Source organism: Zhongshania sp. (assembly GCF_041584495.1).
In the GTDB taxonomy this organism is placed as follows: Bacteria; Pseudomonadota; Gammaproteobacteria; order Pseudomonadales; family Spongiibacteraceae; genus Spongiibacter.
In genome coordinates this window covers 1-53,173 of the sequence record NZ_JBFHDY010000012.1, presented here as the reverse complement: position 1 = coordinate 53,173, position 53,173 = coordinate 1, and the positions used below count along the sequence as shown (strand labels likewise).

The following is a 53,173-nucleotide window of genomic DNA, read 5'->3' as shown; positions in this document are numbered from 1 at the left end:
CCCCGAGTGGGTAGCTCGATTTCTTGGCCACGCCAGCACCGAAATGCTCTTCAAAGTGTATTCACGGTATATACCCAACCTGACAAGACAGGACGGTTCCGCATTTGAGCAAATGCTTGGCGTACAGGATGAACGGCACGCCGCCCAATAACACAGTAGGGATAAGGGGAAATATTCATGACCAATGAAACAAACGATACCAATTTTATCGCTTTGCTCACCCTAGGCGATATGCGCTTACTCAACATCAAGGTACCGGAACATCTTGCAGACGATCCTGATGACGCTGTACTAGGGCTGCCACGCAGTGCCGCACTTATCCTCGCGGAACGCATACTGAACATATGGAAAGTGCCTCAGGGAGACATAGCGGTATTTCTGGCTGATATCGCTGATGAAGCATTAAGCAACCTCCTCGTTATCTATCAGCTACTGCAGGTCCTATTTCCCAGAAATGAGCCAAGTAAGTATGTACACACAAACAATAAGAACTACGACGACCGGACAACGTGGCAAGCAATTCGGGACGGCGAATCGCTGAAGGTCCGCAAATACCTAGAGCATAAATCGCTTGGCGGCGGCTGGTAGCCCCGAATGGCTATGCGCTGCTCCAAATTGAATATCCATCAACGACAACACCAATTTATACGAAACAAAGATGATGGCGCTATACGCCAACAGGAGACGCTATGAACACATTGACCAAAGAGACTGCCCGCTCACTAGCAAAAATAATCAACAGCCGTCTTTCGACCTGCTACAACGATGATTTAGTCGCTATTCTCGGTACTGGCCGCGAGTCGAATAATGAACAAGCCGTACAATCATGGCTAATGTCTCGCTTCGCCCACATCGAAGTCGGGCGTGCTGACATGCTAATGGAATACGCGTCCGAGGTACTGACTCAACACCTCGATGACATACGGCTAGAAGTGGCCATTGGCGTAATAACCGAGTTACCGCTACAGCCAAGCTTTATTCCAGCGAGAGCCCTTACTGAGCGTGAGCTACACTGCATTGCACGGTCGATCTACCTGTTGGTTTTGAGGCAAGGACCGAGAGACTATTTAGACACGCTGATCGAATTGGTGCTGGGAGGCGATGGCAATACTATCGACAAGATCGCCGCATGGATACCGTCACAAATCGAGGCTTACACTTACTTCCCTAGCGAGCTGACCTTACCCTTAGCGCAGAACATGATGCAAAAGCTCAGGCAGGCAAGTGAGTTTTATTAAAGTTTTACAACTTACCTCTCAAGGAAGGCTTCAGGACACCACTAAATGCCTATACTCTTCGAGTCACCCGACCCGACGTCAGCGTTCGGGATCTACATTTACAAAACTCGAGTGGAAATAAATTACGTAATTGGAGCTAAATGCCAACTCCAAACAGGCTGTTAAAACCTATACGCCTTGAACTCGCGACTCTGCGGCAACATGATCACTTGGACTTGATCACTATTTGGTGTTTTTCCACAAATTCGGATGCAGCCTTCATATCACCAAAAGCATTTAACAACATCTCGGACGCGCGATCTTTAACGTCTTTGTCTTCGCTCGACATTAATAAATTAATCCATGTACTCACCAGAGCGATCGGAGGCTCTTTACGTTCATTCACTTGCATACCTAAATATCAATTTCGTGAAGATCAGACCAAGTTTGAGCTGAGCCTATTGCCCTCTACTCGCCAATTCTATAACGAAACGAGCAACAGTCGGAACGATTTTTGCTGCTAGCTAATAACCTTTTAATAGTTAAGTCATATAGATTTATACATCATAGAATGCTGATTTATAAATCCATATTATCGAAAGACTACAACTACTTCCTTAAAATCCAGACACCACCAATACAACACATAAATTAGTAGACAATAGATAAAATTGTGTCATTATGTGTTAAATTCAAAATATCAAGCAAAGCTCTTAAGCTAGGATCAAGAATGCGTCACGACCGCTAAAGCCACATGTCACGGTAAAAATCTAGTACTCACGCATCTAAATACTAAAAGGTTATTCAGCACAGAACTACGTGGTTTAGCCATTACAAATCGAAAACAAACCAACAACAGGAGCATCAAAATAATGAAACAAATCCCAAAAATCGTCGCAAGCGCTTTTCTTGCCAGCCTAGCCACTACGGCAAACGCGCAGTTTTCTCTCATTACAAACCTAGCCAGCGACCTGAGCACCACACTAAATTCCATCCCGATTGGCGAACTACCGATGATCAGCGATGCATTCACAATCGCTGGGCCATCTGCTATTAGCGAGGTTTCCACTACCTTACTGCCAATACTAGTGGACTTACCCGGAGCAAATTTACTTGTCGGCCCAGTAGTCCCCTTGGGCACGCAGGCCATCGGCATCATTTCTCCCTATTTCGATAGCCTCCCGCTCACAGAGTTACCGGGATTAAGCATACTTCCCGGCGGCGGGCTATAGTGACAAAAAGCACCAGCCTTCGATTGCTAGCCACCGCAAAATCGTATCGATTTGTGGCTAGCAGTTGAATTCCTGCACGTAATTCACTGCTATATATAGAGGTAATTTATGGGTATCGGCGGAATCAGTATTTGGCAACTGCTTATCATTTTGGCCATCATCGTATTGCTGTTTGGCACTAAAAAACTCGGTAACCTAGGTAGCGACTTAGGCAGCGCATTACGCGGGTTTAAAGACGGCATGAAGGGCCTAGATCAACAATTGGCACAAGACAGTGAAGAGAAACCGTCAACTGCCTCATTAAAAGAGAGCAAAAGCGAAGCAGACCAGGCAAGCACCAGCCCAATAGAAAATCGAGCATAATCGATCATGTTCGATATGAGCTTTCTTGAATTACTGGTCGTCGGGATAGTCGGCTTGCTGGTTCTCGGCCCAGAACGGTTGCCTGGCGCAATCAGGACGGGGTCGCTTTATGTTGGCCGATTGAAGCGTGGCTTTAACAAGTTGCGCTTTGAGATTGAAGATGAAATCAACGCCACAGAAATACGTACCAAGCTGAAAAGTGACGCAATATACCGAATCGATGACGATCTTGCCGCGTTAAAACAGAATTTTCATAAAGCTATTAATAGCGAACCTGACGCAAGCACTGAGATCGCCACAGGCGACAACTCACGTTCGGCAAATAATGAAGTACGAGAGTTATGATTGCCAACGCGGAGAGTGACAAGGCTACTAACCTTACCGCGCATTTAACAGAACTGCGTGATCGGCTTTTACGTTTTCTCGTCGCAATGCTTATATCTACATTGTGCTTAATGCCGTTTTCACAAGATATTTACAGCCTCATTGCCGACCCACTTTTGCAATACCTACCGGAAGGTGGAAGTATGATTGCAACTGAGGTTACGTCGACCTTTATGGCACCACTGAAGCTTGTGCTATGCACAGCCTTCGCGTTGTCAATGCCGGTTTTTCTATATCAGCTCTGGGGATTTATATCACCAGGGCTATACCGAAAGGAACAACACCTCGGTATTCCACTGCTAATTTCCAGCGTATTGCTATTTTATATTGGCATAGCCTTTGCTTTTTACGTAGTATTTCCGCTCGTATTTAGCTTTTTTAGCAGCGCTACACCGACAGGCGTTTCTTACACCCCCGACATATCACTCTATCTCAATACCGTGCTTAAGCTATTTCTGGCTTTTGGCCTTACCTTCGAAATTCCTATTGCTACGGTACTGCTCATTACCAGTGGTATAACAAGCAGAAAAGCATTAAGTGAAAAACGACCGTATATTATATTGGCCTGTTTTGTAGTTGGAATGGTTTTGACACCACCCGACATCATATCTCAGGCATTACTCGCGGTACCGATGATCATGCTATTTGAACTTGGCCTACTCTTTAGCCTTTTGATTAAAATCAAACACTCCGATTAAATTTAAACACGCAGTTAGCAAAAAGCAATTTTCATCTTTACCTCCAACATGCGGGGTTACAATGATGACCAACCATATCTACTAATGCCAAATACCCAGCCTAAAACCTAAGGAATCTCTTACATGGACACCGCCCGTTTGCCAAGTAAAGGGTTCTGACAATATAAATCGAATGCAGTCTTACATCCGGCCTATTGATGAGCATTCAGCGCTCTGGCCCCAATGATATTTGCCGACAGGGCCCTATCTGCACATCGAGGTCTTTCCTCAAGAGATTCCTCGGGTTTGACCCGCCGCGGTTCGACCGTACTGTCATTGTCTTTACCTGTGCAATCGTTGGCTGTACTTCTCTCTTTTAGCCCTTGTTAACCCTTGCTTCTTTATTTTGCTGTAGCGTGATAACACTCGTTCCTGCTCAGCAATACCCAGGCAATCCTTGCCATTTTATTCGCCAGCGCCACAGCCCCTTCATTGGGGTGACAGCGCAGCAATAATTGCTCCACCCAAGGATTGCCGCCAGGCTGCCCCAGCGCTAACCGTCGGCGGATATGCCGAATCACGGCTCTGGCACCATGGATGAGCAACCCTCGAAGGTAGCTATCCCCTCGCTTACTGATTCCCAGTAAACGAGGCTTACCGCCAGAGGAATGCTGTCGAGGCACCAATCCTAGGTACGCTGCCAGTTGCCGTCCATTGCGGAAGCTTTGGCCATCACCGACTGTCGCAGCCAGTGCCGTGGCTGTCTGCAAGCCCACACCAGGAATGCTGGCTAAACGCTGGCTCTGCTCTGCCTGCTTATGCCAAGCCTGCAGGTATACCTCCAAATCATGAATCTGCTCCACCAGTTGAAGGTACTGCGTTCTGAGTGTTGCTACTGTGTGACGAGTCAGCATCGGCAGCCCATTGTCACCGTCTTCCAGCAAACTCGGCAATTGCCGAAGTAACACACGCTCTCCTTGAGCAAGGACAATACCGTACTCAGATAACAGCCCTCGCAGGTGGTTGCTCACGGCCACCCGCTGTTTCACCAGCAGGCGGCGCGAATGGTGTAAATGCAGCACCGATTGTTGCTCAGGGGACTTCTCAGCCACAAAACGCATTGAGGGTCGCTGTATGGCTTCGCAAATTGCCTCCGCATCATTGCGGTCATTTTTGTTGGCTTTGAGATAGGGCTTAACAAACGCGGGCGCCATCATTTTGACCTCATGTCCCAGTCGGCGAATTTCTCGTAACCAGTAATGCGCACCTCCGCAGGCCTCCATGCCCATCAAGCAAGGGGGGCAATTGGCAAAAAATGAAAGTAGCTGTGAGCGCCGCAGGGTTTTCCTTATAGCTACTTCCCCGTTGGCTGTTATGCCATGAACCTGGAAAACATGCTTTGCCAGATCTAAACCAATTACGCTAACCTCATTCATAACACCGTCCTCTCTGCTAGTTGATTGTCGAAACTCAACTATGGCACTTAGATGCCGATTCAGGGAGGGCGGTGTCCATATCATCTGCATAACCCCAAAAATTTGCGATAATGCCGGCATCATCCATTTTACTCGGAATAGTATATGAGCCAATTCACCTTTGCCGAAGCGGAATACCAAAATAAAAATCGCAAACCCGCCGCGAGCGGTTCCTTGAAAAAATGGATGCACAGATTCCGCGGGTAAAGCAAGAGAAAAATCTATGGAAATACTACCCGAAAGTCGAGAACGGGAGCCCACCCACCTCCCGGGGAACAGCGCATGTAAGCAGGAAAAATGCAGCTTACAGGCCATAACGAGAGGCGGAATTTTCTGTTTCGTAGTTTAATGGACGTGAAAATTCATGTTTTGCGAAAACAAAGCGATTTTGCGGACCGTCCCTAACAGTTAATATCTCAAGCCTTACCCGATACCCCCCCCATTCAAATATTACGCTTAACTGATCCAAGAACAAAATCAAGATATAAATATTACCCGGTAGGGGCAATATAACTCAATGAAAAAGCCCGTTTATCTCAGATCGTAATGAAACATTAATTCGTTATATGGATAGGAGATACGCAAACGGGATATATATGCATTTCCCGTTCATACTACGATACGCCTACTAAAATAAATTAGTTAGTAGGCGGTAATTGTAATGGCTCAATATAATACTTATAACCACGTTGAAAAAATAAAGAATAAGGACTCCAAACGATACCTATGGTGGCTTCCACTGTTGGTAGCAGTGTCACCGATCATCGGTATAAAAATATACGAAGCTACGGGTAACCCATTATTCCCATGGCTTACCCCTATTCTTTGGTATGTATTTATCCCACTAGGGGACCTTGTATTTGGTAGGGATGATGCAAATTACCGAGAAAGCAGATCAAACGAGATTGAGAACGATGCGTTTTATAAATGGCTCGTATTCCTTTCCGTGCCGCTTTTTTATGTGACCTGGATATATTCTGCTTGGTGGCTAGCTACTGTTGCCAATAGCACTACAGCCTACTTAGGTGTCACTATCGGCGTAGCTTTGACAAATGGACTTGCGTTGGTAGTTGGGCATGAGCTAGGTCACAAGAATAATCGACAAGAAAAGAATTTGGCCAAATTGGTATTAGCTGTTCCAGCGTACGGCCATTTTTCTGCAGAGCATAATAGAGGTCACCATAAAGATGTCGCCACTCCTGACGATCCAGCTTCAGCTAGGCTGGGTGAGTCGTTATATAAATTCATTCTTAGAGAGATTCCCGGCGCATTTGCACGAGCATTTCATGATGAGAATATAAGACTAAAAAGAAAAGGAAAGTCAGTATTTAGTATTGAAAATCAAATTCTTCAATCGTTTTCCATTACATTTCTTCTGTATGGCGGCGCACTTTACGCATGGGGACCAGTAATACTTCCATTCATCCTGATATCAACATTGTGGGGATGGCAATTCCTTTCTACGTCAAACTATATTGAGCATTACGGCTTATTGCGACAAAAACAGGAAGACGGAAGATTTGAGCGGACTCGCCCAGAGCACTCGTGGAATGCAGATCATATTGTATCTAATATTATGACATTTCATCTACAGCGGCACTCAGATCATCACTCACGCCCTACTCGTCGATATCAAGTCCTTCGAAGTGACGATGCCCCACAGCTACCAACAGGGTATGCGGGGTGCTTCACAATGGCCTACCTACCTTTCTTATGGCGCAAAGTGATGGATCACAGAGTTTTAGAACAATATAACGGCGATATTTTGAAAGCAAACCTAGACCCAAAGAAGCGCGATGCCTTAATAAGAAAATACGCTAAGTGAGGTAATGATGAATAAATATATCTGTCCAGGCTGTGGCTACATCTACAGCGAAGATTCTGGAGATGAATTTGAAGGATTTCCCGCAGGCACTAAGTGGATCGACATTCCCACCGACTGGGCTTGCCCCTCCTGCGCAGTGCGCGACAAACCAGATTTCAAAAAAATAGAAGATTAGGAACTATTTTTAATGTTAAAAAAATACGAATGCATTGTATGCGGCTTTATATATGACGAAGAAATCGGCATTCCTGACGATGGCATAGTGGCGGGTACAAAATGGGATGACATCCCTGAATCTTGGACTTGTTATGAGTGTAGCGCACCGAAATCCGATTTTGAAAATATGGAGTGAAAATAATTCACAATGAATATTAATAATAAATTAAATCATGCAATTGTGGCTATAGGAATTACATTATTTTGTGGCTGCACAGGCACAGGCACAGGCACAGGCAGAGACAATCGCACTAGTGCGAAACCTGCTAGCACTGGCACTGAGATTGAATCTATTGACTGGCCAATGCACGGAAACGACGCTTACGAACAGCGCTATTCGGTACTATCGGATATTAATACCGATAATATTTCTAAGCTTGGACTCGCATGGTACCAAGATCTACCAGAAAATCGAGGGCAAGAAGCCACACCAATTGTGATCGATGGTGTTATTTATACTACGTCTGCATGGAATCATGTTCATGCTTTCTTAGCCGAAACTGGCGAAGTACTTTGGGAATATGATCCCAAAGTTCCTAAGTCCACAGGAGTTAAAGGATGTTGCGACGCGGTAACAAGGGGCTTGGCCTACCACGACGGGGGAGTCTATCTAGCGACATTAGATGGCAGACTTATAGCGCTTGATGCGGAAACCGGTAGCATGCGCTGGAGTGTGAATACTGTAGATAGCTCTTTGAACTACACTATCACTGGAGCCCCAAGAGTTGCAAATGGGAAAGTATTCATAGGTAATGGGGGCGCAGAATATGGTGTACGGGGATACATCACAGCTTACGACATAAACTCAGGGGATCTAGTGTGGCGTTTTTACACTGTCCCTGGCACAAAAAGCCATGAAACAGGTACAGAACCACAAGCTTTAATGGATGAAACCTGGTCAAAAAGTAACAGTCCATTAGAAAAAGGAGGGACTGTTTGGGATACTATCGTCTATGACCCCGATACAAATAGCCTACTCTTTGGCGTTGGCAATGGCTCACCGTGGAACCCGAATATCCGGTCGCCCGGCGGAGGTGACAATTTATTTTTATCCTCTATAGTTTCTGTCAACGCTGATACCGGAAAATATAAGTGGCACTATCAAACTACTCCAGGAGAGGCGTGGGACTTCACAGCAACCCAGCCAATTGTACTAGCTAATATTAATATTGACGGTTTAGATCGAAAAGTCGCAATTCAAGCGCCTAAAAACGGATTCCTATATGTCTTAGATCGAACCAATGGGAAATTGATTTCAGCAGAGAAATTTGTTGACGTTAATTGGGCATCACATATTGATAAATCCACCGGGCGCCCGGTTATAAACCCAGACGCTCAATATTGGAAAACTGGCAAGCCTGCTCTGGTTAAACCGTCCTGGATGGGAGGTCATAATTGGCACCCAATGGCTTTCGACCCCAATTCAAATACACTTTATATCCCAGCCCAAAATACTTCTTTCCCTTACTTGGCGGAAGACGAACAAAGCCCTTCTAAACTGGCGGTAAATCTCGGTGTAGATACGAAAGCGGCTAATTTACCAGACGACCCAAAGGTTATAGCTGCAGTAAAAGATGCTACATCTGGCTCGCTACTTGCCCGCAACGTTCTTACCGGCGAAGATCTTTGGCAAGTAGAGTATCCTGGTGTTTGGAATGGTGGCGTTTTAGCTACAAAAGGAGGTTTAGTATTTCAAGGATCTGCTACGGGTTATGTAAACGCTTACAACTCAAAAAATGGTCATCTATTATGGCGCTTTAATGCTCAGACCGGTGTTGTTGCGCCTCCGGTGACGTTCAAAGTAAACGGCCGACAATATATCGCAGTGAACGCCGGGTGGGGGGGGATCATGCCACTTATGACTGGTGTTTTAACTCAGGATGCCGCGCAAGGCTACCCAGTTAATAAAAGCCGCCTATTGGTTTTCAAAATTGGAGGCAACACCAATTTACCCGACGATAAACGAGCCACCTTGAAGATACAACCCTCTACACAGCTAGGTGACCCAGCCGCAATTACGAAAGGGTTTGAGATTTACGACCGGTATTGTATTAATTGCCATGGCGCAGGAGCTGTTGGTGGCGGTGTAATCCCAGACCTCAGATATTCTGGATTTAACAGGGCACCTAACGCATGGCTTTCAGTTGTTAGAGATGGAATCTTAGAATCTAGAGGCATGGTGTCTTACAAGGATGAGCTGAGTGACGCAGACATAGAAAGCGTACGGCAGTATATCCTAGGGCGAACTAAGTACGCCAAAGATAGCGGCGATGATGAGCGCCCTGCTCGATGAAGTTTTTGATTAAGCCATATACTTAATTGGATACTACAATTTATATCTGACCTCTAGTTAATAAAAAAATTACATAATAGGATTAACCATGAGCTTTTATGACGATAAAGTTTTACCACACATTTTAGATAAACTCTGTAGTCAAAATTCAGTCATGAGTTTGAGAGAGCGAGTGGTTCCATTAGCTCGAGGTATAGTACTCGAAGTTGGAATCGGCAGCGGTATTAATTTACATCTATACAACCCTAGTACCGTCGATTTTGTCTGGGGACTCGAGCCCTCAAATGGAATGCGACATAAAGCGCAACATAATATTAACAAGTCCCCAGTCAACGTAAAGTGGTTAGATCTTCCTGGGGAAGAAATCCCCTTAGAAAACAATAGCGTTGACACTATTCTGCTCTGCTATACTCTATGCAGCATCTCTAATAGCGCTAAAGCTCTACAGAAAATGCATCGAGTTCTAAAGGAAGATGGAATATTATTATTTTGCGAGCACGGCAAATCTCCGGAAACTGATATTGCAAAATGGCAGCAACGGGTAACACCTACATGGAAAAAGATTGCCGGTGGCTGTCATCTTAACCGGCCTATTCAAGAATTGATAGCTTCTTCCGGCTTTGATGTTATTGAAGTAGAAACATGCTACATGGATGGATTCCCAAAGATAATGGGCTACATGTATCTAGGGCAGGCAAAAAAAATTCCAAAATAAATTTTACAACCTTAGGCTCAATAAAAGGCACCCTTTAATGGAAATTTATTTTACTCTCTGCTTATTGATCACAATGACTATTTATTTTTATGAATAAAAATTTTAATCTGATAATGGATACTGTTTTTAAAAACAGCGTTGACCCTGATGAAGCCTGCTCTTTGGTAGGATCAGTCTATCAACCACACAGGCTTAATTTGTGCCGCACGTCCGATCTGCTATCCGCAAATATGGAGCACCGCTCAATTTCTGAAACATCCTTAAGTCGATTAGCTTACAACGCAAACATCCACATACAATCTGAACCGTTCCAAAATTTCTATTTGGTAATGCTACCAGTTAGCGGTCATTTTAACATTCGCCAGAATAATATAGAAAAAACCGCCTCGGCCGGAAATCCCGTAATATTAGACACAGATAAGAATATTGACATGCAATGGTCTAATGATTGTGAAAATATAATATTTAAATTAGATAAAAATCTGATCGATCGCACTCTGCTGGAATCTTACGGGGTAGAAGCGAAACTTGCCGTCGCATTCAACTGCACAGATGGGGAAAAAAGTAATCTAGATAAGTTCTCCATTATGTTAAATAATTTTGTTATAAACAACCCATATTTAAGCGACTTACAAAACAACTCCGAAATGTTTAAAAATATTGAAAGAGTTCTAGCTCTATCCTTGCTATCTGGAAGCCACAGCCATGTTGAGGATATTGAAAAAATAAAGTACAGAGTACTTCCAAAGGTAATCGTTAAAGCCAAAGAATTCATGGAAGAAAACTACTCAAAAAAAATCACCGTTCAAGATATTGCCAACCACGTTTGTATTAGCGCTCGCTCCCTTCAAAAAGGGTTTGAGCAGTATGAGTGTTCGACCCCAATACTCTACTTAAGAAGGCTTCGCTTGAGAAGAGCCCGAGAGCTCCTTGTTTTTTCACGACGTGAAAATGTTGGAATTAAGATTTCCGAAATAGCAATGCGCTGTGGATTCTACCACTTCGGAAATTTTAGCAAATTTTACTTAGAAGAATTTGGGGAAACGCCCTCTGTAACACGCTCTGGACGAAAGTCCGCTTTATAGCTTCTGCACGCAGAGCTCCTATGGTTTGCATTCGATAATGCGCTACCCCCTAACTAAATTTCTCCTTAGAATTTCCCGTTATTATTTTGCCATGCATCCCGCGCTGGAATCTCTTCGACCACGTCCCAGTGCTCAACTATTTTTCCGTCGGCTAAACGGAACATGTCATAAAAGGCAACGTCATTACCATTGAAGCGCCCACCAGAAGCGACCAGCGCAAAGTTGCCTTTACCTAGCACCATATGCACTTTGCTATAGGCTACCTCTACGCCTTCTTCTGCCCACTGACCAAAGGCTTCTGCAAGACCATCCAAACCGTCTCTAACCATGGGGTGATGCTGAATATAGGTTTGGGCACTGACAAATTCCTCCGCCCTAGACAAGTCTCCCACCATCAAAATATTTTCTACAAATGCGCGGGCCACTAATTTATTGGCAGCAGTACAATCTATATCTACGATCTCAACGGGGCCGTCCAGTAGGCTGCGACCGCTGGGATTAGCTGGCATAAGTGGCTGTGCGTTATCCCAATGCTCAACTACGTAATCACCCTCAAATCGAAATATATCAAAAACCGCTTTTGCGCCGCCAATATCTATCTCACTATGGGCAACAACGTAGTCTCCATCTTGAAATACCCGCTTTGTTGACACTTTAGCCAGACCATCTGGCAGTGACGCCACCAGCCCACGAAATCCTGCGGGGCCATCAGGCACATAGAGATTATGTTGAATATAAGCCTTGTCATCGATAAGGCTCATTGCATCCGTATCTTTTGTCTCTATCGCTTTAAGTAAGTCTACGACCTTGGCTTCACGAATATTCATATTTCAGTCCTCTTAACTTTCATCTCACACGCTAAACGCGCCCATAAATACTCACCAAAAAATGATTTTAGTAAGTAAATCCTTATTAATGTAACAAAAACTGTTACATTAATGTGCAAATTTTTTAGCGGGACTAGCCCGCTATCTCTACTTTCGCCACCAAATCTCTAATCGTTACTTTTCCGAGAACGGCCTCAACCATGCATTGTGTACTCGAAAGCACTCCTCCTAAAAGCCCTTCAATATTACGACCTACAGGACACTGGGGATTAGACGTTGGGTGCACCCGAAACAACTGCCCTTCCTCGTCTACGGCCCGCCATACATCGAACAAAGTGATACTGCTGGCAGGTCGAGCAAGACGGACGCCGCCACTGGCGCCACGCTCAGAGCTTGTAATTTTCGCATCGTTTAAGCTAATAAGCAGGCGTCGAATTAGCGCCGCATTAGTACCCACGCTGGATGCAATCAACTGGGACGAGATTGGTCGCGTCTCATCCAAGCTAATAACAGTTAGTACATGTACCGCTACTGCAAATCGGGTATTGCTCATAATTTTAATCAGACAATGTATTTGTAACCATTATGATTACTTATTATTGTCTGTCAAGTGAAGCGCGCTATTTTTCTGTATAGCATCTTATTCCGCCTTAACTAGGCTTTAGCTGGGCCTTGGCTAGGTACTCAGCGGCTTTGCTTTGCAATTCGCGCCCGTCCATCAATACACCCTGTACTTGATAGGAGCGCCCACGGAATGTTGCTAGCAGCTCGGCTCGCTGATTTACAATACTGACATCGTATACCCCTGTCCGCTTGCCCCGTGATAGCTCCTTTGCTGTAGCAGTTAATCGATCCCCAAGTTTAGCCGGTGCAATATAGTCGATTGTGCAAGCTTGCCCAACAGTCACTGCATTATAAGTATTACAGGCAAACGCAAACGCTGAGTCGGCGAGTGTAAAAATATACCCGCCATGACAGCTATCGTGGCCCTGTATCATCACATCGCTAACGATCATACTGAGCACTGCTTCGCCAGGTACTATCGTGTCTATCACCATTCCCAGCGCGCGCGTTGCTAAATCGCGCTCATACATTAGCGCCGCACAAGATTCTGCTAACTGTTGTGGCGATAATTCAACGGTACTTTGCATTAACAATCCCCAATAGCCTTAAATAAAAAAGGCGCATGACCCAATACTTAAAAAGGTGATGCGCCCAATATCGGTCTAATAATCGAAATAGCGACTAGCCCCATTTGGGCGTCGCGAACTTAATTATTTCTCGTCAAAGCTAACAACCACCCTGTCGCTTATTGGATGCGCCTGGCAGGTAAGAATAAAGCCACGCTCAACATCTGACGCATCTAGACCATGGGTAATATCTTGATCTACCTCGCCCTCTACAAGATGCGCTTTGCAGGTGGAGCAAACCCCACCCTTGCAACTGTATGGCAGGTCTATTCCGTTATTCATACCGGCATCTAATATATTCTCGCCGTCAGCAGCAAGGTCAAAGCTACTAGCCCGACCGTCGGCAATGATCGTCACCTCACTGGTTTTACCCGCATAGGTTTTAGCCCGAGCGTGATGCTTTTTAACCACTGTATCGGCATCTTCGGCCGAAGAGCCAAATAGTTCAAAGTGAATATTATCGTCTGCAACGCCAAAACCACGCAGCCCCCTAGACACCTCAGAGATCATCGACTCTGGACCACAAATATAATAACTATCGAACTGACCAAGTGGCAGTAAGCGTTTGCTTAAGGCCGCGCCTTTGGCGTTATCAAGACGGCCGTTAAGCAGATCGACACCTTGATCTTCACGACTCAATATATTCACCCAGTGAAAGCGGGTCATAAACCGATTTTTCAGGAAGCTTAGCGCGGTGCGAAACATCATGGTGTTCGTGCGCTGATTACCGTACAAAAGCGTAACTCGGCTTTCAGGCTCTACTTCTAGTACCGACTTAATATTCGACAACACCGGGGTAATACCACTCCCAGACGCAATAAAAAGATAATTGCTCGCTTTCGCTGGATCTAGGGCCACACTAAAACTACCCTGCGGCGGCATAATTTCTAGCGTTGTGCCCTCCGCAAGCTGGTCATTAGCAAAGTTAGAAAATTTTCCGCCTTCAACTCGCTTAATAGCGATTTTCATACTTTTATCGTTTATACCCGAGCATATTGAATAAGAGCGCTGTATAGGCTCTCCGTCGATTTCAGCGCGCAGAGTTAAGTATTGACCTGGGCGGTATGTAAATGTGGCAGCAAGCTCTGAAGGGACCTCAAAACTCAGCACTACGGCGTCATCGGTTTCTTTTGTACTGCGCGAAACGGTAAGCGGATGGAAATAATTGGCCTTCATGCCCCAATACCCTCAAATAAGCTAAAGTAGCTAAATATTTTTAAAATAATCAAATGCTTCACTGCAGGCCTTGCAACGGTAAAGTGACTTACATGATGTAGAACCAAACTCACTTATTACCGCCACATCCATTGAATTACAGTGTGGGCATTGAATTCCTATATTCGAATTTTTACTGGGCGCAATTCCGTAATCCTGCAATTTTTTACGCCCCTCAGACGACATCCATGCAGTTGTCCAGGCTGGCGACAGCTTAGACTCAACCCGACCATTCACGTACCCCGACTTTTGCAATGCAATGAGAATATCTTCCTTCATTACATCAACAGCGGGGCAACCAGAATAGGTCGGGGTGATCGTTACGAGTAATTCCTCGCCCACTTTTTTTATATCTTGTAATACACCGAGATCCCAAATACTAAGAACAGGTATCTCAGGGTCTTTTACTGCGTCTAACAGATCCCATATTTCTGGAATATCAGACTCACGTCGTCGCCTGCGACGCTGGTACTCCTCCAATGGCAAAAGCGGAATAAGCTTGCTGTCTTTCATGGCGTTATTCCCAGGCTCTACCAACGACAGCCAGGATAGGCACGCTGCACATATTGCAATTCAGCTAACAAATGCCCTAGGTGCTCGGTATGGAAGCCAATACGCCCACCTTTAACTGCCCAACTTGCCGGTGGCAAAGTCACATTCGCTTCAGCAAAAGTTGTCGATACCGAACTAAACCAACGGTCAAATAAGGTACTGCGATCAACGGCAACGCCAATTTCACACAAGTCACGCTCAAGATCGTCCATCTCGAACAACTCGGTGGTATAGCCCGTCAACTCATCTAAGGCCGCCTGCAAGCGACGACGACTTTCGTCTGTGCCGTCCCCTAAGCGCAACATCCACTCGCGACTACGACGCAGATGATAACTTGTCTCTTTTGCCGACTTAGCAGCAATACCAGCAAGATCACTGTCTTTTGAATTAAGCAACTCAGCAAGAAATAAGGCCTCGTACTCATCCAACAAATATTGCCGAGCCAGCGTAAACGCGAAATCACCACGCGGTAGCTCATGCATCAGCAAATTGGTGAAATCACGACAATCTCGCTGGTAGGCTAGTGAGTCCTCGGTACTGCCGTTACCACGCAATTGCGCGGCATAATTTAAAAAATTACGCGCTCGCCCCACATAATCTAGGGCAACATTCGTTAGCGCTAAATCTTCTTCTAAAAATGGGCCATTGCTACACCACTCGCTTAAACGGTGCCCCAATACCAAGGCGTCATCGCCAAGTCGAAGTGCATACACGCTTATTGCTTGATCTATATCTCGTTCTTTCATTGCCGACCTCACATGCTGTTCACTTCATCAGGAAGCTTATAATGGGTAGCGTGCCGATACGGCTTGTCATCAAGCGGGTCGTAGAAGCTCTCGCAATCACTTTCTTGTGACGCACAAATATCCGATGACTTAACCACCCAGATGCTCACGCCTTCGCTGCGTCGTGTATAAACGTCTCGCGCATATTCCAACGCCTGCTCCTGATCTTCAGCATGCAGGCTGCCGACATGCTTATGGTCTAGCCCGCGACGAGAGCGAAGGAACACTTCGTATAACTTCATATTTACGTTGTCAGTCATGATTTTCTCCTTATGCAACTTCTCGGCTGCGCTTTTTTTCTTCGTATGCACAGATTGCATCTCTAACCCAAGACCCCTCATCGTGCGCTCGACGGTGATGAGCAACTCGCTCGCGATTACAATGGCCGCTGCCGCTAACGACGCGATCAAACTCCGCCCAGTCGATTTCGCCAAATTCAAAATGACCACGCTCTTCATTCCATACTAAATCTGGGTCTGGCAGAGTGAGCCCGATTGCCTTAGCCTGCTCCACACTTTGATCGACAAACTTCTGACGTAGCTCATCGTTTGTTTGGCGCTTTACCTTCCATTTCATGGATTGTGCAGAGTGCGCAGAAGCTGCGTCGTGTGGGCCGAACATCATTAATGATGGCCACCAAAAACGGTTAACGGCGTCTTGAGCCATGGCCTTTTGCTCGGCAGAGCCCTCCATTAACGTCATGAGGATGTGGTAACCCTGACGCTGATGAAAACTTTCTTCTTTGCAAATTCGTACCATGCTCCGTGCATAAGGACCATAAGACGTGCGCTGTAGCGAAACCTGGTTAACGATTGCTGCACCATCTACCAGCCAGCCAATCGCGCCCATATCTGCCCAACTTAATGTTGGATAGTTAAAAATTTGCGCGTATTTAGCCGAGCCATCGTGAAGCGATTCAATTAGCTCCTCACGCGTTATACCCATGGTTTCCGCTGAACTATAAAGGTAAAGGCCATGACCCGCTTCGTCTTGTACCTTTGCAAGCAAAACGGCTTTGCGGTGCAATGTTGGCGCGCGAGTAATCCAATTACCCTCCGGTTGCATGCCGATCACTTCTGAATGGGCATGCTGAGAGATCTGGCGAATCAGATTTTTGCGATACTTCTCCGGCATCCAATCTTTTGGTTCTATTTTTTCTTCCGCATCAATACGCTCTTGAAAATGCGCATTCAAACCTTCTAACTCACTTGAGGAGAGTTCTTTTGAATCAAACTGGATCATTTTAGTACTCCTTTTAATTCCTTAAACACGCTCGATTACAATGGCAATACCTTGGCCTACGCCGATACACATAGTGCAAAGTGCATAGCGCTTTTTACGTTCGATCAATTCATAAACAGCCGTAGTGACCAAGCGCGCCCCGCTCATTCCTAATGGATGACCTAGCGCTATGGCGCCGCCATTTGGGTTAACACGCGCGTCGTCTTCGGCGATATTTAATGCTCTCAATACTGCTAGGCCTTGCGCCGCAAATGCCTCATTTAGTTCAATAACATCCATGTCAGCAATTGTTAAACCGGTCTGCTCCAAAACCTTACGGCTTGCCTCTACTGGTCCGTAGCCCATAATTCTTGGTGCCAAACCACTTGCAGCCATGCCCAGCACTTTGGCTTTTGGTGTTAAACCGTAACGACTAGCTGCCTTTTCCGACGCTAACAATAAGGCGCAGGCGCCGTCGTTAAGACCCGAGGAGTTACCTGCCGTTACTGTTCCGTCCTGTCGAAAGGGCGTTGGTAATTTCGCTAGGCCTTCAAGGGTGGTTTCAGCACGGGGGTGCTCGTCGCGGTCAATAATTAGCGGCTCACCTTTGCGACGCGGAATGCTCACCGCAGCAATTTCACAGTCGAAACGACCCCGCGCTTGCGCAGCCGCCGTACGCTGTTGCGACACATAGGCAAACTTGTCTTGATCTTCCCTGCTAATATTAAAATCTGCCGCAACGTTTTCTGCGGTTTCGGGCATGGAGTCCACGCCGTACTGGGCCCTCATTGCTTTATTAATAAAGCGCCACCCCAAGGTGGTATCAAACATTTGGCTATTACGGCCAAAGGCAGAATCGGTCTTTGAAACAACGAAAGGAGCGCGGGACATCGACTCGACACCGCCAGCAATGACAAGCTCTGCTTCACCTGTTTTTATTGCCCGCGCCGCGTTACCCACCGCATCCATTCCAGACCCACACAGACGATTAAGGGTCACACCAGGCACGTCGACCGGCAAGCCCGCAAGTAGCGCCGACATCCGCGCCACATTCCGATTATCTTCACCAGCTTGGTTCGCGCAGCCGTAAAAAACGTCATCTACCTTCGACCAATCAACGCCTGGGTTTCGCGCTATTAAAGCCCGCATTGGCACTGCACCGAGATCATCCCCGCGCACTGGCGCTAACGCGCCACCGTAACGGCCAATTGGCGTACGCTGGGCGTCACAAATAAAAACATCTCTCAAGCTTTTCAATTTCTTCTCCTAAACCCTTAATCGCGCTTACACTCTTGTAATTCTTACAGCGCCAGCGTCGCTACTAGATAGATTATTCACCACGAAATTCAGGATTGCGCTTTTCTATAAAGGCAAAGACGCCCTCTTTGTAGTCGTATGTTTTACCAGCGCTGCGCATCAGCTCCTTCTCTACCTCGAGCTGCTCATCAAGGCTATTGGTGGCTGACGATAGGAAGGCCTTCTTAGTAAAGGCAAAACCCCGTGTTGGCTGAGTCGCCATCTGCTTCGCCAGTGCTAACACGGTGTCCATCAGGACTTCGTCGTCAACAACTTGCCAAATCATTCCCCAATCTGCGGCCTGTTCAGCAGACACCTTAGGCCCAAGCATCGCGAGGCCTCTGGCCCTTGCCATGCCGACCAGACGCGGTAGCATCCACGTACCACCTGAATCAGGAATTAGACCTAGCTTTGCAAAGGACTCAATGAAACTTGCCTTGCGACCGGCGATAACAATATCGCAGGCTAAGGCGATATTTGCGCCCGCACCGGCGGCGACGCCATTAACCGCACAAATAACGGGCTTTTCCATGTGGGCAATTAAACGGATTAAAGGGTTATAGTAATTCTCTACTGAATCACCCAGATCGGGCATGGTGTCGCTAGGTGCAACGGCACGGTCATTTAAGTCTTGCCCGGCGCAAAATCCGCGACCATTTCCGGTAATAACAACACAGCGAACAAGTTTGTCTTCTGCCGCTTGGCTCAGTACTTTGCGCACCTCGCCATGCATTTCCGCCGTAAAACTATTCAATGAGTCGGGTCGATTAAGGCGCAGCAAGGCAACGCCATCTTCTACCGTGAATTCGATATTTTCGTAATTCATAACAATTCTCCTCGCTCAAACTTCGCGGCGTTCAACCAGTGTCAGAATGTCGTAAATAGCAACTGCAACATCGTGCTGATTGGTGACCTCGATAGCCCACGCAACAACACCGTTAGCTTTCTCATCGCCGCGGGGTGTTTTCTTGATCTTCTTCTTAACGGTCAGTTTGGCGCGGATGGTATCGCCGATGCCCACGGGCTCGATAAAGCGCAAATTATCTAAGCCATAGTTTGCAATAACAGGGCCTTGTGAAGGCTCAACAAACATACCGGCAGCCGCAGAAATCACAAAATAGCCATGCGCCACGCGCTTGCCAAAGAAGGAGTCTTTGGCGGCAATTTCGTCAAAATGAGCATAGAAATGATCGCCACTAACACAGCCGAAATTCACGATATCGGCTTCAGTCACTGTGCGGCGGTGGGTTATTAGCGTTTCGCCAATTTGTAGATCTTCAAAGTATTTTTTGAACGGGTGAACGCCATCACTCTCTACCACCCCACCGCGATGATATTCAGAGGTAATAGCAGACAGCATATTAGGAGAACCCTGCAACGCAGTGCGCTGCATATAATGCTTAACCGCGCGCAAGCCACCGAGTTCTTCGCCACCACCAGCACGACCAGGCCCACCATGAACCAACATCGCGAGCGGTGAACCATGACCGGTAGATTCTTTAGCGCAATCGCGGTTAAGAATATGAATTCGGCCATGCCAAGCTGCTGCTGCCAGCACCAACTCGCGCGCTTCGGCATTGTCGAAAGTAACCACTGAAGCGACTAAACTACCTTTGCCGAGCTGCGCAATGCGAATTGCATCGTCAATGCTGTCGTAGGGCATTACGGTACTTACCGGACCAAAAGCCTCGATCTCGTGCACTAACATTTTCTCAAAAGGCTTATCGCATTTGAGAAGAGTTTTTGGGAAAAAGGCGCCGACTTTATTATCTGCACCCACTAAATCTAGACAGTCGCCACCGCCGTAGACAAGCTCACATTCTTCAGTAAGACGTGCTACCTGACTACGCACATCCTCAACCTGACTCTTGCTTACCAAGGCGCCCATGCGAACACTTTCATCACTCGGATTACCAACAGTGATTTTGTCTAGCCGCGCACTTAGCGCCTCGATAACATCGCCCATTAAGGCGCGTGGCACCACAATTCGACGAATAGCCGTGCATTTCTGACCGGCCTTAACCGTCATCTCTTTAACAACTTCTTTAACGAACAGGTCAAACTCGGGATCGTCCTTTGCTACCGTCTTACCCAGAATGGCGCAATTTAGGGAGTCTGCTTCCATCGTAAAGGGAATTGAGTTTGCGACAATATTTGGGTGAGTCCGCAACTTGCGGCCGGTACTGGCAGAGCCTGTAAAGGTGACTAAATCTTGTTCATTGAGGTGTTCAAAGAGATCGCCAACGGAACCGCAGATAAGCTGTATAGCGCCTTCGGGCAGGAACCCACCATCAACAATCGCCTTAACCATCGCTTGGGCAAGAAAGGCATTAGGGCTGGCGGGCTTCACAATAACGGGAACACCGGCAATCAGGCTAGGCGCGATTTTCTCGAGCATACCCCAGCACGGAAAATTGAAGGCGTTGATGTGCAATGACACACCACGCTTAGAGGTTAAAATATGGCGACCGAGGAAGCTGCCACCCCGCGATAGGTTTTCAACGTCGCCCTCAACCGTCATTACATCATTTGGCAGTTCACGTGTTGCGAGGCTGGCATAGGTAAATACGGTGCCTAAACCACCTTCTATATCCACCCAACTGTCGGCACGGGTTGCACCGGTTTTAGCCGATAACGCATAAAAATCTTCTTTATCCGCCATTAGCTGCTTAGCCATTGCCTTGAGTGCAGCGGCACGCTCATGAAAGGTCATGGCCCGCAGTGCAGCGCCACCAACTTCTCTGCCGTAACGCAATGCCTGCGCAAAATCGACGCCGTCGCTAGAGACATAACACAAGGTTTCGCCGCTTACAGCGTCGAACGTTTCCACGCCTCTACTTTCGCCTTCACGCCATTCACCGGCAATATAACTGCTGAGCTTCATAAACCAGACTCCACTGCTGTTTTTATTTGCAACACAAGGTCCCACTAGAACCCCCGAAACTTGCTTCGAGACCCATGGGTTTAATTACTCGATATGATACACATATTAATATGATACACAATAGATGCTTCAAACTACTTTTTGTGTAACACTTTAGACAATCTCAAGCTGAATTAGCCATAAGCACCGGAGCGCCCAACAATGTCCACCAATGCAACAAATACATTAACAGCCGCGATATGTTATGAACGTCGCGGAAAAATTGGCTTAATCTCAATAAACAACCCACCAATAAACGCCATATCTGCCGCCGTGCGAGAAGGCTTAATCAGCGCCTTAACAAGGGCCAAAGCCGACAAGGTAAGCTCCGTACTTATTTACTGCATGGGTAAAACCTTTATTGCAGGCGCAGATATAACCGAGTTTGGCAAACCACAAACCGGCCCGACTCTGCCGGAAGTCATTTCTGCAATTGAAGAATTTCCAGTACCAGTGATCGCCGCGTTACACGGTAACGCCTTAGGCGGCGGCCTTGAAATAGCAATGGCGGCGCATTACCGATGCGCCGCGCAAAATACCAAACTCGGCCTCCCAGAAGTCACACTTGGACTGGTGCCAGGCTCCGGCGGCACCCAAAGATTGCCTCGCCTCATTGGCGTTGAAAAAGCACTTGCGATGATTTCTAGCGGTAAGGCAATTTCCGCAGATGAGGCCCTGCAATGCGGTTTAATCGACCAAATTATTGCAGCCTCACTACCAGAATCCGGTATCGCCTACGCCAAGGAACTTATCGACAATGGCGCCAAAGTTCGGCCTACCAGCGCACTGATTGCGTCGCCCGTAGACGAACACTTCTTTGAAAATAAAAAGAATTCCTTGAAACCGACGGGAATACTGGCGCCAGCTTATATACTCGAACTCATTGAGCTCGCCACAAAAACCGATATTCATGAGGGCCAGCGGGTAGAAAGAGAGCGATTTTTAGAATGTCGCAGCTCTGCGGGTTCTGCAGCCCTACGCCATATTTTTCTTGCCGAAAGGGCCTGTACTAAGCTCCCAGATATTGCGCCATCCGTAACACCTAGACCAATTAATAAGGTCGCCGTCATTGGCGCAGGAACGATGGGCGGCGGCATTGCCATGTGCTTCGCAAGCGCCGGCTTTCCCGTAACATTAATAGAAACGGCCCAAGAAAATCTCAATCGCGGCCTAGATCAAATTGAGGCTAACTATAATCAATCTGTAAAACGCGGCCGCCTCAGCCAGGATCAACTTGCGAAAGCCATTAGCAATATAAAACCCAGCTTGCAGTACGCTGACATTGCCGATGCCGACCTAGTGATTGAGGCAACCTTTGAAAATATGGATGTAAAAAAGGCGGTCTTTTCCAAACTCGTCGAGGTTTGCAAGCCAAACTGCATCCTTGCCACTAACACCTCTTATTTAGATGTTAATACCATCGCCGATGTCACCGGACGCCCGCAAGACGTTATCGGCGCACATTTCTTCAGCCCCGCAAATATTATGAAACTCTTGGAAGTGGTGCGAACCCAAAAAACCGCACCTGAGGTGGTCATGAGCGTTATGGTTATAGCTAAACGCATCGGTAAAGTCGCCGTTGCCGTTGGCGTATGCCACGGCTTTGTGGGTAACCGCATGCTCAAGGCCTACGCCCGTCAAGCTCAGCTCTTACTGCTGGAAGGCTGCACCCCAGCGCAAGTCGATACCGTAATACAAACCTGGGGCATGGCTATGGGGCCCCTCGCGGTGGGAGACTTAGCCGGTATCGATATTAGCTACCGATCGCGACGAGATCAGGGTATTTGCAGCGGTAGCATCGCCGAGTTCGCGCTCCCCGACTTACTGGTTGAAATGGGCCGTCTTGGCCAAAAGTCGGGATCTGGCTATTACAATTACGAGCCGGAAACCCGCGCACGCAAGAATGACCAATCTGTACACGACCTTATTCAAAGCATAGCAAACCAGTGGTGCATTACTCGGCGAGAAATTTCAAATGACGAGATCATTGACAGACTAAGCCTCGCCCTCATCAATGAAGGCGCGCATATACTTGACGAGGGCATAGCGGCTCGGCCAAGCGACATTGACGTAGTCTACGTAAATGGCTACGGCTTTCCGAGGTGGCGCGGCGGGCCAATGTATTTGGCGGATAAAATAGGGCTTGATAAAGTGGTGCGCAAACTTGAAATACTTCGCGAGCAAACCGGCGATACGTGCTGGGAACCTGCTAAACTACTGCACAAACTGGCCGCAACCAGCCAAACACTAAGCTCGCTTAACAATTAAGCGCAACTCGCACTTATCATGAGCCTTTTATCGTCAACAGTACACATGCGATGATAGGCTCAGTTATTATCCGCTATCGACCTGATATTCACAAATAATTCTACGAATTTCAATTCTCAATAGCAGCCCCTTCAATCTTGAACTACTACGACAAAGCATTTCATAATTAACTCATGGTAGTGATAAACTAAGCCTCTATATAAGTGAAAATTTAAGCACACTTGTAGCTGAACTTATTCAGGGATAAAAATACGTGGCGGGAAAAATCAGCGAAATCGACAAATGGGTTAGCAATTATATTAAAAAAAATGACCCGCGTTCAAAATCATTACTCATCACCGTTTTTGGGGACTCTATTGCTCCCTATACACATGGAATTTGGCTGGGTGATTTAATTAATCTTATGTCCGCTATCGGTGTAAACGAACGACTGGTACGCACCAGCGCATTCCGTCTAACTGATGAAGGCTGGCTATCGTCGGAGCGGCGCGGCCGAAAAAGCTTTTATACGCTGACCCCATCTGGCACCAAGCGCTTCGAAGCTGCGTATCAACACATTTACAAATCCCCAAACCTTAATTGGGACGGTAAATGGACACTCGTCATTATTCAACGCAATAACGAGTCAACGCCAGAACGCAGTGAGTTACGTCGGGATTTAGAATGGGATGGTTTCACCTTAGTCACCAATGGCGTTTTCATTCATCCAACGGCGTCGGTTGAGTCAGCCAAAAAGATAGTCCAACAAAATGGCTTTGATGACCTATCTATTATTCTAAGAGCAGAAACCGGAGCGGCCGACGAAAAGATCCAAAATGACCTAAAAATAAGGGGAAATTGGAATCTTGAGAACGTCAATTCACGCTACCAAAATTTTATAAAAGAATTTTATTCCGTCAAAATACTTATTCAACGCTACAAGCTTACACCAAAAACAGCATTTCAAATTCAAACGCTGATGATACATTCATTTCGTCGAACCAATCTCCATGACCCTCAACTCCCGGAGACCTTGCTACCATCAGACTGGCCAGGACAGAAATCATTTGAGTTGTGTCGCGAGATTTATCAGCACACCTGCCAACTATCCCACGAATACGTCAGTGAATCTGCCGACCTCAACAAATCAATAGAGGCTGGAACGCGTTTAAATATTTCAGTAAGCGATAGATTTAAACACTAAAATTAAATTACCAGTCACTTTAATCGCGTAAAGTACAGCGCTTTTCGCGATTAAAGCAATTCTTCAAATTACATAAATACGCTTACTTGCCGAGTAGCTTATACACCCACCACAATCACAACACTGTAAAAGCTAAGCACTCAAGCCAACATCTAGCCTTAGATATTAATCTCGACCAAGTCGCTGCAAAGCAGCTTGGGTTAAATATTCGTCATAAATTGAATCATTATTTGCAGAACTAATATGTCCCCCGGCTAACTCCTTAACCTGCTCTATTCGCGTCATTCGTCCTGATTGAAATTCATAAGCATGTAAGTACGCCCATGACCAATAGGGATGCTTGCCATCCATGAATTTGGCTGTGCCATTGTCGTAAAGGCCATAACAACCATCAAAAGATCGAAACGGTTTACCCTGACGATCATAGGTCACCATGGCGAGCGGCATGCCATTTCGCACATCAAACCAGACTCGCTTTTTACTCACAGGGGAACGTGAAAATCCCGTAGGCTCAGCTTCACACACTATAGTTTCTGGCACCATTTCCACAACGCTATCAAAGAAGGTTTCACCTAGATCACCGCCGTGCACGCCATGTTCCCAATTTGAATCACTTGGGTTCCAGCCGCCAGAAACACCGGCTAATAGTGGCTGGCGACCAACAACCTTGTAGTTGCCCCAGGTATGTAAAGGATCACCCGCCGCCCACGCGTCTGACAGGTACAAAGCCGAGCCGGGAACTAAAGGTTCAAATCGCTGGTTGCTAGGAAATTGACGTATTCTTCGAAAGCTCGGCACATAACCGTATAAATCTGGCAGCTTGTGCTGATCATAATCCCATATATTGAGATAGCTCGCCCCTCGCTCTGATTCCGGCGAGGTATAAACTACCGTATTAAAACGCAATTTATCGATATGCTGCTCCCAATACGGCTTTGGGTCCAGCACTAAGCGTCCGACAGGAGAAAGTTCAGCCCACACCAAATCATATTCGTAGTCTACCTTGCCAGTATTGGCCACATCGTACTCTTTCATGGCGTAAAGACTTGCATCGTGGCGCCCCCACGAAAGAGTTAGCCCCGCGAACAACTCCAATGCATTCTGTGTACTGGGAAAAGGATGGCCCCCTATCCATGGCCTGCCGTCGTCGTTTACAACATTGCCCCTGTCATCAAATCGCGCGCGGCCTTGATTTTTTAAGGTGGCCTCTAAATATTCCCATGGCCCGAGTTTCATCCAATCGGTGGTCGTTGACAAAACTTTAAGTTTGCGCCCCATGTTCTTTACATGGTGATATTTCGCCGGTTCTAAAAGATGCTTTACATGCTCAACATTGGCTGCACTGATCATACCACCGGTGCTAATTTTTCCCTTTGTATAGGCATCAATTGACAAAAGCTCATCTGGGTAGGCTTTATCTATTTCGCCAGTTCTAGCAATCGTTGACCATAGTGGTGCCAACACACCTGCGCCAACAACCGAGCCGCTGTATTTCAATAGATCTCGACGATTAATACCCGATATCCAACGCGCCATACTAAAATTCTCCACAAAAAAAAGCCGGCAATATCTAATTGCCGGCCAAACGGGGCAATCTAAATTCCCCAAATAGTCCCAGTCCCTCTGGAAAACACTTTTACAGCTGGTATGAAACCCTTAAACCAACTTCTTGAACGTGATCGAACGCCCGCATCAAGGTATCACCCGAGTCACCACGTAGATTCGATTTTACGTAATTGTAGAAAAGATCGACGCTAACGCCACTACCGGGATTCCACTTTATAAGTGGTTGAACCAGAATACCGCCCCGAATGTCATAGAGAATTGCCCACTCAGCAACATACTTTTTATTTGGCCAAGGTTGAAAACCGGCAAACACAAGGTAATCAGCACCGGAAATACCGTCAGACCGCTTATAATCCGTATTCCCAACATTACCGCCATAACCACTTAAGTGCAGGCCGACCAAATCACTTTCACTGCGGTGCATATACTGTGCGACAAGATACGCCGACGGAAAATTTTCACTCCAGCGATGCCACTTTTCAGCAACCGCTGTAAAAATGTATTCATCAGTTTTTAAGCCATTCTGAGCAAGATCTGGTGTTGTAAACACTCGTTCAGGCGTGTACTGAACTTCAACATTCACAATTACCTGATTCCAAAATGATTCGTTATCATCGGTTTCATTTACAAAACTCGCACCTAATCCAAACACATTTTCACGATAGTAATCACGCTGTACATTCCCTCGAATACTACCGCCAGCCCCAAGGAAGAATGTGTTCAAAAGAGCTGCGGCTTCAGTTTCATTTGCCACTGGCGATGCGAACACGTCACGTAAGGCGGGAAAATCGGCAATGGCTCTATTCAAGACATCTATCCCGTCAAGGCGAACACCCGCGGCACTAGAAAACCATTCTTTATCGCTGTATACGCCGCCAGGCCCAACCGTGAACGGAGTATGAGATAGAGCCTCTCCTACACTATCGTATAATCTACAAAAATTATCGTAAGGATTTTGAGTAGCACTACACTTAGGCTTTGAAGTGTAAGCCCCCTCCACCAACGCTCCTAGGTTACCACCATGAGGCGTAAGCCCCTTGTTTATACCACTTTCAGCCCACCGAAAAACACCCAATGGGTTGTAGCGGCTAACCGCCATCGCTTGCCAGCCAAAGTTGCCGTAATCAGCTTTGAATCTAATACCAAAATCCAGCTCTTTGTCGTATTCACCAACGTAGTAATTATCGAGTGGTTTATAGAACTGCGCAGGAACTACGTTGTACTGGCTATTAGGGTTTGGCAATACATCTGGCTGAAATTTACCAACAAATGCGTCTGCGACCATATTACTGGTAGCTTGCATTGTCGCTCTAAACGCTAGTTTCGGTGTACGCTCATCCTCGTATTCTTCAATGGCTCGATCAAGAATCAAATGACGACGCAGGTCTAAACCATTTGCAACATCTAAGGTACGGAAAAAAACTGCCTGTCCCCACGCAATTTGTTGATTACCAAATCTAAAATCAAATTTACCAGTTTTATAATTTAATATAAAAGTCGGCAGATCGACCATGTAATCTCGACCAGCTATTTCAAATGGACTAATGTTTTTTCCATTACGGTCTTTCGCTTGGTAGTAATTCATTTGACCAGTATCAGCATAGCGATCACCGCCGCCACCCGCGATTCCACCTTGATCATTCATTACATCCAACGCATTGAAACCCGGATTTATTTCTGGGTCAAACAAGGCTCGGACCTTAGCGTTAAGACGGAAGTTTCGGGTAAAACTAATATTCATTTCACCGTTAAATCGCACTATATTCTGGGTAAAGTCGTAATTATCTTCAGGGATTCGATCACTTCGGCGTATAGTATCTGCCGTATTAACAACATTCAAACCAAGTAGGCCAACAGCCGGAATTGGAACATCTCCCCAGTTTCCGCCGCCCAAATCCGGTGGCAGGTATGCTTGTCGCGATACTTCTACATCTTGGAATGGAACGCCGCTTTGGTTATAGGGGTTCTCACTTCCCGAGGTGTTATAAGCCGCGTCGACGCGAATTTGACCCAAAAAAGTAGTCTTATCTATCAATGTTTCAATAATGCCGTCTGCTAATGCCGTTTGCATACTGAGGCCACTCGCCACGGAAAGTACATAGCAAGCGATTTGACTGCGTTTTTTATATGTTTTCATGATTTCCCCTCACTCTAGATTCTTATTGCGGATACGCCACAGAGAAACTTTGCTATTAAAAAGGTGTAAGAGACAAAATACGCGCGCTGTGCCCAACCGCCACAACGCCCCCTTCACTAGATTCAGCATGCGCTAAACCGGAGTACCAATTAAGGCTGAGGTCTATAGGTTCAAAAATCGTCCAGCTCGCTCCGCCATTACTACTCTTCATCGCTACGCGCTGACCGACTGCAAAAACCTTTTCAGAATCGATATTTGTTACGGCAAAAAAGCTGCCTTTGGTCGGCGTGGACAATGGCCGCCACGTTAGCCCTGCGTCATCGGTACGAATCACCAATCCGGCTTGACCAACCGCATAGCCGGTATTGCCCGATAGCTTTAAATCAAAAAAAGTGGCGGCAATATCGCCATCTACTTCCGGATGCCTATACAGCACCGACCAACTGTCACCGCCATCATCAGAGACGTTTAGCTGACCATATTCGCCACCAACAATGATTCTGTTATCTTCCAAGACCTTTACAATATAATTAGTAGGCTCGTCCCGAATAACCGCGGCATCGCCCGCACCAGAGTCATATAACTTTGCCCAATCAGGCGCAATCGACTCCCAGCTTTCACCGCCGTCTTTGGAACGTAGAAGCGTACCGAATGCCCCAGTTGCTACAGCTAAACCGCGACTATTGATATCAACATTTAGCAGCCTCATATCGGAGCCCGTATCTGCTAGCTTCCATTCAGACGATCCGAACCGAATAATAGCTACGCCCATTTGTCCTACTGCGATCTCTCTATCACCGCTGTGCGCAACGCTAATTAGACCAAGCGTTGTAGGCGACGCCTCCTTCGTCCATGTTTTACCGGCATCACTAGTTCTCATAATCAAGCCAGCTTCACCAACAGCGACACCGGAGTCTTTATTAAAATCCACACTAAACAATCGATCTGTCGGCGTTGCCTGACTAACAACAGCATTTAGACTTTCATCTAATTCAGAGGCCAATACAGGCTCGATAAATGCCCGCGCCAATAGCACTAAAATACAAGTTGATAAACGTAACTTCATTCGAAACCTCCTTCCTTCATTAGGTGAGCAATGCGCGACACTACAACACCGCGCATGCACCTAATTAACTAATCAAGCACGTCCAAGAGACTGCAAGGCCTGCTGAGTGCAGTAAGTTTCGAACAACCAATCTTCATCTATCTGGAAGAGAGATTCAGTACCCACACCTTTCTTAGCGTGATGGGTACGCGACATACGTTTGTTTTGATGGTCGTAAATCATGACGTAAGTCCAAGACCATGCAGGCGTCTTACCGTCCGCGCTCATTACAACGCGTTTGCCGTCTTTACCGCCGCCAACAAACTGACCAAAAGCCATTTCGAAGTTTGCCCAGAGTTTGCCTTGACGGTCATAGCGAACACAGCCGCAAGGCACACTGTTACGAGCATCTACGTAAACGCGCTTCTTACTCACTGGTGAACGCGGGAAACCAACAGGTTCACATTCAGTCACGATAATGTCTGGCGCCATTTCGTACTCAGATTCCCAGAAAATAGGATTCCCTTCTTGCTCTTTTGGCTGCCAATTGTCATCCGTACCGGAGAAGTTACCGCTACATGCAATTAGCATTGGCTTGCGTTCGACAATTTTATGATTGCCCCAAGTAAGGAACGGGTCGCCAGCAGCCCATGGATCGGTAAGGAACCAAGTTGCGCCAGGAATAAGCGGCTCGAAGCGCTGGTTAGCAGGGAACTGCCGCACTCGACGGAACTCAGGCAGATAACCATACAAATCGGGGATCTGACGCTGATCAACTGACCAATTACTTAAAAACGATGTGCCGCGAACGTCGGCAGAGTTGGTAAAGTAAACTGTTTGCCTCCGAAGCTCTTTGTCATAACCTCGAAAAACCTTTCTATCTGTTCTGGCCTGCATTTGCAGTTCAACCCACTGGAAATCGTATTGGTACTCCAGCTTGCCATCGGCACCAAAATCCCACTGTTTAATCGCATAGGTGTTGGCGTCGGCACGGCCCCAGCTCATCGCCATATTCGCCCATACCTCAACACCTGTCTTTGGGCTTATAAAGGGGACGCCACCACCCCAGGGATTGCCGCTGGAGTCAACAACATTGCCTTCAGCATTAAACGTTGCGGTTCGACCTTCGGCAATATTGCGCTGCATCGCCTCGTAATAGGCATGATTGAACAACTGGCGTAAATCCGTGGTAGGCGCCTTAATCTTGATACGACGTCCTGCGTTTTTTATCTGGTCATATATTGAAGGATCCAGAATATGCTTGGCATGCTCTACATTGGCCTTCGTTATATAATCCCCTACGCTAATTTGCCCTTTAGTTTGATCTTCGATGCTATACAGCTCATCGGGATACGCGCTAGTAAGCGGGATATCCTTAGCCATAACCTTTTCAATTGGCATCAGTAGACCGGTTCCAGCTCCGCAGGCTATTCCTTTTAGGAGCTCACGACGGCCAAAATTTAGATCGTATTTGCGAATATGCATAACACCCTCCGGTGAATTATTATTTACAAGCCGCAATATCTAACCGTTTGCGACATTACGGTTTTTGCCTGGATTATTAATTTTTTCGAGTATTAATTCGGTTTAGTAGTCAACTGCGCTTCACTGAACCATGCCAAGTCGATACCCTCCCCAACCATCAGGTCGGTTCGAGTAACAAATTTTGGTTTAAGTACTGACACAATCAATGGTAGTACCAACAAGGCAAGCACCATGTTGATCAACATAATTGCTGACAACAGCAAGCCCATGTCCGCCATAAATTTAAGATCAGAAAGGAAATACCACGGCATAATACCGATCAACATAATTGACGCGGTGAACATGATCGCCTTGCCAGTGGTGGTTAGAGCCTCCGTGATAGCGCGATCCCAATCCTCGCCCTGAGCATGGTACTCCTCACAAATTCGTGACATTAGGTAAATGCCATAATCGATACCAACACCAACACCGAGAACAGCCACCATCACCGAATTAATGTCAAGACCAATACCAAGCATCGACATTGTGGCCGTTAGATAGAAGTTTGCTAGAACCACTGGAACCAGCAATACCAAGGATGCGACAAAGGATTTATACATATAACTAGCAATAAAAAATATCGCCAAACATGCAAGCCCCAGCAAGATCCACTCATAGCGTTTCACCACGGAGTTCATTGCATGCTGCAAGGCAATGGTGCCCGATGCTAGTCGTACGGTAATTCCTTCATGATCTTCACCAACAGCATCTAAGGCTGCATGCGCCGCAACAAGCGCCCGATCAATAGTTTCTTGCTTGTTATCTCTATAGAACAAGGATATTGCGCTATGCTGAAATTGAAAGTCAGTAACGTCAGCGAAATTTAGCGGATTCTGGCCAAAGGCGACGGCAACACCAGCCGCATTCACCGACCTATCTGTTGGATCAAGGGACAGCCACGCCGGGTGTCCTCCCGAATACAATCGAGAGCCTTCTTCCATAAAATCAGTGAAGGATCGCGCGGCTTTAGCTGGGTATTCCTGACTTAAGGCAACGCGTAGTATTTCTTTTGTTAACCCATAAGCCTCCTCTGAGCGCGCAGCTCTTTTTTGAACATTATCGGGATCTTTGGCCTCAAGAATAATTTCTAAGGAATTAACGCCGGGAAAATGGTCATTCACATCTCGAACACCAACATTAAATTCGGAGTCATCCCAAAGTAGATTACTACCTTCAGTCGGGTTCCCTATTTCCACCTGCCTAGAAAGAATGATGACCACGATAGAGATAATGCAAACGATAGTAGCGGTTACTTTTGGAATTCGCTTTCCGGTAATTAACGAGGCCACGCCTTCAAGCACTCGCTTCTGCAGGCCATGAATACCCTTCTCACGATCACCACCAATAATATCGTCGATATTTTTAGGCGTAGGTAAGTAAGACAGCATTACAGCGATTAGCATCACACCGGTAGGAATTAGGAAAAATGCCCAGAAGCCGCAAAACAAGGCAAATCGCTGCATCGCTGGAATAGGCGCTACACCGATACACATAATAGCGACCATATCAGTGATTATGCCAAACACACTTGGCGCCATCATCACCGCCAGCGTCGCTTCAGAGGCCAATTTGCGATCTTTAAGCTCGCTAAAGATCTCATAGTAACGCTCGGTATATTGAACGCAGTGTGAAAAGGAGCGAGCTACCAACAATAGCGGAACAACCATCAAAAGGGGTTCGATCGGGGACTTTAACCAACCAACCAATCCAAAGCCCCATATTGCAGCGACTGTACTGCAGACTACAGGCGTTATCACACCGGCAAAATTGCGCATATAGAATGCAAGTGCAACAACAAGCAAACTCACTGTCACGGCAAATATGGCATAGGTTTGCTCCTGAAGAAGATAAACCCATCCGGTTAACACCGGCTGACCGACGACACGAATAGTATGACTACCATCCTCCGCGCCTTTAGCTAGCTTTTGGATTTCCTCAAAAACAAGACCATAATCCAACAAATGCTCATGGAAACCAGCTCGAATTAACGTCGATGTTTCATCAGATGAAACCAGATAAGTTCTCGCCATTGGCGAGCGCTCCACTTTCCGCTGTAAATCCTTAAGCTCCGCTTCGCCCTGCGGAATTCGATCGCCCATTAAGGGCTGCATTTCAACTCCCATTGGCGTCGCTTCTGCGTAATTCGCCTTTTCTGTGGTTATTGAAACAATCCTGTCATGGTCCACCCCCTCAATGAGATCGATATCCCGAGTAAGATCCCACACTTTCTTCAAGGTATCTTCATTATAAATATTTCCGCCATCCGAACGTTTTACCATAACGGTAATGGTTAGCGGATTCCCGAAATTTGGGTGATCTTTAAATGTTTGAACAAACGGATCATCTGACGGCAGCAAATCTGCAAAAATAGTTCTGATATCTACGCGCGGAACGCCGACAGCAAAGACGACCGTAATTACAAGGAACACACATGCTACATGTGCACGGTGCGCCAATATCCAGCTAGCTATTTTAAATCGTAAATTTTCCATATCTTTATATTCTTTTACTGGCTTAAATGAAAAGCGGACTGCATCCGCCTATTTGGCAATCTTTACATTAAGAAATCACAGTCCCTTTTTTCATTACAAGGACCTTATTCTCTCAGTTTAAAATTTACATGCTTGTTGCAAAGTGCATTTTGAGTGACGCTATGTGCACAGCCAAAACAATAAGATAAACGTAATAAATACCGGCATGCAGATGTCGGCTATCAGTCACTTACATGCACAACAGATTTACCGATGTTTTCTCCATCAAAAACTGCTCTTAACGCGTCCGGTGCATTTTCTAATCCTTCAGTAATAAACTCGACTGGCCGAACTACACCCTGCGCAATCCATGACTTCATCTCCCGCTTAAACTCTACGTGCCGATCGGTATTTAACATATCCAATACCATTGAACCCTTGACGGTCAGCCGCTTAAGTAAAATCTCATTCAAGATCATAAATGACCGATCTGGTGTAACAGGTAACTGCGTCATGGAATACAGCGCCATAAGACCACAAACGGCGATCCTGCCACCTGGCGCCATCAAGGGAAATGTTGCGTCGAATGTTTGCCCCCCCGCGGATACCACCATGGCGTCGATACCGCCATCGATGCGATCACTTAGCATGCGCTCAAAATTTTCGCTTTTATAATTAAAACAATCTGTATATCCAAGCTTCGAAACCGCTAAGCGACACTTCTCATCTGTGCCCGCTGAGCCATAGGTAGCACCACCTTTTAAGTGGCTTATTTGGCCTACCATTTGCCCAAGTGCACCAGTTGCTGCACTACAAAAAACGGTGTCACCATTTTTCACTGCAAGGACATCGTTAACCACCAAATACGCCCCGAACCCAGTCGCTCCTAGCGCACCGAGACAATATGAAGGCCTGGATATATCGTTATCAACGCTAAATATGCCGGCACCATTACTAATAAAGTAGTCTTGCCAGCCCCACAAACCATGAACTAGGTCACCAACGCTAAAATCGGGATGGTTAGAGATATCGACCCGCCCGACCGTCGCCCCGTACATCACCGCCCCAATCGGAATTGGCCTAGCTTGATCTGAAACTTTTTTAACCTTTGAAAATAAATTTGGATCCATACCCAACCAAGTAGTGCGAATTCGAAACTCGCCCTCACCCGGCTCTGGTGCCGCCTCTTCTTCTAGACGAAAGCATTTTGCGGTAGGGACCTGAAATCTAGGGCGCTCTTTTAATACGTAACGCCGATTAATGTTGGCCATAAAATCACACCTCGATCACAACAATATTAGATGTATAGAATCCACATTATTAAGACCAGGAGCATCTCTCTGCGTGCAGACTTAATGATCAGGTGTGCGTTTTAATGCATGAATATCATGGCGAAAATAATATTCATCGAAAAAGCCATTTAATTAAATAACATATAAAAAAATACCCAGCATTTGCTGGGCATAAACACTATCACTTAGAGGGGTAGAATTTCGATTAACGAGGGAGGGGTGCTATTGTGATAAATAGTTAGTGATGCCCTTCTTGAGTTATTGCCAGCGAAACGGCCCGAAACTCACTCGGTGTTTGGCCATACTGAATTTTAAAAATTCGACTAAATGTCGCATAATCATTAAATCCAATATCAAATACGATATCCGTTATTTTACGATGCCGCTGAGCATTATCAGCAAGCATATGCATGGCCAGCTCTAAGCGAGTATCACGTATTAACCTTGCAGGCGTAGTATTACTTTCCTCAAACAACATATATAAGGACCTGCGCGACATGCACATTTCAGCAGCCAAATCGTCAGTTGCAAATTCAGGGTTTGCAATATTGTTTAAGATGTGACGCTGCACTTTATAAAGTCGAGGGTTATCAAATTTCGACATACCTTGCGTTGCCGCAGAGCGGTGAAGTGCCTTTGTCGTCATGGCCTGTATGGCCTGAATTACAGTGACCATATCTTCAGACGACTCGTCCTCCCGAATAGCGACGCTAAGCGCCATCAAGGAGCCAAGCGCAGCACTAATCGACGCCCCCTTAAGCAGCCGAGTCCCACATATAGCACTGCCAATATGATCCCAGCCAGGGCACGCTTGATGAGGTAGCGTTAACACAGCAAATCGCGAGCTCTCTGCCATAGCAATTCGGTAAGGGCGAGCTGTATCACATACGGCTGCCTGACCTGGTAAAATAAGGCAATTGTTATTATTCTGCTCTAGGTGAATTTTTCCGTTAAGCTGCCATATTATTTTAATAAAACCCGCGTCCGCCACTTCAGCCAAATGTCGAGTGCGCACCACCTCTCCGTCAGATGCACTAATAGTACTAAGGTCAATCGTGTTGGCATCGCCGCCGCCAAAACGATGCGTACTGACCTCAGCCTCAAATCCACCACCACTATAGTCTTTATGTTCTAACCAGGGAAAATTATCGTGAACAAAATCCTGCCACTCACGAAAATTCCCAAGCTGCTTGGTATTTGACGGACACCAACCCAGCCTGGACATTACATCTGACTCTCTATTTACGCTTTTTATTCCATTCATTATTAGCCACTCTTTTATATTTATTTAGCGCAAGCTGATACCGAATTCACTAATTTAATAAATTTTGTAATTTAACTATTTGCTTTTCGCAACTTTCAGTGCGCGGATACCGATAATAAGCAGCGCACCCATCGCCAATACACCAAACAAGTAGGCCGGCCCTAATGCTAATGCACTAAATATATCGCCACTACCAAATTTATTGTCGCCAAAACTTAATCCGCGGTTGGGAGTAAAGTTACCAAAGAAGTAAAACCCAACATTGCCCCAACCATCTAAGATAATTATATTTCCCAGTATTCGCGCCATCTTTTCGGAGAAATTTAAGGTCGGCAACACAAACGCCACTGCAATGACCATCATCCCATTTAGTGCCGGGCCGGTATGCGCGCGCTTCCAACCGTCTGCAGTTCCAGGCACATCAAAATAGATTATATATCCTGGAATAATCTCAAACCCACCTACCAAGTTCATCCAATAGAAGACACCAAATAGCAAGGTACTAAAAATCATTAGGACACCATGACCTGACATTTTGTATTGCAAACTAGACAACATATTTATTTCCTCTAGAAAATATTGGTTTTTATAATTAAGTTAATACAGCCGTACATTATTAGTATTTAAAACTCCAATTAACTAAAGCCTGTGGAGTTGCTCATGTTTCAACCGTCGCGGCAATGACGCTAAATTCATTTTGCTCCACAAGCAAACACTGCCGAACAAAATATAGGCTTCGCTCTTATACGACAAGACAAAAATAGCCCAAACACCTCCAAGCCACTCCGCCCATATTATCATCAACTACTCGAATATATGCCTCTAACAAGAACCCTCGATCCTACCGCGAGACTATAGAGGCCAGTTGCGGCAAACGAGCATCAACCACTTACCGCTCACTTTACATGTCATTTTTAAAACTTACCACTTTTTTTTGTATCAAATAAGATGTGCCACAACGCATTCTGGAACAGCTTCACAAAAAAGTGAACTTTTAGGCTACTTTCTTTGGTTATTCAAGGCGCGATGACACTAGCAAAATACGATATAACCATTTGATTTAGTTAATTATTATAATATAACACTTGATTTTTTGCGACTTACTGCGCCGCAAATCACTTCAATTATAAACCTTAACATTGACCTAGTTATCTGCACCACTCATTTGCTTTACTACGAAGATCAATTAAATTCGCCCCATTATAATCAACACTACTAGGCGTAATTAGGGATTCAGAAGAGAGAGGGAGGGGAAACCTGATATCGCGCGCCAAATGTGGCAGGCACTTGAGGCAGCCTCGCAGATACTTACCAACATCATTAGGCAAGACCTGCGATCACTGCTTCTACCCCATGTATTGACGCTCGCCCAAATCGGCTTGCATATCGGCTTACAAAAGGAGCACTGGGAGAATATTAGTCGGTAAGGATAGTAACCACTTTTTCTTCCGTATAAGCCAAGACACCTGACAAGCCGCACTCGCGACCAATGCCACTCGATTTTACGCCACCCCAAGGCAGCCGTGCATCAATTGGCGCCCAACAATTTACACCGATGGCGCCCACCTTTAGCCCTCGGGCTAAACGGTGTGCCCGCATAACGTCGCGAGTCCAAATAGTAGCAGCAAGCCCGTACTGCGAGTCATTTGCAATAGATAGCGCTTCAGCTTCGTCAGCAAAGGGAATTACTGTTGCCACTGGACCAAATATTTCCTCCCGAGCAATCGTCATTTTGTTTGTAGCCTGAGAAAATACTGTCGGCTTTACAAACCACCCCTTCTGGTACTCGCTTTCGCCGCCCGCCAGGAGCTGCGCGCCCTCTTGAACACCCGAACGAATATAACTATTCACTCTGTCAAACTGACCTTTTTTAGCAAGCGGCCCCATTTGCACAACGCCGGATGCCGGATCTCCGACGGCAATACCTTTCGCGACTTCGGCCAATCGCCCCGCGAATTCTTCAGCAATATCTTGCTGTACTAACACACGAGACCCTGCAGCGCAGATTTGCCCCTGGTTAAAGAATACCCCCATCGCGCAACCACCAACGGCGGCATCAATATCTGCATCATTAAAAATAATCTGGGGACTCTTACCACCGAGCTCTAGCGATACTCGCTTAAATTGCTTAGCGGCTACGCGCTGTATATCTTGGCCTACAGCTGGGCTGCCAGTGAACGTAATCTTATCTACACCCGGATGCTCCGCGAGCCCCCGACCAATCACCAAGCCCGAACCAGTCACGACATTAACCACTCCGTCAGGAAAGCCGGCTTCTTTACAGAGCTTCGCCAAATGCAGGGCAGATAGCGGTGTTTCCTCCGAAGGCTTAACAACAACGGTACAACCTGCCGCAAGCAAAGGGCCAAGCTTCCAACAGGTGATCATAAAAGGCGTATTCCACGGCACAATTGCGCCAACCACACCCACCGGCTGCTGCAAAGTATAGGACAGGGTAGGTCGACCCATATAGCCGGGCGTTGGAATGGTACGCCCTTCAATTTTATCTGCCCAACCACCGGAGGTTCGTAATGTCTGTATCGCATTTGGAAGATCTAATATCGTCGGCTCGATTCCAACCCTGCCTATACAGCGCGCGTCCATATTCGCGATTATGGCGGCGTCTCGCTCGACAAGATCAGCCAGCTTATTGAGTAACTGACCACGCTCGCCACCGCTCAGTTGACTCCACTCGCCACCATCAAACTGTTGACGAGCCGCACTTACAGCAAGGTCTAAATCATCTTGCGTTCCTAAAGCAAACGTAGCAAATTCATATTCATCTACCGGACTAATAAGCGACTGCCGCCCATTATCAGACGCGGCCAATTCCAGTCCGTTTATGTAGTGATTCAGCACAAGTGGTTCTGAATTTATTAGGTTTTGAGTCGTCATCGGTCGTTCCCCTCAATTAACTCCCCATAATCTGCATGGGAAAAAGCGATTTTAATATCACCGCAATCGTGTATTTCATACTAAGCTGAACGTGCACATCACATCGCCCGTCGTGCACTTTCTTATAATTTATTCACACCACATCACTGATCTGCATTTGAGGGCTAATATTAGTGTAATGAATTACGTCAGCAATAATTTCGCGACGGTGCGGACCAAAGCCGGCATAAAAGCTTTCGATAGAATCGCTATAAATGTGGCAACATGCTATATAAAGTGGATTAGTATTCGGAGCGTCACCACATACTCCACGATCAATTGTATATTTAAGACAACTTCTTCCCATCTTCTCCTGTATAAGTGGCAGATGCCTATTTTTGTAATATTCATGATCAAATTTACCATCCGGGCTATACGGATACATAAGACTGACTTTTATCATAGAGAACTCCCAAAATAGTTATTCATTATATTTATTCTATTCTTTCGATTAGAATAGCTACGCCCTGCCCATGTTCGTCACATATTGCGCAAACCGCGAATCGTCCACCGCTGCTTTCCAGTTGATTAATTGCCGTGATTACCAACCTTGCGCCAGTAGCGCCCGCGGGGTCACCAACGGCTAGCGAGCCACCATTTGTGTTAACATAATCTGCATCTACAGGGATTTTTAGTTCACGTAAAACTGCAATCGCATTGACTGCCGACGCCTCACTTATCTCAATAAAATCTATTTGCGACAGTTTCAATCCGGCTATTTTCAAAACCTTATGCACGGCAGCGGATGACCCAAGCAAATAATCTATCGATTGCGATTCAATAAAGGCATGAGCGACAATTCTAACTCGCGGAACTAATCCGTATCGAGTAGCAGCCGATTCAGACGCTAGCAGCATCGCACAAGCGCCATCGCTTATTGGCGAGCTATTGCCAAGCGTTATTGTTCCGTCGACGCCATGAATTTCATTAACGCTACGAAATTCTGCAATCCCATCAGCCACATACCTCGCCTCGTCATTTCGAAAAATCAGGTTATTACCTTGCCCGTCGACAACCCTCACCACCATCGCTTCACGCTCAAAAAAGCCCTTATCCGCTGCCGCATGCCAACGCGCCTGGCTTCTAAAGCTAAACTGATCCTGATCGTCACGTGAAATGGAAAAGTGACTGGCCAAATATTCCAGCCTTGCAACACCAGAGACCCATGCATTTGAGCTATGCTCATTGGCTACCTTATTAGCACGTACTAATAAGTTATTACCTCGCGCGCTCTGAAAAATCGACTTAGGTATATGCAGCTGCCCGACGCTCTCGACGCCACCAGTAACAATGAGGTTTAGCTCACCCGAAGCGATAGATTTGGCTGCGCTTACAACGGCAAACAAGCCGGATCTGGACCTGCGACTTTGCACCTCGCCGCGAATCGTCTTTGAAAATCCAGCTCGCAGTGCTGCGGTACGAGCTATATTATTCTCGGCCTCCCCGCGACTGTTTTCGCAACCCAGCGTGATATGACTAACAGCCTCCCAGTCCACCAGCCTGTTTCGATTTATCAGATCGAATAATGGCAGTGCCGCCAACGCCTCCACGTCGAAAGCAGACAAGAAGCCGCCGGGCATACTGAATGGTGTTCGTACTGCACCACAAATGTAGACACTCATATTAACGAAGATCAATCACGCGCTTCGCTTTACCTACTGATCGCTCCATAGAGCCTGGCGATTGCAATTCGACATGAATCGTTATCCCCACATGAATTTTAACGAGATGCTGCAATTTCTTAACAATTTCAAGCTTACGATCAGAACTAATATTGAGAGCGCTATTATCTAGCTCTACAGCAACAGCAACTGAATCCAAATTCCCGCTCTTAGATACAGTGATCAAGTAGATTGGCGCTAGCTCAGGCAGCTTTAGCAATAATTCTTCAATCTGAGTAGGGAATACATTTACTCCGCGAATAATTAGCATGTCATCCGACCTACCAGTGATCTTTCCCATCCTACGCATTCCACGGGATGTAGGTGGCAGCAGCTGGGTTAGATCGCGAGTTCTGTATCGAATTACTGGTAGCGCCTCTTTCGTCAGCGAAGTAAAGACCAACTCACCCTCTTGTCCATCAGGAAGAACTTCACCGGTGACGGGATCTATTATCTCTGGATAAAAGTGGTCCTCCCAGATCACCGGACCATCCTTTGATTCTACGCACTCACTTGCCACACCAGGCCCCATCACCTCAGAAAGTCCGTAGATGTCAACAGCGTCTATTCCTGCTCGCTCCTCAATCTCTTTGCGCATGGCATTCGTCCACGGTTCCGCACCGAAAATACCAATTTTCAAACTTGTTTCACGCGGATCTATACCCTGCCGCTCGAATTCTTCTATTAAATTCAACATGTATGACGGCGTTACCATGATAATCTTAGGACGGAAATCCTGGATAAGCTGCACTTGCTTTTCGGTTTGGCCACCAGACATAGGTATAACAGTACACCCCAGACGCTCCGCACCATAATGAGCACCCAGGCCTCCTGTAAACAATCCATACCCATAGGCTATATGAATGATATCGCCAGCTCGTCCGCCTGCGGCATAAATACTACGAGCGACAAGATCAGCCCATGTATCTATATCGTTTTGGGTATAGCCAACAACCGTTGGCTTGCCCGTTGTACCACTTGATGCATGAACTCGGACTACCTCTTCACGCGGAACAGCAAAAAGCCCAAACGGGTAGTTGTCTCGCAAATCTTGCTTCACTAAAAATGGAAATTTTGACAAATCAGACAGTGACTTTAAGTCATCAGGACAAACCCCAGCCTTTTCAAAACTTTCTTTATAGAAGGGAATATTATTATATGCATGCTCGAGCGTTTTCTTAAGACGCGAGAGTTGTAGCAATTGCAGCTCATCTTTGCTCGCCATTTCGATTGATTCTAGCCCAGATTTTGTGAATGATTTTAAATTAGACATATTCTTCTTCCTCCTGATATAGGGCAATATGCATCAAAAGGTCGAGCCAAACATCGCAGTTGGTGCAGAGGGCCTGCTTAAGTGTGCAAACTAATTCCGGCAACACCGAGAGAGGCTTCAAGGAATTCTATGCACTCGGACCTACGAGATGAAATGTCACCAAAACCCACAGCAGAAAAATTTACTTACAAGAGGTGCGTAGCAATACACTGATATACCACGCCTAATAAAATATGTATCATTAATATTGCCTCTCCATTTGGGATTTTACGATATGACTTTTTATGCAATAGATGGTGTCACTCCCTTCCTTGATCTAAACTCGTATGTGCACCCAACAGCTGTAATAATTGGCGACGTGGTTATTTTAGGGAAATGTTATATCGGTCCTAATGCGGTATTAAGAGGAGACTTTGGTCAAATTTATGTAGAAGAAGGCTCAAACATCCAGGACTGCTGCGTGGTACACAGCTTTCCCGGCAAACAAACAAAACTGGGACGCAACAGCCATATCGGTCACAGCAGTGTAATTCACGGCTGCACGCTAGAAGAAAATTGTCTAGTAGGAATACATAGCACCGTGCTAGACAACTCATACATCGGCGCAAACTGTATCATCGGCGCCAATAGCCTGGTACCGGACTCTTTTGTATCACCGCCAAATAAGCTTATTTTTGGTTCGCCCGCAAAGATTCGACGGGACTTAAATCCGGAAGAATTAAGCTGGAAATGCAACGGCACACTTGAATATCAAAACCTTGCGCAACGCAGCCTTGATACATTAGCTACTTGCAGACCCGAGCGCATAAGTAAGCCCGAGGGTATTCGATTAACCACCAAGTCACACGCCAGGAAAAAAGAATTCGCGTAAAAAACATGCAAAAAATCTAAAGTAAGCCTCGACGGGAGACATCATGACCGACCGAACTCGCGCACTATTATTCCTAAATGGATTCAGCTTAATTGCCTTAAGCCTCTTAATTGGCTGGGTATGGTTTTTTGCCTTACTAGATCGCATCGTTTTATGGCCCCTCCCTATCGACATACCAGTGAGCATCCCAGATGATGGCCGGGCGTGGCGAATGGCCCACATGGAAGCGATAACGCAAGGCTTGATGCTAATTGGTCTCGGCGCTGCAGGAAGATTCATCAGCATTAGCGATACGCAATTTAAATGGCTTTTCTGGGGAGCCCTCACAGCGGCATGGCTATTCACTATTCAGGCTTGTTTTAATGCTTTATTTGGTACGAGAGGCTTAGCTTTTGGTGGGGGACCATTCAAGTCTGGCATCGCAAATGACATTATTTATATTTCGGGATACCTCCCCATGATCGGTATACACGTTATGATCGTACTTACATTACTAGGGATATGGCGGTCAGTAAAAGAGTTTCCACGGCATGAGCATTAATAACGCGAATTTCTAACGTCGAATTATATCGATAAAAATATTAAACAAACTATTTTTTATTATCTAGGCACAACTATTTTCCCAAGCATAAAAAACGCCCACAAGGGGCGCTATAAAAGAGACAACAGGGTGGAACAGCTGAAATACTAGTTGCTAGACCGCCCCTCACTTAAGAGCGATTCCATCTTTGGAATTGCTTTTTGAATCAATTCACCCATAGCCTGAATATTTGCAGCTATCTCTGGATCATCAAAATCGAGAAGCGGACTGAATAGATCCGTACGCGACTCATTAATCCATTTTACTACCGCCGGCTCGCTTAACCAAACCGACATATTTTTGCTATTTTGAAGCGCGCAGCGTAAGTAATCAATTTCCAGATATGGCAGCGGAACTGGATGGCACAGCTCATTCTTGCGAGCTTCGTCAGCATCGACATTGCACTCCACATTACCGATGAACCCAGCACTGTAAACCTGCTGACACATACGGACGGTTTGCAGCGTAATTGTATTGCCATCAAATACCTTAACCTCAGGAACCTTAGGTAATCCATCGGCGGCACAATCAATAAAAACCGCGTTAGCGGGAACAGCACACGAGCCTTTAGTGAGTTTCATTTCAGTGGCAGTTACCGCCTCCAAATAACCCATGCGTATAATGTTTTTCACTCTGCGAAGTTGTTCTAGCTCCAGCGGCGTGAAGGTTGCACAACGCCAGCGAGTAGGCTTAACTGAGGAATCTAACTGCATAATTAATTCGCGACCAGCTAGGCGGTCGTAAAAATCACGATAATTTTCGGCTTCAAGTGCGCATTGCAATATACCAATAGCATACTGGGTTACTGGATCGCTAAACTTCCGACCAGGATCCACCGTGAATCGATCAAACATCCATGCATCAGCAGGCATGACCCATGTAATCCGATCAGGATCAATACCATTACTTAGCAGGAATAATACCGCGTCCATTCCCGTTTTCCCCGACCCCACAATAACAAAATTATCATAATGCGGCGCGACCCTCGGCAGCTCATTTACTGCAACTGCTTTTACGCTTTCCGACAAGTCAAATGTCGGTGGCCGCTGCGAAGGCACAGTGACATTCAAGTAAGTTGAATCAACAATTTTTTTAGTACGAAACTCGTATATTTCGCCGCTAACAAGATTCTTTGCTGTACCAGATTCCTTATCGTATTCGCACATTGGTATATATTTGACACGACCAGACGCAAGAAAGCGGCGACGCATCACATTATCAAAGTAGGCGACAACTTCACGACCACTTGCTAGCTCATAGCAGCCCTTATTCAAACCAAACTCATCGCGCTGATCACCACCCAATTCCGTAGAATTTACGCCATAACATGTAGATGTTTGATGAAGTCGCACAAATGGATAAGCATAGTTCCAATGCCCGCCTGGACTAAAATTCTTATCGATAATGATAATAGAAGCTTCACTGTGAGAAAGTATCTCATCTGCAAACGCCATCCCCATCCCGCCAGCACCAACTATCAGATAATCTGCCTCGAGAACTACCGCCATTTTAAATCCCTCGCAAATGCTTCATTATTTTCTAATACGACAATCAAAATCGAACCATCGCAAAACCGTAAGTGAGCGTAGTATCTCGATAAAAGAGCAACGAGAACTGACCTCCCGTGCAAAATCCTACACAATTAGTGCATTTATCCTCGCTCGGGAAGGATATCCCCGCATTACTATAACCGTACACAAGCCTTGATTACGGCACGAAAAACAACCTAATAGTTTGTTTTATATAGCAATTATTAGATTTAATTACCCGCATAACTGAAAGCCCTAACTCAACTCCCGCGAAGAAAAACCTAGGACTAAGTCACATTTAGTTCTAATGAACATTCCTGAACTAGAATCCTGTTTGCCAACCAGCGTCGAAGGCAGTTCAATAAGCCTTGAAATAAGGAGTTAGAAAACGTCTCAATCGGTCACTACACCATAGCGGGAGGATTTCCACACTCAAACATCGACTTTATTTGTATATAATTCAGTATATTAAGAGATTCCCACTGGGTCCAGCAAGGAATTCAGACCACATCTACGACCTTTGTATTTACTGCATTCCCACGACAAAAAATGTTGCTCAGCATGAAATACAAGATGAATATAGCGCGACCACCAAACAGTGCCCATGACATACAAAATGGGGCCTAATCGTCATGAGCCATCTTCTGACTATAAATCAGTATTTATAATCAACAGATGCGCTACCAAACAAGTGCTAAGTGATTTGCTGGTCATCCAAGCAAAGTAAGCAAACTTTCCAAGTAAAGTCGGCAAATTACACGCAAAGTTAGCAAACAGGTAACCGCTTGCTTGTAAGTGTTGTGAAAAACCTTCTTATATCGGGAATGGCCTACATATGACCTCTTAACCTTCAACAGATAGGTAGCTTTAAGGGTCAGAGAAATGATTGCCGATATGATTAAGCGCGTATCAAATTCAGAGTATCGCTTTTATAGTCGATCAAATTATCGGCTCAATGAATTTATCGGGCGCATCGATCTCACCTAAAATGCCTGAAACGGTGCGACGATATTGTTAGTAGCGAGCTCAAGGTAACGAATTTCACCGGCAGCTCGTTGGAAAATACCGGAGCCATGCCTGAATGTGGAATCATCAATATGCTCCGCACTTTGTCTAAATAGGCGCACTTCAGTCAAAAATCCGTTAAAATATGATTATTACGGATTATTGTTACAGCCCTCTTCGAGGTTTTTCATGCCTAAATCTGGCCAGGCGCGCGTCCTCACCGCCGAGCAACAAGACCACGTATTCGATGTGATTCAGCACCACCGGCACATTGAAAAGAACACAGCCATCATGCAGATCAGTTTCAAGCTTGGGCTGCGGGCCCAAGAAATCGCGCTACTCCAAGTCAAAGAAGTCGCGAAACTGAATGCGTCGGGTACGGATTTCAAATTATTGGAAGTCATGAGCCTGCCAGCAGCCTACACCAAAGGTGCTGATGCTATGGGGCGGTCCCAAAGCCAGTACCAGCGGAGAACAGTCAGTTTCAATGTAGAGAGTTTCAACCAGGTCGTTCGCCAAGTCGAAGCCCTAGCCAAAGCTGGTGCTGAGGTGAAACCAGAGGATTTTTATCCACCAGTCAGGAAGCATCGCGGAAAATTTAGAGATCTCCCTATGGTAAGCGCCGCACTTCGCGCAGCGCTGACAGAATATTTGCGCTTACGACTTGAAAAGACCGGAACTCTAATGCCTTCCTCCCCTCTTTTTATTACTCAAAAAGGTGGGCCGTATTCCCCAAACACTCTACAGGAACATATGGCGGTGATACTGAGGGACTGGGCTGGCGTCGAAAAGGCCAGTTCGCACAGCGGCCGACGATCCCTTATAACTAATGTCATTCATAAGCAGAAAAAATCAGTGAAGATCGCACAGAAGATCGCAGGTCACGTCAATCCATCAACAACCTTGATTTACGAAGAACCTCCTGAAGAGCAAATTATGCGCGCTCTTGAGAATATTTAAATGCTGAAAACATAGAGCATTTCCTCTGGAGGAAGTAAATAACTCGCTTATATTGAAAATATATCTTTATTCGAACTTAATAGTTTGAACTCCAGATATGGTTAATAACGCCCTTAAAATATTCGATCTTTAAAGATTTCTTAATACGAACTACGGCCACAGTATGCCAATATTTACCACTTTCATATCGGTATCCGCTTTCATGTTTTTGTAAGTTAATCAGTAATATTAAATCAGAATTATTACGTACAAGAAGCTTTTCAAGAAGCGCCTTATTTACAACCAGCCGATGACCATCGCCAGATCCACCTTCTCTCGATTTTGAATAAGCCCAGGCTTCTGATTCTGCTTTTAATCTGCCTCTGGCGGTACAACTGCAGCCGAACGGGCCACGACTTTTAAGATTCAAACTATCGGCGATGCCTACCGCTATGCGAGGCTTGTGCAAAACGGCTGCACTGGCGATTGGGTCATCACCATCGAGACGCGGCTCACGTCCAGGCATCGTGATCCATGGCAGGCAGTTGCTCTTCTCACTATTTATATAGCCTTTACCATCATCGTCTTCTGCGCAGGAGGGAAGCCAGACACACATGGGATCGTCCGATTGAAGACTCTTGATAACGGCTTTCGCTTCTCGCGGGCGAACAAGAGCCGAGCTGATTTGAACTCGAATGTGATCGGCAGAAAACCAACTTCCAGCAACGACGACGGATTTATCAATTCCGTTATCAAGTCCCGCTAGTCCTAGAATTTTTCTTTTGTCACCTGTTAGTCCAAGTCCGTCTTTTCCTCTCTCCATTAGAATTGAAGTCACTTCCGGAGGAGCTCGGTTGAGGATATCCGAGATCCAAACCCCGTCGTCTCTCGTTAAGAGATACCGACTAAGCCAATCATTCCATGGATCGTCGCACCACCAATCCTGGGTCGCTGGCTTGGTTTTCTGCAATTGGCCAGCGGCAATCATCATTCCATGCCAGGCGAGCTGCTCACCATAAGAATGATAGGCACTGCTAAGTCCACGTCTAGCACGTGGTGCGCCATCACGCCCACCTGACGCATACATACTTTTGGCATCATCATCCATGTCGTGGACGATGTCTGAGATCAGGTCAACAACCAACCAATGTGGCTGCCCAAAAACATTGCTTAGGTAGTGGACGTCTTCTTTATTGAAGTCATATTCCAGTGAAAAATCATAGGCGCGTTTCGGTGCCGCTTTTGGACGGTTCTCGTGATAATCCCCGTTATATTTCTTAAGCTTTTCTTCCAGCAGCGGATAGGGAGACTGATCAACACTTCTGAGTTCGGACTCTCGCTTTGTACTAACGGTTATCTCTCTCGCTTCGATACACGTGATTAAGGCCTTTGCCGCAAAATGCCGCATAAGGACATGCCTTACATCTGAATCGTCTAGAACCCGGTCGAGCTTGGATTTATACCTGGAAACCTCCGCTGGATGATCCTTGGAAATCCGAGCTATCGCAATCAATAGCCAAAGCTTTGCATGAAGGTAGTAAAACCTCAATTCTGGGGCATGGAACGGACCGGCATCCTGATTCTCTAGCTGCGCCAGAAGTGCGTCAACAACTCTCCATTTCCCGAAGCGCGCAAAGGAACGAATACAATGAGCAGCCCGCCAACGGTCACTTGCGCGGGGCGAACCCAATTGCCGCCAGACTAGGCCCGCGAAGATTTGCGCCTGTTTATTTTTTGGATAAAGCCCGTTTTTCCACTCACCGTCGAGCACACTCCCGGATAGTTTTGCTGCGTCGCTCCTGAGCAGTCTTGTAAGCGCAGCCTGCCCTTTCCCCTCGCCAGCTTGCTCGCAGATAAGGTGCGCAAAATCAAGCCAAACAGGCGCTCCGACTGACGACTCGGGTTCAGAGAACAACTTGACTATCTCCAGCACAAGTTCGGCCAAGGGAAGCCCGGAAAGTTCTGAAATATCTGCGAGGTGATAGATTGATAGACTGTCGTTGCTAATGAGGTCGTCAAGGTGCTGAAATATCAACGCATTCGCAAGTTGTCGATATACACTTTTGAGAGCACCGGACGACACCGACCACAATTCATTGCACTTTTTAAGCTCATCGAGCTTCCAATAGAGATTGAGGTGTTCACTTCCAGAAATATTTCGGACATAAGCGGCCCGCTCTCCATATCCGACTTTCACACGCAGCTTGTCAAAAAAATCATCTTTTACACGGTATGCACTTTCGCTATCACTTAGCGCTGCAAGCGCGCTACTCAACGATTCGTAATCACCCGGTCGTGTAGAATTAGCAACGCGAGTAAGTACGCTTTGGCTCTTCGCTTCTCGCTTATCTGCGGCGCGCCTGAGTTTTAAATCGTCGCTGGAACGATAGTTAGCATGTTCATTACGTGTATTGATTACCCGGCCAAAATGTGGATACAGAGAATTCAAGCGGCTAACAATTTTGGACCTAGTTCCAAGGACACTTCTCGAAATCTCCGCGAGAGCCTTGACAGTTGACTCAGTAGAAAGGCCCGGATTGTTCGCTTCGAATTGCTCAACTAACTCCGTAACTAATTGTTTTTTATTCTCACTATTTTTTCCGGCCAGGGCCTTCGCGAAAGTCTCGGTATTACATGACCAGTAATCTGCTGGATCAGCAAGCCAGTTAAGTGCTACCGCGTCTTCGGGGGCGACTTTGTCATCCTCAACGAGTGCTGTTAAATAGGGCCTTAACGTACAATCAAGCGTGACCTTATCCCTATCGTCCCATCGACTGAGTTTGGCAAGGCCTCTACAGCCCGAGACCCTCGACATCCCTTGTCCGAATGCATACCAGGGAAATTTTTCAGGTTCATCTGTCAGGTTAAGTTCGGCGATATTCGACAATGTGTGAAAATCAGCCTCTTTAAGCTCAGCACCTTTGACGGATGCAGCTAGAATAAAAAGATGGTTAGTATACTGGTAGTCCCCTGAACCAATGGCATCCATCTGCTCCAGACCGGCACGGAAGTACTCTGCAGATTCCTCCATACTAGCTGGTAGAATTGCCCGACCGAGTCTCGCATAAAGTGAAGCTCTATAGTCGATCTCGTTTTCAGACCCAATGAGTGAAGCGCACCGGATCGCTTCTTGACCAGCAAAATCATGCAACCGGGATCTCTTGGAGAAAATGGAGACCAATTCTATCAATGTGGATGTAGAAACAATTTCCAGGTCGTGCAGTTGATTAAGGAAAGTCTTTACGGAGGCAGCTTTCAAATCATCCCTAGCCCACAAAGTAAATTGTATCAGCTGCAACCCCAGGAGCGTGAAGAAAGGACTTAACCTGCCTGCGCGATAGTAGTCCCGTTCCTTTCTGGTCTCCACCCAAGACTTGACAAGATCTTTGAATGCCTTGTCCGCTCTTCCTTTCGGCTTACGAAGGACGATGGACAGTTTTCTCGTCAAGTCGAGCAGGGGTTCAAAACGATAATTTAGAAAGCGCTCTGCGTGCTGATTATCCTCATAGCTAATCGATCCGGGCTTCTTCTCTTTTTCCTGATCTTGCGTTCCAGTACGTATTCGCTTGGCCAGCCGCTTTTCAAGCTCTTGGCGAAAGTCTATACCTGCCAAGCTATTTTTGATCCCGGAAGCGGCGTCACGAAGCTCACTCGGCATCAGATCCTTTTCATGAACTTCAATATCCTTGATAGCTGCGTTCAAGGCTACGCCGAAAATGAATGGGAATACATACTGTTCTGAGTAGTGATCCCTAAATAACCAAAGACCAGCCCTATCTGTAGGGAGCAACTTACCGATGGCTTTTGCAGAGCGCCGATCTTGTAAAGCCAAGGCTAACGAGGCTGCTTTGCGAAAGCCGTTAATTATTTCTCCGGTGTCGCGCGAGCCGTGAACGGGCACATCGATTTTATCTGTATCGCTGGCCGCTTTGGATATCTTGGATAAAAGTGCTTTTTGCTCAAGTGGCTTTAAATCGAGATGCGCCAATGCGGCGGTTAAAGCCCCGACCTTGCTTGAAAGTACATTAAGAAAACCTTTTACATCGCAATATTCGATATTGGACTGAGGGTGAGAGACAAAACCGAAAACGTGTTCGCAAATTTTATAGGTATACCAGTCGTACCACCGATCTAGCGTATTCGCTGCATCTTCAAATCGCTTCTGGCCCAGCAAATAGAATGTGACAGATGCATTATCGATAGACTTTGGTCCCTCCCCATAGGGGCGATCATCTCTGTCTTGTTTATGGAAATGCCGCACCCAGTCTTCTGTCGCCAGGATATGTCGAAGCGCTTCATCATGGTCACCAGAAAGCGTGTTAGCGATTGCCAACCGGGCATGCCGCGTTCCCTGCCAACCAGTTCGTGCTTCGAATAGCCGCCTGGTTGCGTCGGTATCCTGAGCCGCAATGACAAGATCGGGGAAATCCAATATATAATCGGTGCCACGGCGATCAACAGCGGCAACGGTCGACATCTCGACGGTAAGCTCTACAAGCTGATCATAGTTTTTTTCTAATGCCGCATGGCGAATCGCTGCCTTAAGACGGGAGAGCCGGATATTACGCTTGCCAACCGAGCCGGTTACCTCTTTAGGGAATGTCTGATCAAACGCGAGTGTGAACAGTTTCCTAGCATCACCTAGTAACAGTAGTAGATCTGGCAGCGAACGGGCGGCATAGACAGATTGAGCCTGCATTTTTAAGAGATTTTTCGCCAGAAAACGAAGCGGTGTTTTAAGGCAACCATATCTCTCCCGAACCAGATCTTCTGTCGGCTCGTCCCTGAAAATCAACCCATGCTTTGTCCGTTCCAATAACGGTGACAAATCAGATGCAAAGCTCTCTATGGCACTGATTGCCATACCATGTGCTTGAGCATATTCGTTTAGGGGAACCGGCGGAGGTAGGACAGCTAGACCTGCCAAGAATGAGTTAATCTCCTCCGTTTTGGAGCCGCGCTGTCTGGCTTCGTCCAGCGCACTGTCGATACGTCCCTGAATCAGGTCATTGAGTACAATCTTTTTATTGATTTCGGATTCATCCAGAAGCCCTCTCTCTGTATCCAGCATATATTGGAGAATGCGTGGAGTTCCTTGAGATCGAGCCTGTGCAACACGAATCTCCGATTCTCTGACATCGGGTATCCGTGCCTGAAGATAGCACTTGGTTTCATCCAAACTAAAATTACGGAGAGCGAAATCTACATAGGAATTGTCGGATATGGGAATCCGCTCTGTGCGCGACGACAAGACAACTTTAAAGCCGGGTACCGGGTTTGCATTCAGATGTTCGACAAGCAGTACCGGAAACGAATCCTCACGTTTGTCCTTTGCGTGAATTGCAGCATTATCTATAGCGTCAATGAAAAGAACGAGGCTTTTCTTGCTATTGCTTGAAGCGAGAGTAGCGACCGATTGCTCAATTCTTCGACGAAACGTATTGATCAATGAATCAATGTCGTCGCTTCCTGGGATAATCGGATCACACAATCCGCGACAAGCGAGGGTATTGGCTATATGAATGAAACCTCGGCGAGGATGGTGGCGTGCGTCGCCAGGCGATCTGTAGTTCCCTCCTCCAAAACAATCAAAGAACACCGTTTCGTGGTCATTCGAAAGTGATTTGCAAATGCTGTCCAGGAACACTGTTTTGCCGGTACCGCCAGCAGCGCGGACCATAAGTGGCTTGTCGAGATTAGCAACAAGGGAAACAGCTTCGCCTAACTGTTCACGCTCGACGATATCACCAACATCAGCGAGGGCCTCGGGACACGGAAGGAGATCGCTGCTATCAGATAACCCTAATGCAGCAAGGATGTCCGTATGTTCGATAATGTTTCTATCGGTACCTGCGAATCCGGCCTTATCGCGGATCATTTGCTTGAGGTCACCAAGACTTGCCCGTGCAATGGCATCACTACCATTGCCAAACCAATCAACAATGGTGCTGGAAAGCTGGGCTTTAGATTCACGCAAGGTGTCATTCAGACTTTGGATACTGCATTTTCCAGCAAATTCGGACAATGCAGTTCCAGTAAGCCCACAGGCCAATTTAAGTTGATCTGCTTGTTTTTTTACTTCACCTGAAACTGCCGTTCCTGTCGCCAGCGCATCAAGCGCTTCGACCAATGGACTATAT

44 protein-coding genes are annotated in these 53,173 nt (G+C 46.3%); 17 read left to right on the top strand and 27 right to left on the bottom strand.

Annotated elements, in window-relative coordinates; all coding sequences use genetic code 11:
* The first annotated feature begins 177 nt into the window (after positions 1 to 177).
* Both ABYP33_RS04015 and ABYP33_RS04010 read left to right on the top strand, forming a co-directional pair.
* A complete protein-coding gene (locus ABYP33_RS04015; protein ID WP_008248015.1) occupies positions 178 to 588 on the top strand; it encodes a hypothetical protein in 411 nt (136 codons plus the stop codon).
* Between the two features lie 101 nt (positions 589 to 689).
* Positions 690 to 1,238 carry a hypothetical protein gene (locus ABYP33_RS04010; protein WP_008248017.1) on the top strand — a complete coding sequence of 183 codons (549 nt, stop codon included), beginning with the start codon at positions 690 to 692 and terminating at the stop codon, positions 1,236 to 1,238.
* 205 nt (positions 1,239 to 1,443) lie between these two features.
* Here ABYP33_RS04010 and ABYP33_RS04005 read toward each other — a convergent pair whose 3' ends face one another.
* Entirely contained in the window at positions 1,444 to 1,623 is a 180-nt protein-coding gene (locus ABYP33_RS04005) for a hypothetical protein (RefSeq protein WP_197465711.1), read from the bottom strand.
* Positions 1,624 to 2,089: 466 nt separating this feature from the next.
* Between ABYP33_RS04005 and ABYP33_RS04000 the strand changes: the two genes are divergently transcribed.
* The 4 genes from ABYP33_RS04000 to tatC all read left to right on the top strand — a co-directional run bounded on the left by ABYP33_RS04000 (position 2,090) and on the right by tatC (position 3,894).
* The gene (locus ABYP33_RS04000) at positions 2,090 to 2,449 is read left to right on the top strand and encodes a hypothetical protein (RefSeq protein ID WP_008248020.1); all 360 of its coding nucleotides are present in this window, start codon (positions 2,090 to 2,092) and stop codon (positions 2,447 to 2,449) included.
* Between the two features lie 108 nt (positions 2,450 to 2,557).
* Complete coding sequence (gene tatA, locus ABYP33_RS03995; protein ID WP_008248023.1) at positions 2,558 to 2,812, top strand: twin-arginine translocase TatA/TatE family subunit; 255 nt, start codon at positions 2,558 to 2,560, stop codon at positions 2,810 to 2,812.
* A gap of 6 nt (positions 2,813 to 2,818) precedes the next feature.
* Entirely contained in the window at positions 2,819 to 3,157 is a 339-nt protein-coding gene (gene tatB / locus ABYP33_RS03990; RefSeq protein ID WP_008248025.1) for a Sec-independent protein translocase protein TatB, read from the top strand.
* Entirely contained in the window at positions 3,154 to 3,894 is a 741-nt protein-coding gene (gene tatC / locus ABYP33_RS03985) for a twin-arginine translocase subunit TatC (protein ID WP_008248027.1), read from the top strand. The genes tatB and tatC overlap by 4 nt, the downstream gene beginning before the upstream one ends.
* 380 nt (positions 3,895 to 4,274) lie before the next feature.
* Here tatC and ABYP33_RS03980 read toward each other — a convergent pair whose 3' ends face one another.
* Positions 4,275 to 5,309: an IS110 family transposase gene (locus tag ABYP33_RS03980; protein WP_008248029.1), complete on the bottom strand. Its 1,035-nt coding sequence runs from the start codon at positions 5,307 to 5,309 to the stop codon at positions 4,275 to 4,277.
* A gap of 700 nt (positions 5,310 to 6,009) precedes the next feature.
* On the opposite strand from ABYP33_RS03980, the gene ABYP33_RS03975 reads away from it, so the two are divergent.
* The 6 genes from ABYP33_RS03975 to ABYP33_RS03950 all read left to right on the top strand — a co-directional run bounded on the left by ABYP33_RS03975 (position 6,010) and on the right by ABYP33_RS03950 (position 11,482).
* Positions 6,010 to 7,173: an alkane 1-monooxygenase gene (locus ABYP33_RS03975; protein WP_008248031.1), complete on the top strand. Its 1,164-nt coding sequence runs from the start codon at positions 6,010 to 6,012 to the stop codon at positions 7,171 to 7,173.
* A gap of 4 nt (positions 7,174 to 7,177) precedes the next feature.
* Positions 7,178 to 7,348 carry a rubredoxin gene (locus ABYP33_RS03970; protein WP_373088615.1) on the top strand — a complete coding sequence of 57 codons (171 nt, stop codon included), beginning with the start codon at positions 7,178 to 7,180 and terminating at the stop codon, positions 7,346 to 7,348.
* A gap of 12 nt (positions 7,349 to 7,360) precedes the next feature.
* On the top strand, positions 7,361 to 7,525 hold the full coding sequence (locus ABYP33_RS03965) for a rubredoxin (RefSeq protein WP_008248040.1): 165 nt from the start codon (positions 7,361 to 7,363) through the stop codon (positions 7,523 to 7,525).
* A gap of 12 nt (positions 7,526 to 7,537) precedes the next feature.
* On the top strand, positions 7,538 to 9,682 hold the full coding sequence (locus ABYP33_RS03960; RefSeq protein WP_008248041.1) for a PQQ-dependent dehydrogenase, methanol/ethanol family: 2,145 nt from the start codon (positions 7,538 to 7,540) through the stop codon (positions 9,680 to 9,682).
* A gap of 88 nt (positions 9,683 to 9,770) precedes the next feature.
* Positions 9,771 to 10,397, top strand: coding sequence for a class I SAM-dependent methyltransferase (locus tag ABYP33_RS03955; protein ID WP_008248042.1), 627 nt, complete (start codon positions 9,771 to 9,773; stop codon positions 10,395 to 10,397).
* A gap of 89 nt (positions 10,398 to 10,486) precedes the next feature.
* Positions 10,487 to 11,482, top strand: coding sequence for a helix-turn-helix domain-containing protein (locus ABYP33_RS03950; RefSeq protein WP_008248043.1), 996 nt, complete (start codon positions 10,487 to 10,489; stop codon positions 11,480 to 11,482).
* A 65-nt stretch (positions 11,483 to 11,547) separates the two neighbouring features.
* Here the strand turns inward: ABYP33_RS03950 and ABYP33_RS03945 are convergent, their stop codons facing one another.
* The 11 genes from ABYP33_RS03945 to paaZ all read right to left on the bottom strand — a co-directional run bounded on the left by ABYP33_RS03945 (position 11,548) and on the right by paaZ (position 21,452).
* A complete protein-coding gene (locus ABYP33_RS03945; RefSeq protein ID WP_008248046.1) occupies positions 11,548 to 12,309 on the bottom strand; it encodes a nuclear transport factor 2 family protein in 762 nt (253 codons plus the stop codon).
* A 133-nt stretch (positions 12,310 to 12,442) separates the two neighbouring features.
* Positions 12,443 to 12,862, bottom strand: coding sequence for an Rrf2 family transcriptional regulator (locus ABYP33_RS03940; RefSeq protein ID WP_008248048.1), 420 nt, complete (start codon positions 12,860 to 12,862; stop codon positions 12,443 to 12,445).
* 97 nt (positions 12,863 to 12,959) lie between these two features.
* Positions 12,960 to 13,460 (bottom strand): hydroxyphenylacetyl-CoA thioesterase PaaI, encoded by a 501-nt coding sequence (paaI, locus tag ABYP33_RS03935; protein WP_008248049.1) that lies wholly within the window; start codon positions 13,458 to 13,460, stop codon positions 12,960 to 12,962.
* A 123-nt stretch (positions 13,461 to 13,583) separates the two neighbouring features.
* Complete coding sequence (gene paaE, locus ABYP33_RS03930) at positions 13,584 to 14,675, bottom strand: 1,2-phenylacetyl-CoA epoxidase subunit PaaE (RefSeq protein WP_008248050.1); 1,092 nt, start codon at positions 14,673 to 14,675, stop codon at positions 13,584 to 13,586.
* Between the two features lie 30 nt (positions 14,676 to 14,705).
* Positions 14,706 to 15,227 (bottom strand): 1,2-phenylacetyl-CoA epoxidase subunit PaaD, encoded by a 522-nt coding sequence (gene paaD / locus ABYP33_RS03925; RefSeq protein WP_008248051.1) that lies wholly within the window; start codon positions 15,225 to 15,227, stop codon positions 14,706 to 14,708.
* Between the two features lie 17 nt (positions 15,228 to 15,244).
* On the bottom strand, positions 15,245 to 16,012 hold the full coding sequence (paaC, locus tag ABYP33_RS03920; protein ID WP_008248052.1) for a 1,2-phenylacetyl-CoA epoxidase subunit PaaC: 768 nt from the start codon (positions 16,010 to 16,012) through the stop codon (positions 15,245 to 15,247).
* Between the two features lie 8 nt (positions 16,013 to 16,020).
* On the bottom strand, positions 16,021 to 16,311 hold the full coding sequence (gene paaB / locus ABYP33_RS03915) for a 1,2-phenylacetyl-CoA epoxidase subunit PaaB (protein WP_008248054.1): 291 nt from the start codon (positions 16,309 to 16,311) through the stop codon (positions 16,021 to 16,023).
* A gap of 10 nt (positions 16,312 to 16,321) precedes the next feature.
* Positions 16,322 to 17,293, bottom strand: coding sequence for a 1,2-phenylacetyl-CoA epoxidase subunit PaaA (paaA, locus tag ABYP33_RS03910; RefSeq protein ID WP_373088608.1), 972 nt, complete (start codon positions 17,291 to 17,293; stop codon positions 16,322 to 16,324).
* A 21-nt stretch (positions 17,294 to 17,314) separates the two neighbouring features.
* Complete coding sequence (gene pcaF / locus ABYP33_RS03905; RefSeq protein ID WP_008248058.1) at positions 17,315 to 18,520, bottom strand: 3-oxoadipyl-CoA thiolase; 1,206 nt, start codon at positions 18,518 to 18,520, stop codon at positions 17,315 to 17,317.
* Between the two features lie 82 nt (positions 18,521 to 18,602).
* On the bottom strand, positions 18,603 to 19,394 hold the full coding sequence (paaG, locus tag ABYP33_RS03900) for a 2-(1,2-epoxy-1,2-dihydrophenyl)acetyl-CoA isomerase PaaG (protein ID WP_008248060.1): 792 nt from the start codon (positions 19,392 to 19,394) through the stop codon (positions 18,603 to 18,605).
* A 15-nt stretch (positions 19,395 to 19,409) separates the two neighbouring features.
* The gene (paaZ, locus tag ABYP33_RS03895; protein ID WP_008248064.1) at positions 19,410 to 21,452 is read right to left on the bottom strand and encodes a phenylacetic acid degradation bifunctional protein PaaZ; all 2,043 of its coding nucleotides are present in this window, start codon (positions 21,450 to 21,452) and stop codon (positions 19,410 to 19,412) included.
* Positions 21,453 to 21,653: 201 nt separating this feature from the next.
* On the opposite strand from paaZ, the gene ABYP33_RS03890 reads away from it, so the two are divergent.
* Positions 21,654 to 23,759 (top strand): 3-hydroxyacyl-CoA dehydrogenase NAD-binding domain-containing protein, encoded by a 2,106-nt coding sequence (locus tag ABYP33_RS03890; RefSeq protein ID WP_373088604.1) that lies wholly within the window; start codon positions 21,654 to 21,656, stop codon positions 23,757 to 23,759.
* 253 nt (positions 23,760 to 24,012) lie between these two features.
* Positions 24,013 to 24,942 carry a phenylacetic acid degradation operon negative regulatory protein PaaX gene (gene paaX / locus ABYP33_RS03885; RefSeq protein WP_008248067.1) on the top strand — a complete coding sequence of 310 codons (930 nt, stop codon included), beginning with the start codon at positions 24,013 to 24,015 and terminating at the stop codon, positions 24,940 to 24,942.
* Between the two features lie 165 nt (positions 24,943 to 25,107).
* Here paaX and ABYP33_RS03880 read toward each other — a convergent pair whose 3' ends face one another.
* The 12 genes from ABYP33_RS03880 to paaK form a co-directional block, all read right to left on the bottom strand.
* Complete coding sequence (locus ABYP33_RS03880) at positions 25,108 to 26,478, bottom strand: DUF1329 domain-containing protein (RefSeq protein WP_008248069.1); 1,371 nt, start codon at positions 26,476 to 26,478, stop codon at positions 25,108 to 25,110.
* 100 nt (positions 26,479 to 26,578) lie between these two features.
* Positions 26,579 to 28,645 (bottom strand): DUF1302 family protein, encoded by a 2,067-nt coding sequence (locus ABYP33_RS03875; protein WP_008248071.1) that lies wholly within the window; start codon positions 28,643 to 28,645, stop codon positions 26,579 to 26,581.
* Between the two features lie 55 nt (positions 28,646 to 28,700).
* Positions 28,701 to 29,711, bottom strand: a complete 1,011-nt coding sequence (locus tag ABYP33_RS03870) for a YCF48-related protein (protein ID WP_008248073.1) — start codon at positions 29,709 to 29,711, stop codon at positions 28,701 to 28,703.
* A gap of 72 nt (positions 29,712 to 29,783) precedes the next feature.
* Positions 29,784 to 31,175 carry a DUF1329 domain-containing protein gene (locus ABYP33_RS03865; RefSeq protein ID WP_008248075.1) on the bottom strand — a complete coding sequence of 464 codons (1,392 nt, stop codon included), beginning with the start codon at positions 31,173 to 31,175 and terminating at the stop codon, positions 29,784 to 29,786.
* Positions 31,176 to 31,267: 92 nt separating this feature from the next.
* A complete protein-coding gene (locus ABYP33_RS03860; RefSeq protein WP_008248100.1) occupies positions 31,268 to 33,706 on the bottom strand; it encodes an RND family transporter in 2,439 nt (812 codons plus the stop codon).
* Between the two features lie 221 nt (positions 33,707 to 33,927).
* A complete protein-coding gene (locus ABYP33_RS03855; protein ID WP_008248102.1) occupies positions 33,928 to 34,956 on the bottom strand; it encodes an NADP-dependent oxidoreductase in 1,029 nt (342 codons plus the stop codon).
* Between the two features lie 259 nt (positions 34,957 to 35,215).
* Positions 35,216 to 36,241: a helix-turn-helix domain-containing protein gene (locus ABYP33_RS03850; protein ID WP_008248103.1), complete on the bottom strand. Its 1,026-nt coding sequence runs from the start codon at positions 36,239 to 36,241 to the stop codon at positions 35,216 to 35,218.
* A gap of 75 nt (positions 36,242 to 36,316) precedes the next feature.
* The gene (styC, locus tag ABYP33_RS03845; protein WP_008248104.1) at positions 36,317 to 36,799 is read right to left on the bottom strand and encodes a styrene-oxide isomerase StyC; all 483 of its coding nucleotides are present in this window, start codon (positions 36,797 to 36,799) and stop codon (positions 36,317 to 36,319) included.
* 858 nt (positions 36,800 to 37,657) lie between these two features.
* Complete coding sequence (locus tag ABYP33_RS03840; protein WP_008248105.1) at positions 37,658 to 39,136, bottom strand: aldehyde dehydrogenase; 1,479 nt, start codon at positions 39,134 to 39,136, stop codon at positions 37,658 to 37,660.
* A 133-nt stretch (positions 39,137 to 39,269) separates the two neighbouring features.
* On the bottom strand, positions 39,270 to 39,578 hold the full coding sequence (locus tag ABYP33_RS03835; RefSeq protein ID WP_373088596.1) for an EthD family reductase: 309 nt from the start codon (positions 39,576 to 39,578) through the stop codon (positions 39,270 to 39,272).
* 31 nt (positions 39,579 to 39,609) lie between these two features.
* Positions 39,610 to 40,797: an acetyl-CoA C-acyltransferase gene (locus tag ABYP33_RS03830; RefSeq protein ID WP_040802976.1), complete on the bottom strand. Its 1,188-nt coding sequence runs from the start codon at positions 40,795 to 40,797 to the stop codon at positions 39,610 to 39,612.
* A 1-nt stretch (position 40,798) separates the two neighbouring features.
* Positions 40,799 to 42,109: a phenylacetate--CoA ligase PaaK gene (paaK, locus tag ABYP33_RS03825; RefSeq protein ID WP_373088593.1), complete on the bottom strand. Its 1,311-nt coding sequence runs from the start codon at positions 42,107 to 42,109 to the stop codon at positions 40,799 to 40,801.
* Positions 42,110 to 42,383: 274 nt separating this feature from the next.
* Between paaK and ABYP33_RS03820 the strand changes: the two genes are divergently transcribed.
* Positions 42,384 to 42,980: a gamma carbonic anhydrase family protein gene (locus ABYP33_RS03820; RefSeq protein ID WP_008248118.1), complete on the top strand. Its 597-nt coding sequence runs from the start codon at positions 42,384 to 42,386 to the stop codon at positions 42,978 to 42,980.
* Between the two features lie 43 nt (positions 42,981 to 43,023).
* On the top strand, positions 43,024 to 43,521 hold the full coding sequence (locus tag ABYP33_RS03815) for a hypothetical protein (protein WP_008248120.1): 498 nt from the start codon (positions 43,024 to 43,026) through the stop codon (positions 43,519 to 43,521).
* A gap of 146 nt (positions 43,522 to 43,667) precedes the next feature.
* Here the strand turns inward: ABYP33_RS03815 and ABYP33_RS03810 are convergent, their stop codons facing one another.
* Positions 43,668 to 45,068, bottom strand: a complete 1,401-nt coding sequence (locus ABYP33_RS03810; protein WP_008248126.1) for a hypothetical protein — start codon at positions 45,066 to 45,068, stop codon at positions 43,668 to 43,670.
* 1,215 nt (positions 45,069 to 46,283) lie between these two features.
* Between ABYP33_RS03810 and ABYP33_RS03805 the strand changes: the two genes are divergently transcribed.
* A complete protein-coding gene (locus tag ABYP33_RS03805; protein ID WP_008248128.1) occupies positions 46,284 to 47,054 on the top strand; it encodes a site-specific integrase in 771 nt (256 codons plus the stop codon).
* Positions 47,055 to 47,130: 76 nt separating this feature from the next.
* Here the strand turns inward: ABYP33_RS03805 and ABYP33_RS03800 are convergent, their stop codons facing one another.
* Positions 47,131 to 53,163 (bottom strand): hypothetical protein, encoded by a 6,033-nt coding sequence (locus ABYP33_RS03800; RefSeq protein ID WP_373088589.1) that lies wholly within the window; start codon positions 53,161 to 53,163, stop codon positions 47,131 to 47,133.
* Between the last annotated feature and the right edge of the window lie 10 nt (positions 53,164 to 53,173).

Excerpts from the sequence above, each read along its gene's own strand:
- ABYP33_RS04015 (WP_008248015.1), top strand. The coding sequence starts at position 178 with ATGACCAATGAAACAAACGATACCAATTTTATCGCTTTGCTCACCCTA.
- ABYP33_RS04010 (WP_008248017.1), top strand. The coding sequence starts at position 690 with ATGAACACATTGACCAAAGAGACTGCCCGCTCACTAGCAAAAATAATC.
- ABYP33_RS04000 (WP_008248020.1), top strand. The coding sequence starts at position 2,090 with ATGAAACAAATCCCAAAAATCGTCGCAAGCGCTTTTCTTGCCAGCCTA.
- tatA (WP_008248023.1), top strand. The coding sequence starts at position 2,558 with ATGGGTATCGGCGGAATCAGTATTTGGCAACTGCTTATCATTTTGGCC.
- tatB (WP_008248025.1), top strand. The coding sequence starts at position 2,819 with ATGTTCGATATGAGCTTTCTTGAATTACTGGTCGTCGGGATAGTCGGC.
- tatC (WP_008248027.1), top strand. The coding sequence starts at position 3,154 with ATGATTGCCAACGCGGAGAGTGACAAGGCTACTAACCTTACCGCGCAT.
- ABYP33_RS03980 (WP_008248029.1), bottom strand. The coding sequence starts at position 5,309 with ATGAATGAGGTTAGCGTAATTGGTTTAGATCTGGCAAAGCATGTTTTC.
- ABYP33_RS03975 (WP_008248031.1), top strand. The coding sequence starts at position 6,010 with ATGGCTCAATATAATACTTATAACCACGTTGAAAAAATAAAGAATAAG.
- ABYP33_RS03970 (WP_373088615.1), top strand. The coding sequence starts at position 7,178 with ATGATGAATAAATATATCTGTCCAGGCTGTGGCTACATCTACAGCGAA.
- ABYP33_RS03965 (WP_008248040.1), top strand. The coding sequence starts at position 7,361 with ATGTTAAAAAAATACGAATGCATTGTATGCGGCTTTATATATGACGAA.
- ABYP33_RS03960 (WP_008248041.1), top strand. The coding sequence starts at position 7,538 with ATGAATATTAATAATAAATTAAATCATGCAATTGTGGCTATAGGAATT.
- ABYP33_RS03955 (WP_008248042.1), top strand. The coding sequence starts at position 9,771 with ATGAGCTTTTATGACGATAAAGTTTTACCACACATTTTAGATAAACTC.
- ABYP33_RS03950 (WP_008248043.1), top strand. The coding sequence starts at position 10,487 with ATGAATAAAAATTTTAATCTGATAATGGATACTGTTTTTAAAAACAGC.
- ABYP33_RS03945 (WP_008248046.1), bottom strand. The coding sequence starts at position 12,309 with ATGAATATTCGTGAAGCCAAGGTCGTAGACTTACTTAAAGCGATAGAG.
- ABYP33_RS03940 (WP_008248048.1), bottom strand. The coding sequence starts at position 12,862 with ATGAGCAATACCCGATTTGCAGTAGCGGTACATGTACTAACTGTTATT.
- paaI (WP_008248049.1), bottom strand. The coding sequence starts at position 13,460 with ATGCAAAGTACCGTTGAATTATCGCCACAACAGTTAGCAGAATCTTGT.
- paaE (WP_008248050.1), bottom strand. The coding sequence starts at position 14,675 with ATGAAGGCCAATTATTTCCATCCGCTTACCGTTTCGCGCAGTACAAAA.
- paaD (WP_008248051.1), bottom strand. The coding sequence starts at position 15,227 with ATGAAAGACAGCAAGCTTATTCCGCTTTTGCCATTGGAGGAGTACCAG.
- paaC (WP_008248052.1), bottom strand. The coding sequence starts at position 16,012 with ATGAAAGAACGAGATATAGATCAAGCAATAAGCGTGTATGCACTTCGA.
- paaB (WP_008248054.1), bottom strand. The coding sequence starts at position 16,311 with ATGACTGACAACGTAAATATGAAGTTATACGAAGTGTTCCTTCGCTCT.
- paaA (WP_373088608.1), bottom strand. The coding sequence starts at position 17,293 with ATGATCCAGTTTGATTCAAAAGAACTCTCCTCAAGTGAGTTAGAAGGT.
- paaG (WP_008248060.1), bottom strand. The coding sequence starts at position 19,394 with ATGAATTACGAAAATATCGAATTCACGGTAGAAGATGGCGTTGCCTTG.
- paaZ (WP_008248064.1), bottom strand. The coding sequence starts at position 21,452 with ATGAAGCTCAGCAGTTATATTGCCGGTGAATGGCGTGAAGGCGAAAGT.
- ABYP33_RS03890 (WP_373088604.1), top strand. The coding sequence starts at position 21,654 with ATGTCCACCAATGCAACAAATACATTAACAGCCGCGATATGTTATGAA.
- ABYP33_RS03880 (WP_008248069.1), bottom strand. The coding sequence starts at position 26,478 with ATGGCGCGTTGGATATCGGGTATTAATCGTCGAGATCTATTGAAATAC.
- ABYP33_RS03875 (WP_008248071.1), bottom strand. The coding sequence starts at position 28,645 with ATGAAAACATATAAAAAACGCAGTCAAATCGCTTGCTATGTACTTTCC.
- ABYP33_RS03870 (WP_008248073.1), bottom strand. The coding sequence starts at position 29,711 with ATGAAGTTACGTTTATCAACTTGTATTTTAGTGCTATTGGCGCGGGCA.
- ABYP33_RS03865 (WP_008248075.1), bottom strand. The coding sequence starts at position 31,175 with ATGCATATTCGCAAATACGATCTAAATTTTGGCCGTCGTGAGCTCCTA.
- ABYP33_RS03860 (WP_008248100.1), bottom strand. The coding sequence starts at position 33,706 with ATGGAAAATTTACGATTTAAAATAGCTAGCTGGATATTGGCGCACCGT.
- ABYP33_RS03855 (WP_008248102.1), bottom strand. The coding sequence starts at position 34,956 with ATGGCCAACATTAATCGGCGTTACGTATTAAAAGAGCGCCCTAGATTT.
- ABYP33_RS03850 (WP_008248103.1), bottom strand. The coding sequence starts at position 36,241 with ATGAATGGAATAAAAAGCGTAAATAGAGAGTCAGATGTAATGTCCAGG.
- styC (WP_008248104.1), bottom strand. The coding sequence starts at position 36,799 with ATGTTGTCTAGTTTGCAATACAAAATGTCAGGTCATGGTGTCCTAATG.
- ABYP33_RS03840 (WP_008248105.1), bottom strand. The coding sequence starts at position 39,136 with ATGACGACTCAAAACCTAATAAATTCAGAACCACTTGTGCTGAATCAC.
- ABYP33_RS03835 (WP_373088596.1), bottom strand. The coding sequence starts at position 39,578 with ATGATAAAAGTCAGTCTTATGTATCCGTATAGCCCGGATGGTAAATTT.
- ABYP33_RS03830 (WP_040802976.1), bottom strand. The coding sequence starts at position 40,797 with ATGAGTGTCTACATTTGTGGTGCAGTACGAACACCATTCAGTATGCCC.
- paaK (WP_373088593.1), bottom strand. The coding sequence starts at position 42,109 with ATGTCTAATTTAAAATCATTCACAAAATCTGGGCTAGAATCAATCGAA.
- ABYP33_RS03820 (WP_008248118.1), top strand. The coding sequence starts at position 42,384 with ATGACTTTTTATGCAATAGATGGTGTCACTCCCTTCCTTGATCTAAAC.
- ABYP33_RS03815 (WP_008248120.1), top strand. The coding sequence starts at position 43,024 with ATGACCGACCGAACTCGCGCACTATTATTCCTAAATGGATTCAGCTTA.
- ABYP33_RS03810 (WP_008248126.1), bottom strand. The coding sequence starts at position 45,068 with ATGGCGGTAGTTCTCGAGGCAGATTATCTGATAGTTGGTGCTGGCGGG.
- ABYP33_RS03805 (WP_008248128.1), top strand. The coding sequence starts at position 46,284 with ATGCCTAAATCTGGCCAGGCGCGCGTCCTCACCGCCGAGCAACAAGAC.